The sequence below is a fragment of the Helcobacillus massiliensis genome (assembly GCF_033106145.1).
In the GTDB taxonomy this organism is placed as follows: Bacteria; Actinomycetota; Actinomycetes; order Actinomycetales; family Dermabacteraceae; genus Helcobacillus; species Helcobacillus massiliensis.
Window position 1 is genome coordinate 917,101 of the sequence record NZ_CP136959.1, and the last position, 57,344, is coordinate 974,444.

Here is a 57,344-nt window from a genome sequence, read left to right on the forward strand (position 1 = left end):
CGCTGAACTGCTCCACGGTCCGGGTGTCGATGTTCTGGGCGGCCAGGACGTTCTCCGCGTCGGTCAGGGGAGTGCCCGCGAGCACGGGGACGGTCCGCTCCGCACCGGGGCCGGCGTAGGCGTACCACTGGCTGCCGGCGACGCCCCATGCTCCGAGGGCCGCGAGGGCGAGGGCGAGGGCTGCGATGCGGGCGGGGACCGAGCGCAGCGGGCCGTGCAGATGTCGGCCGTGTGTCTGGGTGCGGGGACCGAGGGTGAGTTCACGCGCGGATTCGTCGCGCTCCACCGCAGTGGATCCGGTGGCAGCGGCGCCGCCGTCGCCACCGGGGTCGGCGGCGGCGTCGTCATCCGGATCGATCGGGAACGGGACCGGGGCAGCGGCGGGCAGCGTCGACGTCAGGTCGGGGAAGTGCTCCTCGGCCGACGGGATCGTGCGCGTCAGCCGCGGCAGATCATGCGTGGGGGAGTCCTCATCGTGGACTGCAGGCGCAGCATCGAGCTGGGCATCGCTGAGCTGTGCGATCACCTCGTCCAGCGCATCCAGCAGCGCGGCGGCGCGCGACGGACGCGAGGACGGCAGCCGGGAGCACGCCCACGTCACGATCGAATCCACCGACGGCGGCACCGCCGAGTTGATCGTGGACGGCGCCGGCACATCCTCATGCGCATGCTGATACGCCACATGCACCGGGGACTCACCGGTGAACGGAACACGGCCGGTCAGCATCTCGAACAGGAGGATGCCCCAGGAGTAGAGGTCACTGCGGGCATCGCAGAAGCCCTTCGTCACCACCTCCGGGCTCACATACGCCACGGTGCCCAGCAGCGTGCCGGTGGCGCTGGCGGTGGCGGAGTCGATGGCGCGGGCGAGGCCGAAGTCCGCGACCAGGACGTCCTTGTCCTCCGCGACGAGGACGTTCTCCGGTTTGATGTCGCGGTGAATGATGCCGGACCGGTGGGCGGCGTCGATCGCGGCGAGCGTGTCCCGGCCCACTCGCAGAGCACGGCGCAGAGTCAGCGGGCCCTCCCGACGCAGCTCCTGGCGCAGGGTCTCGCCCTCCACCAGCTGCATCGTCAGGTAGACGTGGCCGAAGTCCTCACCCTGATCGAACACACCGACCACATGCGGGTGGGTCAGGCGCGCCGCGGAGCGGGCCTCCCGGGCGAAGCGGCGGATGAAGTCGGGGTTCTCCGCCAGATGCGGGTGCATGATTTTGAGCGCGATGGGGCGTTCCAGGCGCTCATCGAAACCGCGGAACACGGTGGCCATGCCGCCGCGGGCGATCTTGGAGTCCACGCGGTAGCGCTGGTCGAGGATGAGGCCGGCCTCAGGGGAAGGACTCGGCGCACTCGTCACACCCACAGACTAGAGAGTCCGTCCGCACGAACCCTGCATCGACACCGTGAAATATAGTGACAGCGTGAACGACAACGACCTGACCTTCTCTGACCTGACCGCGCTCGTCGGCGAGTGGATGCCTCTGCCGGACGTCGCCGAGCAGCTGGACCTGTCCATCTCCCGCGTGCACCGCCTGCTGGAGGAGCGGGAGCTCATCACCGTCCGCAACGACGACAACGTGCGGGTCACCCCGGCGCTGTTCCTCGACGGCGACCGCGTCACCAAGAACCTCAAGGGCACCATCATCCTGCTGCAGGACCAGGAGCTGCGGGACGACGAGATCATCGAGTGGCTCTTCACCGAAGACGAGACCCTGCCCGGCCGTCCGATCGACCGCCTCCGTGAGGGACAGCGCGGCGAAGTCCGCCGACGCGCTCAGTCCCTCGCGTTCTGAGACCCGTCGGCCTCACACCCGGTCGCCTGAGCGATCAGAGTGCTGAGCATCCGGACGGCGGTCCCGTCGGCGAGCGGTTCCACCCGCTCGCGCAGCGCGGTGTACGCGGCGGCGGCGCCGGCGGCGACGTCCCGCTCTGCGCGCTCCCGCGCCCCTGTCGCAGTGAAGACCTCCCGCACCTGCTCCACATCCTCCGCGCTCGCCTCATCGTTGCCGATGATGCGCTGCAGGACCTCCCGCTGCTCGTCGGTGCCCTGCTCGAGGGCGTGGGCGAGCAGGGTGGTGCGCTTGCCCTCGGTGATGTCGCTGCTGGCTGATTTGCCGATCACGGCCTGATCGCCGAACACGCCCAGCAGATCGTCCCGCACCTGGAACGCGGCCCCCAGCGGCACTGCCGTCCCCTCCAGCGCCGCGAGGAGGTCATCGTCCCCGCCGCGCTGAGCCGCCCCCAGCAGAAGCGGCCGCAGCACGGTGTACGGCACGGTCTTCCACCGCGTCACTCGTTGAGACGCCTCCCGCATGGCGGCCGCCGAACGGAACCCGCCCATCTGGTTGAGGATGTCGAGGTACTGCCCCGCCATCACCTCGGTGCGCAGCGCATCGAACTGGGCCCGTGCCCGGGGACCGCTCAGCACCGAGGACGCGAGCTGCTCCGCCCACGAGAGCGCCAGATCGCCGATGATGACCGCGGAGGCGAGCCCGAAATGGCGGGCGTCGCCGTCGAACCCATCGGCCCGGTGGCGCGTCGCCGCGGCCTCGTGCACAGCGGGTCGGCCGCGGCGAGTGGGGGAGTTGTCGATGACGTCGTCATGCATCAGTGCCGCCGCCTGGATCAGCTCCACAGCGGCGCCGAGGGTGATGAGATCGGCTGGAATCGCGTCGGCGGGCGCATCGCCGGTGGTCGTCGCCGTACTCGCGTCCAGGTCGCCGGCGGGGACGGCGAGGCCGCCGGTCACCACGAACAGGGGCCGCAGGAACTTCCCACCCGCGAAGAAGCCGGTCAGAGTGTCGGTGATGTCCCGCAGCTCCGGTGCGATCGGGGAGAGCGCCTCCGCCTGCTCGGCGATGAAGCGGTCCAGCTCAGCGGCGACACGGGTGCGGACGGACTCGGCGGTGGTGATGGGCACGCGAACCTCTTTCCTTGGGGGCTTCCAGTATCCCAGAGGATCCCGGCGCACTGATGATCCACACCCGCACTCATCCCCACACCGCACGGACTCCTCGCGACAGGCCCGTGCACGAGCCAGGCTGGCGGGCATGACGAACGCACCCAGCAGCGCCTTCACCGGCGACCACCATGATCCCATCACCATCCACGGCGCTGACTCCCGCGAACTCCTCGCCGCCGTCAGCACCCACTACGGCGCTATCCCGCAGCACGGCGTGATCCTCTTCCCGTTCGACTCCGACGGACATCTGGCCGCCATCATGCGGATCCGCGCCGAGTGCTGGAGTGACCCCGGCTTCTACCACTCCGTCCTCGCCCGGAACGTCCACGCCCTCCTCGAACAGGGGTACAGCGCTATGCGCGTGCTCGTCGTCGGAACTGTCCCGGCCGACGGCGACCCTCTTCTCGTCGGCGAGCCGCCCCTGGCCGACGACCCGGGGCAGCTCCTCTCACTGGCTGATCTCGCCGCCTCCACTCATGACGCCCTCACCCTGCATCGGGAGCTCGTCGGCTGCGTCCGCACCTGGCTGATCTCCGGGCGCGTCAGCATCGATGTGGGGGCCGACGGGCCCATCAGCGACCCGGTGCCGTTCGGGGACCTCGCCGACAGTGCTGTCGCAGCCGAAGCGGTCTCCCGCGGGCGGCCCCTGTTCCTCAGGCCCGAGGACGAGGCCGCACTGTCACCCGACCAGCTGAGCCGATTCATCGACGCTCTGCAGCGCCAGGCTCGGTCTGACATACCCGATCTGGACCCGGCGGCGGAGGCCCGCGACCTCCTGGATCTGGCGGCGACCGGACCCGGCTGGTTGCGCCGCGAGGCGCAGGTCCGCACCGCCGACGGCACTCGCATGTCGCTGTATGAACACCTCACCGAATTCCTCCACGCAATGACCGATTCCGCGTTCAGCGATGCATTCTTCACCGCCGTGATGAATCGCGGAATGAATGCTGATCACACGCCGCAGTCACTGCTGCACGCGATCTGCACCGATCCCGACTTTGTGCCGACCGAAGCCGTCCTGCCTGGTGGTTCAGTCGATGTGCTGCTGGGGGAGCTCTGGCGCCTCTGGCAGCTGGCACCGCCGGACGAAATGCCGGACCGAATGGTCGAATCTTTGGCCACGATCGTTCTGCACAATGCCCTCGTCAACTGGTGGACAACCCGACTCGGCGACATGGCGAGACAAGTCGGATCTGTTCTTCTCACCTGTCCCGACCACCGACTGGCAGGCTTGCTCGAGCCGATGATGGAGGGACTCCTCGTCCACCCCTGGCTCGACGCCGATTCGTGCGCACTCGTGCGGAGCTCCAGCACCGGCAGCCGCCTGCTGTGACGCCTCGCGTCCGGGCGGAGAAGACCTCACGTCCAGGGAAGGATGCAGATGACGGCAGTGCAGGACCGCGCCACCCGTCCGACCGGCGCGTGGCTGCCCGGAGACCCTGTCGGCAACCGCCGATTCGCGGACCTCGGTGCACTCGACCTCGAGAACCGGCAGCGCCTCGAGACGGTCCGCCTCGCCTACGAAACCTGGGGCGAGCTCAACGCCGACGCATCCAACGCCGTGCTCGTCCTGCACGCCCTCACCGGCGACTCGCACGTCTGCGGCGACGCGGGGCCGGGGCACCGCACAGCCGGCTGGTGGCCGCACCTCGTGGGGCCCGGCAGGCCGATCGACACGAACCGATTCTTCGTCATCGCGCCGAACATCCTCGGCGGCTGCCAGGGCAGCACCGGTCCCGCCAGCCAGGCCCCCGACGGCGCTCCCTACGGCTCCCGCTTCCCCCACCTCACCACCCGGGACCAGGTCGCCGCCGAGCGCCTCCTCCAGCACCACCTGGGCATCGACGCATGGGCGCTCGTCATCGGCGGATCGATGGGCGGCATGCGCGCCGTCGAATGGGCCGTCACGCACCCCGACGATGTGGAGCGCCTCGCCGTCATCGCCACCTCCGCCCGGGCGAGCGGTGACGTCATCGCCTGGAACAGCGCACAGATCGCCGCGATCGAAGCGCACCCCGGGTTCGCCGGCGGCGACTACCATCACCTCGATGCCGACAGCGGTCCGGCCGCAGCGCTCGGTGTCGCCCGCCGCATCGCCCATACGACCTACCGCACCGCGGTCGAGCTCGACACCCGCTTCGGCAACGGCCCGCAGGCGGACGAGGACCCCGTCGGCACCCGCGACGGCCGATTCCGCGTCACGAGCTATCTCGACCACCACGCCGACAAGCTCGCTCGCCGATTCGACGCCGGCAGCTACACCGTTCTGGCCCGCGCCATGAGCACGCACAACGTCGGCCGCGGACGCGGCGGCATCCCCACCGCCCTCAGCCGCATCACCGCCCGCACTCTCGTTGCCGCGGTCGACTCCGACCGGCTGTTCCCCGTCACCGACTCCCAGCTGATCGCCCGGCACATCCCGAACGCAGACCTGCTCGTGATCGATTCGCCGGCAGGGCACGACGGGTTCCTCCTCGACTCGCCGCCCCTCAATCGCAGGGTCGAGGACCTGCTGCGGGACGCCGATGGATCGGACGGCGAGAGGCCGTCGGCGAAACCGCACCCTGGGGGCGCGACGGCGCGGTAACGTGGGCCCACGACCCTTCGACGAAAGGCAGCGCCATGGCAGTCGTCGCCGCGTACGCCCCTGGTGAGCAGGGCGATGCCGCCCTGCGCGCAGCCGTTCGGGAAGCGCATCAGCGCCAGAGCGATCTCGTGATCATCTCCCACGCGTACCACCACCCGGACCACGGACTCACTCATGCCGAACGCGCCGAAGCGACCCGCGCGCTGCACCGGATCGCCGCTGGATTCTCCCCGGAGATCCGCCGCTACCTCGAATCCCTCGAACTGGTCATCGACGAATCCTCCGACATCAACGTGGGCGATCGCCTCAACGAGATCGCGGAGCGCCGCGGCGCCGAACTCCTGATCGTCGGGCTCCGCCGCAAGTCCCTGACCGGAAAGCTCAACCTCGGGCAGGCTGTGCGCAAACTCATCCTCGGCGCCCCGTGCCCCGTGCTCGTCGTGAAGCCGGACGAGGTCAGCGCCGCCTGATCGCCGCCTGCTGGCCCCGCGCCGCCGGCCCGACGAGAACGAATCTTCTGAGGCGAGGGTCACGCCGTTCTGGACACGGGAATGATTGAGGACTATGTCCCGTTATAATGGACGCTGGACGCAACAGTCCGAGCAGCCCTTCGGTGAGCCGATGCTCGACCGAAGGCCCCAGACCAGCGCCGCCCGCCCGCACAGCGCCGGCCCCTCCGCCGCAGTCGACGCGCCGCGCGGACCGGTTCGCAGCCCGAGCCGATGGCAATCCGAGCCGTAGAACGAAGGAACTCTGTGTCAGACGCCACGAAGACCCCCGATGATGTGAAGGAACTCGTCTCCACGGTCATGAAGGAGATGGGCTCGCCCGCCTCCGTCGACTACGAAGACCTCCGCGCCACAGCGCGCTCCCTCGGGGTGTCCCCGTACCGCGTCGCCTTCCTCTCCAGGAAGCTCGAAGAGCTCGAAGGCGTCGAGATCACCGGCCGCCCCGCCTCCCGCGGCAAGAAGAAGGCCGCCGCTGCCGGCGAATCCGCAGAGGAGAAGGCCGAGCAGAAGGCGAGCACGCCGAAGAAGTCCGCCGCCGCGTCGTCCACGCCGAAGAAGAAGTCCGAGGACGTCGACGAGGACGTGGCCGAGCCGGAGGACCTCGAGGACGAGGAGCTCGACGAGGACGCTGACGCCGTCGAGGACGCCGAGGACGCCGATGACTCGGATGACGACACCCCGCCGGAGCAGAAGGATGACGACGTCGTCGGCGCCGCCAAGATCAAGGGCACCAAGAAGTCCGATGACGACGAGGACGACGGCTCCAAGGGCTTCGCCATCCGCAACACCGAGGACGACTCCCCGGCGCAGCAGGTCGTGACCGCCGGCGCCACCGCCGACCCGATCAAGGACTACCTCAAGCAGATCGGCAAGGTGGCGCTGCTGAACGCCGCTCAGGAGGTCGAGCTCGCTGAGCGCATCGAAGCGGGCCTGTACGCCGAGCACAAGCTGAAGCAGAACGAGTCCGGCCGCCGCTCCAAGGCGGGCCGCGAACTCGCCCTCATCGTGGAGGACGGCCGCGCCGCGAAGGACCACCTCCTCGAGGCGAACCTCCGCCTCGTGGTGTCCCTCGCCAAGCGCTACACCGGCCGCGGCATGCTGTTCCTGGACCTCATCCAGGAGGGCAACCTCGGCCTGATCCGCGCTGTTGAGAAGTTCGACTACGCCAAGGGCTACAAGTTCTCCACCTACGCCACGTGGTGGATCCGTCAGGCCATCACCCGCGCCATGGCCGACCAGGCCCGTACCATCCGCATCCCCGTGCACATGGTGGAGGTCATCAACAAGCTCGCCCGCGTGCAGCGCCAGATGCTGCAGGACCTCGGCCGCGAACCGCTGCCCGAGGAGCTCGCCAAGGAGCTCGACATGACCCCGGAGCGCGTGGTCGAGGTGCAGAAGTACGGCCGTGAGCCGATCTCCCTGCACACCCCGCTCGGCGAGGACGGCGACAGCGAGTTCGGTGACCTCATCGAGGACTCCGAAGCCGTGGTCCCGGCCGATGCCGTGTCCTTCACGCTCCTGCAGGAGCAGCTCCACTCGGTGCTGGACACGCTGTCCGAGCGCGAAGCCGGTGTGGTGGCGATGCGCTTCGGCCTCGAAGACGGGCAGCCGAAGACCCTGGATGAGATCGGCAAGGTGTACGGGGTGACCCGTGAGCGCATCCGCCAGATCGAGTCGAAGACCATGTCGAAGCTGCGCCACCCTTCCCGTTCGCAGGTGCTGCGCGACTACCTCGACTGATCCATGGAACCCGCTGTGCGGGTCGTTGACCAGCGGCACCTGGAGTCGCACCGGCGGCTCCGCCGCGAGATGCTGGTCGACGCCCCCGACGAGTTCTGGGAGACCCTCGCCGAAGCCGACGCCCTCACCGACGCCGACTGGCGACGCGACATCGAACTGCGCACCTTCCTCCAAGCGCTCGATGAGACCGGCGCTGTCGTGGGGCAGGTCGGCGTGCTCGATGAGCCGTACACCGACGAGCACGACCTCCCTGCGGACGCGGTCAACATCGTCGGCATGTACGTGAGTCCCTCGGCGCGCGGCAGCGGCGTCAGCACCCGACTGATGCAGGCGGCGGCCGACCTCGCGCGCGACCGGGGACGGCCCGTGCTGATGCTCGACGTCTCCAGCGGCGCCGCTCGGGCGATCCGCTTCTACGAGCGGATGGGCTTCCAGCAGACCGGCGTCACCGAACCCCACCCGCGGCGCGACGACCTCGTCTGGGTGCAGTACCGCCTGGACCCCTCCGCACTCAGCGGCTGACAGCACGCGTCAGCGCGCACAGACAACGGCCCCTTCCGCTGCACGGAAGGGGCCGTTGTCACATCAGTGGCGCCGCCGACGGGGCAGCGCAACCGCTCAGTCCTCGATCGAGGGCGGTGCCGGGTCCAGGCGCTCGGTCTCGTCGATGACCTGGCTGCTGATCGGAGTCAGCGCCTCCGCATTGGCGCGGGAGTGGTGAGCGCAGAAGGTCAGCTCACCGCCGGCCTGCAGAACATACTTCACGAACGCCTGCGCACCGCAGCGGTCACAGCGGTCGGCCGCGCTCAGGACAGGTGCTTCAAGAGTCTGGTTCATACGGCCATTAGAACAAATGACCGGCCCCCGTGCACCGAAACAGTGGGGAGGTTCGCTCTGCGCGCAAACACCCCGGGTCGGACCCCGACACGAGGGCGGCATCCGTCGGCCCGCATCACATCCGCCGTGGCGCGCCCAGCCTCCAGCGGCGAACATCCCTAGAATCGAGACCATGGCCGCCACGAAGAACACGTCCGCATCCCGCTCCCGCGCCTCCTCCTATGACGCGCGGAACCTGCAGGTCCTCGAAGGACTCGAGGCAGTCCGGAAGCGACCCGGCATGTACATCGGGTCCACGGACTCCCGCGGCCTCACCCACTGCCTGTGGGAGATCCTCGACAACTCCGTGGACGAAGCGCTCGGCGGTCACGGCGACACCATCCGCGTGATCCTGCACGCCGACGGCTCCATCGAAGTGCGCGACACCGCCCGCGGCGTCCCCATCGACAAGGAGCCCCGCACCGGCCTCACCGGCGTCGAAGTGGTCTACACCAAGCTCCACGCCGGCGGAAAGTTCGGCGGCGGCTCCTACGCAGCCTCCGGCGGTCTGCACGGCGTCGGCGCCTCGGTCGTCAACGCCCTCTCCTCCCGCATGGAGGTCCAGGTGGACCGCGGCGGAAGGACCTACGCCATGAGCTTCTCCCGCGGCGTCCCCGGCACCTTCGCCGATGGGCACCCGTCGGACCCCGACCCGGCCGCCGAGTTCACCCCCGCGAAGGGCCCCGGTGTCCTCGATGAGATCGGGACGGTGAAGCGCGGCGTCACCGGCACCCGCGTCCGCTACTGGGCGGACCCGCAGATCTTCATCAAGGGCGCCCACGTGACGCTGGACGAGATCCAGCGCCGCGCCCGCCAGACCGCATTCCTCGTGCCCGGCCTCACCCTCACCGTGGCCGACCAGCGGCCCGAGCGCGCCCCCGAACAGCCCGAATCCACCACCTACCAGTACGACGGCGGGATCAGCGAGTTCGTCGACTACCTCGCGCAGGACGAGAAGATCACCGACATCATCCGCCTGTCCGGCTCCGGTGAGTACACCGAGACCGTCCCCGTCCTCGACTCCAAGGGCCAGATGGTGTCCAAGGACGTCAAGCGCGAATGCGCGGTCGACATCGCCCTGCGGTGGGGAACCGACTTCGACACCACTGTCCGCTCCTTCGTCAACATCGTCTCCACCCCCAAGGGCGGCACCCACATCCAGGGCTTCGAACTCGCCCTCACCCGCACCATCCGCTCCGCGGTCGAGGCGCAGGCACGCCGGGTGAAGTTCAACGCGAAGAAGGAGAAGATCGAGAAGGACGACGTCCTCGCCGGCATCACCGCCGTGGTCACCGTCCGTCTCGAAGAGCCCCAGTTCGAAGGCCAGACCAAGGAGATCCTCGGCACCCCCGCTGTGCGGCAGATCGTCGCGAAGGTCGTGGACCAGGAGCTCGGCGCCTTCCTCACCAGCACCAAGCGGGAGGAGAAGCAGCAGGCCGCCCTCGTGGTGGACAAAGTGGTCTCCGAGATGCGCGCCCGCGTGGCGGCTCGCATGCACAAGGAGGTCTCGCGCCGCAAGAACGCTCTGGAGTCCTCCACGATGCCGACCAAGCTCGCCGACTGCCGCTCCACCGACATCGAACGCTCCGAACTGTTCATCGTGGAGGGCGACTCCGCGCTCGGCACCGCGAAGAACGCCCGCGACTCCGAGTTCCAGGCCCTGCTGCCGATCCGCGGCAAGATCCTCAACGTGCAGAAGGCATCCATCACGGACATGCTGAAGAACGCCGAATGCGCCGCCATCATCCAGGTGATCGGCGCCGGCTCCGGCCGCACCTTCGATCTGGAGACCGCCCGCTACGGCAAGATCATCATGATGAGCGACGCCGACGTCGACGGCGCCCACATCCGAACCCTCCTGCTCACCCTGTTCCACCGCTACATGCGGCCCATGCTGGAAGCCGGCCGCATCTACGCCGCGGTGCCGCCGCTGCACCGGGTGGAGATCATCCACGGCGGAAAGAAGAAGAACGAACTGGTCTACACCTATTCCGAAGCGGAGCTCACGACCCTGCTGAAGAAGCTGGAACGCTCCAAGAAGCGGTACAAGGAGCCGATCCAGCGGTACAAGGGCCTCGGTGAGATGGACGCCGACCAGCTCGCGGACACCACCATGGATCCCTCCCAGCGTCTGCTGCGCCGCGTCACCATCTCCGATGCCGAAGCCGCCGACCGCGTGTTCGAACTGCTGATGGGCTCCGAAGTGGCGCCCCGCAAGCAGTTCATCGTGGAGGGCGCCGACGACCTCTCGATGGAGAGGATCGACGCATGAGCCTCGCGATCCGAGTCATCCCGTGCCTGGACGTCGACGCCGGCCGCGTGGTCAAGGGCGTGAACTTCCAGAACCTCCGCGACGCCGGCGACCCCGTTGAGCTCGCCGCCGAATACGCCGCGCAGGGCGCTGACGAGCTCACCTTCCTCGACATCACCGCCACCAGCAGCGGCCGTGACACCATGATGGAGACGGTGCGCCGCACCGCGGAGACGGTCTTCGTGCCGCTGACCGTCGGCGGCGGGGTCCGCTCCGTGGAGGACGTGGACCGTCTGCTGCGCGCCGGGGCGGACAAGGTCGGCGTCAACTCCGCCGGCATCACCCGACCCGACCTCATCAGTGAGATCACGGACCGCTTCGGATCCCAGGTGCTCGTGATGTCGATCGACGCCCGCCGCGTCACCGACGACACCCCCGACGGTCCCGCGCGCACCGGCTCCGGCTTCGAAGTCACCACCCACGGCGGCCGCCGCAGCACCGGCATCGATGCGATCGAATGGATCCACGAGGTCACCGAGCGGGGTGCGGGGGAGATCCTGCTGAACTCCATGGACGCCGACGGCACCCAGCACGGCTTCGATCTGGAGCTGATCCGCCTCGCGCGCAGCGCCACCACAGTCCCGGTCATCGCGTCCGGCGGTGCCGGCAGTGCCGAGCACTTCCCGCCCGCGGTGGAGGCGGGGGCCGATGCTGTCCTCGCCGCATCCGTCTTCCACTTCCGCCAGGTGGAGATCGCCGGTGTGAAGAGCGCGCTGGCTGCGGCCGGCCACGAGGTGCGATGAGCAGGCGCAACCGCCGACGCAGCTGCGTCTCCGTGGTCCTCGCAGGTCTGCTGGTGCTGGCCGTCGCCGTCACCGGCTGGTTCGTGTACGACAACACGGTCAGCCTGTCCACCACCCGCTTCGAGGTCACGTCCGCATCGAAGGACAGCCCCGTCCCTGCCGCGTTCGACGGGTTCACCATCGCGCAGGTGTCCGATCTGCACGCCTTCGAGCACGGCTCCGGCAACCGGAAGCTCATCGCCGAGGTGCAGAACGCCGATCCGGACATCATCGCGATCACCGGAGACCAGATCAGTGCCGACTCCACACCCGGCGAGGTGGAGCTCGCGGTGCAGACAGCGAAGGACCTCGCCGACGTGGCGCCCACCTATTTCATCACCGGCAACCACGAAGCCGGATATCCCCAGGTGGATGAGTTCCTGCAGCGCCTGGAGGACGCCGGCGTCATTGTTCTGCGCAATGACGTGCAGCGGATCGAACGGGACGGTGAGGCGATCGAGATCGCCGGCATCGACGACCCCAACATGGACTGGGGCACAGTCGCACAGCACCAGGACCACACGGTGGTGACGCGCAGCAACCTCGCGAAGCTGCAGACGTCCCCGGAGACGTTCACCGTGCTGCTGGCGCACCGTCCCGATGACTTCCCGGAGTACACGGCATCCACGGTCAGCGCGGAACTGGTGCTGTCCGGGCATCTGCACGGCGGTCTCATCCGTGTGCCCACGGCGCCGAAGCGCGATGACCAGACCGGTCTCGTCGGTCCCGGAGGGGAGGTGCTGCCGCCCTACACGGCGGGTATGCACACCTCCGGGGACACCGCGATGATCATCTCGCGCGGACTCGGCAACTCGGTGGCGCCGCTGCGACTGAACAACCCGTTCGAACTCGTCGTCGTCACACTGCGCGCCTCCTGAGAGTCCCCGCTCAGAGCGCAGTGCCCGGGCCCACCGCAGCGATCGGGATCGCGGTGGGGGAGCCGGAGCCGTCGCGCCGCGCGATCGGGGACGGCAGGTCGATCGGCGCACCGGCGTCACTGGACGCCATCGCCGGGGCGTTCACCACCCATCCCTTCAGCAGGACGTCCTCACCGCGCAGGAACCGGTGGCAGCGCATTCCCGCGGTGGCGCGGCCGCGCGCGGGGAAGTCAGCGGCGTCGGACACCTTCAGCGACCCGGTCTGGACGTCTGCGAGCGCACCGGAGGAGCCGGAGATCGTCACCACGGCGGCGTCCTTCGTGATGGTGAACGCACTGAACCCGATGACCTCCGCCCCGTCGGCCAGCCGGATGCCGGCGACCCCGCCGCCGGCGCGGCCCTGCGGCCGCACCCCCGAGGCGGGGAAGTGCAGCAGCTGGGCGTCGGAGGTGATGAACGCGAGGTGGACGTCCTGATCGTCCTCCATGTCCACAGCTGCGACGACCTCGTCGCCGTCCTTGAGGGAGATGATGTCGAACCCGTCGGACTTCGGGAACGCGGGGGAGACCCGCTTGACCACGCCGCCGCGGGTGCCGAGGGCGATTCCGCCGCCGCGCTGCGTGTCGTCCTCGTCCACGCGCACCAGGCCCACCACGCGTTCGCCCTTCTCCAGGGAGACCAGGTCGGTCAGGCGGGTGCCGCCGGCCATCGAGGTGGAGCCGGCCGACGGGGCCAGCGCGTGCAGCTCCACCACGTTGACGTGCAGCAGGCGGCCCGTGGAGGTGACGGCGCCGATGAGGGCGCGGGTGGTGGTGCGCACTCGCGCGACCACCACGTCATGCTGGGAGCGGGTGGCGCCGGCGGGTGTGGCGGCCGGGTCGTCGGTGTCGGTCGCGGGGATGCGGGCGATCAGGCCGGTTCCGGACAGGACCACCTGGCAGGGTTCGTCCTTCACCTCGAGGTCGAGGGACTTCGGATCCACCTGCGCGGCCTCCGAATCCAGCAGGATGGTGCGGCGCGCCGTCCCGTGCTCCTTCGCCACCTCAGCGAGCTCGCTGGACACCAGCTGGCGCAGCAGAGCATCGGAGCCGAGGATCTCCTTGAGGCGTTCGATCTCCCGCAGAAGCTCGTCCCGTTCGGACTCCAGCTCGATGCGGGAGAACTTCGTCAGGCGGCGCAGCCGCAGCTCCAGGATGTACTCCGCCTGGATCTCCGACAGGTCGAAGATCTGCATCAGGCGGGTGCGGGCCTCCTCGGAGGTGTCGGAGGAGCGGATGATCTGGATGACCTCGTCGATGTCGAGGATCGCGATCAGCAGGCCCTCCACCAGGTGGAGGCGGTCGCTGTGACGACCGAGGCGGAATTCGGTGCGCCGGCGCACCACGTCCAGACGGTGCGCGATGAACACCTCGAGCAGCTGCTGCAGGCCGAGGGTGCGCGGCTGGCCCTCCACAAGGGCCACGTTGTTGATGCCGAAGGACTCCTCCAGCGGCGTGTGCTTGTACAGCTGGGCGAGGACCGCCTCCGGGTTGTAACCGGACTTCAGCGCCAGCACCAGGCGCATGCCGTTCCTGCGGTCCGAGTAGTCCTGGTAGTCGGTGATGCCCTGCACGCGCTTGCGCTGCACCGCATCCCGCAGCTTCTCCGCGAGCCGCTCCGGGCCCACCTGGTACGGCAGTTCGGTCACCACGATCGCCTTGCGGCGACTGGTGATGTTCTCCACCGTGGTGGTGGCGCGCATGCGGAAGGAGCCTCGCCCGGTGCGGTACGCGTCCCGGATGCCGTCCAGGCCCACGATCTTCGCCCTCGTCGGCAGGTCGGGGCCGGGCACGAACCGCATCAGGTCCTCAAGGGTCGCATCCGGGTGCTCCAGCAGGTGGCGGGCCGCGGCGATGACCTCCACGAGGTTGTGCGGCGCCATGTTCGTCGCCATGCCGACTGCGATGCCGGCGGCGCCGTTGACCAGCAGGTTCGGGAACTGCGCGGGCAGCACCTCCGGCTGGGTGAGCTGGTTGTCGTAGTTGGGGACGGTGTCCACCACGTCCTCATGCAGGGACGAGGTCATCAGGAGGGCGGCGGGGGCGAGGCGCGCCTCCGTGTAGCGGGCGGCGGCCGGGCCGTTGTCGAGGGAGCCGAAGTTGCCGTGGCCGTCCACCAGCGGCAGGCGCATGGAGAAGTCCTGCGCCATGCGGACGAGGGCGTCGTAGATGGCGGAGTCGCCGTGCGGGTGGAGCTTGCCCATCACCTCGCCGACGACGCGCTGGCTCTTCACGTGCCCGCGGTCCGGCCGCAGCCCCATCTCATCCATCATGTAGAGGATGCGGCGCTGCACCGGCTTCAGACCGTCGCGCGCATCGGGCAGGGCGCGCGAGTAGATCACCGAGTACGCGTACTCGAGGAACGACGTCTCCATTTCACTGGTGACATCGATGTCCTGGATGTTCTCCTTGATCGGAGGCGGCGTCTTTTCAGAGCGTGTGCGGGCCATGGCCACCATTCAAGCAAACGCCGGGCCCGAATCACGGGAGCGCAGGCCCGGGCGGCGTAGGATCACATCATGGCCCTTGGACGTCTTCGCGGCTCAGCGCGCCGCCGACAGCCCGCCTATCCCGCTCACTGGGAGGCGGACATCCCCCTGCGCGACGGGTCCGCCGCCCATCTGCGCCCCATCACCCCGGGCGACGCGGATGCCCTGCAGACGTTCCACCGCGGCCAGTCCGAACGCTCGAGGTACTTCCGCTTCTTCGCTGCGAAGCCGGAGCTCAGTCCCTCCGATCTGGAGACGTTCACCCAGGTGGACAACGTCAACCGGGTGGCCTTCATCGTGGAGATCTCCGGGGCCCTGGTCGCGGTGGCCCGCTACGACCGGGTGGGGCCGACGGAGGCCGAAGTGGCGTTCAACGTGGCCGACTCCCTGCAGGGTCGGGGCCTCGGCTCCATCCTGCTAGAGCATCTGGCAGCGGCGGCGCTGGAGAACGGCATCACCACGTTCGTGGCGGAGGTGCTGCCGCAGAACAAGCAGATGCTGTCCGTCTTCGCCGATGCCGGCTTCGATGTCCGCCGCACCTATGACGACGGTGTCTTCCAGGTCGACTTCGCGATCACCCCCACCGCGCGCAGCGTCGAAGTGATCGCCGAACGGGAGCGACGCGCCGAGGCCCGTACCACGGAACGGCTGCTGCACCCCGCGTCCATCATGGTGGTGGGTGCGAGCCGTGAGCGGGACCGCATCGGTGCCCGCGTGATCCGCGCGATCCTCGACTCCGGCTTCGACGGTCCCGTCCACCCGGTGAACCCGGAGGCGTGGGAGATCGCCGGTCTGCGCGCCTACGCGCGGGTGCGGGACGTGCCCGGGCCCGTGGACCTCGCGGTGCTGGCGATCAGCCCCGAGAAGTGCATCCGCATCGTGCCGGACCTCGCCGCCGCAGGCGTGCAGGGCATCGTGGTGCTGTCCGGTGGCTTCGCCGACGCGGCGGAGCGCGGCCGCGAGCTGCAGCGGGAGCTGGTCGCCACGGTGCGCGCGCACGGGTTGCGCCTGCTCGGGCCCGCCACCCTCGGCTTCTTCCGCAACGGCGGAGAGAATCCCCTGAACGTGTCCCTGATCCCGCGCACCGGCCAGGCGGGTGCGGTGGCGCTCGCCGCCCAGTCCAGCGCCCTGTCCGCGATGGTGCTCGCCGCCGCGGACGAGCGGGGTGTGCGGCTGCACGAGTTCGTCTCAGCCGGCAACCGCGCCGACCTCTCCCTCAACGACACCCTCCAGCACTGGGAGGACGACGCCAGCGTCGACCTGATCGCAGTGGCGCTGGAATCCGTCGGCAACCCCCGCAAGTTCACCCGCATCGCCTCCCGCATCGCGCAGGTGAAGCCGCTGCTGGTGCTGCGCCCGCCCGGTGTGGACGACCAGGCCCCGCCCGGGCACCAGGTGCGCCCCTCCGCTCTGCCGCGCGCAGCGCTCGACCAGCTGCTGGAGGCCGCCGGCGTCATCCAGGCGAAGACCGTGGACCACCTCATGGACATGGTGGACGTGTTCGCCCGCGAAGGAACCGTGAACGGCACCCGCATCGGCCTGCTGTCCAACTCGCCGGGCCTCGGCGCGGCCCTGCGCGGCGCCGCCGAAGACCTGGGCCTCAGCATTGCGCACGAGAACCTGCGCGTCCCCGTCGGTGCGGACCGGCGCCTCATCCCGCGCGCCTTCACCTCGATGGCGGGGCCGGGTCACGCGGACATCATCGTGGTCGGCATCCTCGACCCCATGGTGGGGGACCTGCTGGAGGTGGCGCGGGAGATCGAAGTGCTCGCCCGCAACAGCGCAGTCCAGGTCGTCATGGTGGTGGTGGCGCCCGAGGAGCGGATGCGGCCCCTGCGGGAAGCGGCCGCTGAGTCCGCGTCGATGCCGCCGGTGTTCTCCATCCCCTCACGCGCCATGGGCGCCGTCTGGGGACTGGTGCGGTTCGCCCAGCGGCGCATCACCGTGCTGGACGGGGTCGACCGGGTGGACGGCACCGATGCGGCTGCTGCCCGCGCCGTCATCACCCGGCACCTCGGTGACGAGCCCGTCCGCCTCGATGCGGAGGACACCGCGGAGCTGCTCGGCGCTTACGGCATCCACGTGCTCCCGTCCGTGCATGCCACCGGTCCCGAAGAGGCGCGTGCCGCCGCGGACGAGATCGGCTACCCCGTCGCCCTGAAGCTCGCCGACGGGCCCCTGCGCCACCGCACCGACCTGGGCGGAGTCCGCCTCGACATCACCTCGCCGCAGCACCTCGATGCGGTGCTCGCCGACATGCGCCGAACCCTGCCCGCCGCCGCGGACTCCTTCATTGTGCAGGCGATGGCGCCCCCGGGCGTCTCCACCGTCCTGACGATGCGTGAGGACCCCTCACTGGGGCCGGTGCTGGCGTTCTCCATCGCGGGCGATGCCACCTCCCGGCTCGGCGACATCGCCTATGGCATCCCGCCGCTGACCCCCGAATCGGCGCTCGCCCTGATCCGTCGGCCCGCCGCCGCCGGCAAACTGTTCGAAACGATCGGCGGCCACCGGCCCGACACCCCCGCCCTGCAGGACCTGCTGGTGCGCGCCGCCGCTCTCATCCACCAGCACCCCTCGCTCGCGCAGGTGGAGCTGAACCCCGTCATGGTGGGCTCCGACGGCGTCAGCGTCATCGACGCCGCCGTCACCGTGCAGCGCACACCGAACCGACTGGACTCCCTGCGCCGCACCCTGCTGCCGAGCTCCTGAACCGGCTCTGCGGCCCCGGTGCAGCACGGCCTACACTGGAGGGCATGACTCTGCCTGCATCCCTGATCGACCAGATCGAGCGCGCCGGGTACTTCCCGCAGACCGCCCTCGCCGCCCTCGAACGCGCCGCCAGCAGGCACGAGGTCACCTCCTTCTTCGTGCACCCCGCCACCACGTTCGACGGCCCGCAGGTGCGCCGGCACCTCACGGTGCTGCTGCTGACGCCGCGTCACTTCATCGTGCTGCACCTCGATGACGAGTCCGAGGACACGCTCAACCCGAACCAGGTGATCGTCGGCACCGAACGGATCCGCCACGAACGCATCCACAACATGGGGCTCGCGCAGGCTTACAACACCAGCGGCGACGGCGTCGTCAGCGACTCGCAGGCGGAGATCACCATCGGCATCTCCTGGGGCGCGACCCGCCGCGTCGACCTGGAGCGCGCCTGGTGCGACGACCCGAACTGCGACGCCGACCACGGCTACACCGGCACGATCGGCCCCTCCGACCTCGCGCTGCGGGTGTCCGCGATCGTCGACGGCCCCGACGCGATCGACCGTGCCCTCGAATTCTTCGACGACCTCAACCTCGTCACCGCATGACCCGCCCGGACGGGCTGATCACCCCCGCCGGGTGGGGGAGAGACGGGGCCCTGCCGCCCGCTGCCGCTGCGATCCACAACGCCGTCACCGGTGACGACGGCGCCCGGACGGGCCTGGACCTCGTCATCCTCGTGGACGGCCTCGGCGCACAGCTGCTGGAGCAGCACCGAGCGCACACCCCGACCCTGCGCCGCCTCGCCCCGCACACCGACACGGTGCTGACCACCGCGCCCTCCACCACAGCCGCCGTGCTCGCCAGCATGCTGACGGGTCTCAGTCCTCTGCAGCACGGAGTGCTCGGCTACACCGTGTTCGCGGGAGCGCCCGGCACCGACGGCGGTGACCGGGCGATCTCGCAGCTGACGGGCGCGCCCGGAATCCTGCCCGAGCGATGGATGCCGCTGAAGAACCTCGGGCAGGCCGCGAAGCGGAGTGGCCGGTACGCCGGACAGGTGGGGCCGGCGCGGTACCGACGCAGCTTCCTCACCGAGGTGATGCAGCGCGGCTGGGAGTTCATCGAACTGAAGGGCTCCGGCCAGCGGCTCGCCGCCGTGAAGCGGGCACTGCGCCGCGCCCACGGCAACGGCGTGGTGTACGTGCACCTGGCGGAGGTCGACAAGGCCGGCCACAACGACGGCCCGGGATCACCGCGCTGGTTGCAGGCCCTGGAAGACGCCGACCAGGCCATCGGTGCGTTGCTGCGCGCCGCGGGCGATGACGTCCGCGTGACGATCACCGCCGACCACGGCATGGTGCCCGCGAACCGATCCCAGGTGCTGGACCTCGCCGAGATCGACGGCGTCGGCCCGGCGGTGCGGGCTGTGGCGGGGGAGCCCCGAGCCCTGACACTGCGCCTGCACGGCGATCAGGATCCCGACGTGGTCGCAGCACGGCTCCAGGACCGAGTGGCCGAGCGCGGCTGGGTGATGACCCGCGAGGAGCTGCTCACCTGTGGTCTGCTCGGGCCGGCGAGCACGGCAGCGCCGCACGCACTGGAACGGCTCGGCGACCTGCAGGTCTGGGCGAACGGGGCGACGCTGCTGACGCACAGCGGATTCGTCAGCAGCGCGGTCCTCGATCAGCGCGGAGTGCACGGGTCGCTCAGCTCTGCGGAGCTGGAGATCCCACTGATCCGACTGGGCTGACGGGGCCCAGCGGGCCGGTCGGGTGAGGCTCAGCGGTCCTTCGTGCCGAACACGATGTCATCCCAGCTCGGGATGGATGAGCGGCCGCGACGCCTCTTCTCCGGCTTCTTCTTCGGCTTCTCGAACCCAGGCAGCGGTTCGAGATCCTCCGTGCTCAGACCTTCGTCCTCGGACTCCTGGGAGTCCTCATCGGCGCCGGCGCTGCCGCTGTCATCGCTGCTGTGATCGTCACCGTCGTACTCGTCGCTGCTGCTGTGGCCGGAGCCCGAGTCGCCGTCCGGATCCTCCTGTGAGTCGGCATCCGCATGCTCGGAGCGGGCGGATTCCGCAGCGTACTCCGCGGCGGCGTCGTCATCAGCGGTGTGCGCCGGATGCACCGGGGTGGGCACGTCCGCGGAAGTGGCCGCGTCGCGCTGCGCGCGGGCGCGGTCGATATCGGAGTCCAGGTCATCGGGTGCGGTGATCGCGGACATGTCATCGGTCGGCATGGTGCCGAGGTCCTCACCGGTGTCACGGCTCGGCAGATCATCCGACTCCGTCAGCGACACCCACGGAGAGGACGCGGACGCGGAGCTCTCGGAGCCTCCCCCGGCCCCCGGGGTCGGAGCATCGGACTGAGCCTGCGGGACCGGGCGGACTCCGCGCTGCGCGTTGATGCGGTCCAGTTCCTCATCGGTGATGGGGCGGGGGCCCTGCTGACCCTGCGGGCGCGCCTGGCCGGCGGCGCCCTGCTGGGCCGACGGATGCTGACCGCGCACCGGGGCCGGGACGTCGGCCGCACCGCCGCGGCCGAGTCCGCGGTCTGCGGCCTCCACATCGAACACCTGGTTGCGGACAGCGCGCAGGCGCGTGCGCGGCTGGTCCTCGGCGATCGCCTCCTCCGAATCGGACAGCCAGCGCGCCTCGTCGTCCTCCGCATGCGCGATGCGGTTGGGAACATCGAGCTGCCACTGCGCGGTGCGCGCACGGGAGCCCGCGGAGAACTGCATCAGCAGGGTCCAGGTGCCGTCCGGGCGGCGCCACGCATCCCAGTTCGGCTCCTGCTCCACGCGCCGGGCATGCAGACGAGAGGTGACGACCTCGCCGAGCTTGTCGGAGGAGCCGCGGCCCAGGTGGAACTGCTGCGCCTGGCGGGCCATGTAGGAGCGTTCGGCGAGCACGGGGCCCTCGAACCGGCGGATGTCCTCGGCGGCCAGGCCCGACATCTCCGAGATCTCCTCCACGGTGTGACCGGAGCGGAGCATCGCCTGGATGTCCTTGGGCCGGACCGAGGACGCTTCGGTGGCCTGGATCAGGCCAAGGGCGGGGCGGTCGCGGCGCACAGCGGCGCGCAGCGCTTCATCGATGGTGAGCAGGTACGAAGCCCCGTCGGAATCGTTGAGGACGAGGTGCTCCCCGTCATCGTGGAGTCCGTGAAGAGTGAGCTCGCGCATCTGCTGTCCTTCCGTTGGCCGTGTGCCCCACGATCATACGGGTCGGCCCGCCCATCCTGTGCGGACAACACTCAGCCGCTTCGCCGCGACCGGGGTCGAAGGGCCCGCACGGAGGGCCGCGCCACACCCGAGAAGCCGCCGATCCGAACCATTTGCGCAGACCCTCCCCGGGTGCAATAATCCTTCGCGTTTACCCCAGATTCGCGTGAGCACCCGGTGGTCCCGCGCGAAGTTCAGCAGAGACCGTCGATGGGATCCACTCATGGCAACTGACTACGACGCCCCGTTCAAGAAGGATGAGGACTCCTCGGAGGACTCGATCGAGGAGCTCAAGGGCCGCCGAAACGACAACTCCTCCCCGGAGGTGGATGAGGACGAGGCCGAAGCGGCCGAGGGCTTCGAGCTTCCCGGTGCCGACCTCTCCAACGAGGAGCTCAGCGTCCTCGTGCTGCCCCGCCAGGCCGACGAGTTCACCTGCGGCTCCTGCTTCCTGGTGAAGCACCGCAGTCAGATCGACCACCTCGAGGGCAAGATGATCATCTGCAAGGAGTGCGCCGCCGCCTGAGCGCGCACCCTGCCCCTCCGGCGCACGGCACCGGATCAGACGACGGGCGGCCACCTACTTCGAGCATGTGCTCGGCGGTGGCCGCCCGTCGTCGTTCCCGGGGTGCCGCGCTCTCAGGCGCCCTGCCGCTGAGCGGCCAGGATTGCAGTGCGGCACTCCTCCGGACTGCGCAGCGAGAGGACCCATGCGGGGGCCGGGTCCTCCTCATCGAGGATCGGCACCTGCAGGCCGGTGCGGATCCAGCCGCGGGTGCAGCGGTAGGCGTCGGGCCGGATCTCCGGTCCCATCACGCGGCGCATCCGCTCGGCGTCGAGGACCTCCGGCTCACCCAGCAGGTCCGTGCTGATGTGCGCCGGGCCCGCGTGCAGAGCCTCCCGCGTCACCCGCACCACGGGGGAGGTGAGGATGAGGATCGCCGGCACACCGATCAGGCCGGCGATGCCGACGGCCAGACCCGCTGCAGTGGACAGCACGGTGAGGATCATCCCCAGCAGGGCACCGAACACAGCGCCCGCGATGAGTGGGACGGGGCCGGGGGAGAGGCGTTCGCGGAAGAGGTCATCGTTCATTCCTCCATCATCACCCACCACCGGGCCTGCACTGAAGTCGGAACGGAGAGGGGAGATCCAGGCGATAGGCTGGGCACATGTGTGCACCCGATGACCGAGCCAGTCTGCAGATCGCCGCGAGCGATCCCGCGCTCATGCCCAGCCGCGCCCACGCCGACGACGCGGGCCTCGACCTGCGCGCCGCTGACGCGGTCCGCCTGGAGCCCGGCGACCGCGCCCTCGTGGACACGGGCCTGAGGATCGCCCTGCCCACCGGCACGGTCGGCCTGGTGTGCCCCCGCAGCGGGATGGCGGCGAAGCACGGCATCACCGTGCTGAACGGCCCCGGCATCATCGACGCCGGCTACCGCGGCCCCCTCAAGGTCGCCCTGGTCAACACCGATCCGCGCGAGGCGTTCGAGATCCAGCGCGGCGACCGCATCGCCCAGCTGCTGGTCACCCCCATCATCATCCCGGAGATCCAGCAGGTGGACGCGCTCGGCGAGTCCGCCGGCCGCGGCGTCGGCGGCTTCGGATCATCCGGCGGCTTCGGCGCGCAAGGAAGCGAGGACACCAAGTGAAGCGACTCTTCTCCCGCAGGAAGAAGGACGAGACCGCTGCTGAGGCCAGTGACGCCTTCGTGCAGCCCGCGCAGGCCGACGGGGCCCCCGACCCCGCTGCGGCCGCTGAGGAGACGGCGACCGACGCGGGTACGGACGCGCCCGCGACCGAGCCGATGCCGGCGGGTCCGTTCGACATCGCCGACGCCCCCGAGGGCCAGGCCCGCATCGACTTCGGCGGCCTGCAGGTCCTGCCGATCGACGGCCTGCAGATCTCCGTGGACGCCGAACGCGAGACCCGTCGCCTCACCGGCCTCAACCTCGTCTACCGAGACACTCTGATCCAGCTGCAGGCATTCGCCGCGCCCCGCCGCGGTGGCCTCTGGGAGGACGTCCGCGGTCGTCTGCGCGCCTCGCTGACCGCCCAGGACGCCACCACGGAGACCCGTCAGGGCGAGTTCGGCACCGAACTGCACGCCCGCATCCCCGTGTCGTCGGAGAACTCCCAGGCCCGCACCTACCGCCCCATGCGGTTCATCGGCGTGGACGGCCCGCGGTGGATGCTGCGCGCCGTCGTCTCCGGTCAGGCGCTGCGCGATGATGAGATCCGCGAAGACGTCGAACGGATCATCCGCTCCACCGTGGTGGTCCGCGGCAGCGGACCGATGGCGCCCACCGAAGTCATTGAACTGTCGATGCCCGGCGCCACCACCGACACCACCGAGCGCAATCCCTACGCGGACGTCGCCCACATCCAGCCCGGGCCGGCGATCGCGGAGACCCGCTAGTGCTCAGGTGGCTCGAGCGGCTCCTGAACCCGTCGGCCCAGCAGCCGACGGGGCCCGCGGACGCCCCCTCCCGCCACCAGCGCATCGCCTCCATCCACGGGCGCGACAAAGTCCGCCTGCGCGGCGTGATCTCCTCCCTCGTGGTGCGGCCCGCGCACGCCACCCCCGCCGTGGAGGTGGAGCTGTTCGACGGCACCGGCGTCATCACCGTCTTCTGGCTGGGCCGCGAGAAGATCACCGGCATCGCACCCGGAGTGCGCCTGGAGGTCAGCGGATTCGCCGCCGTGCGCGGCGGCCTGCCCGTGATGTACAACCCGCGCTACAGCATCCTGGGCGCGGACGATGAGGAGCTCGAAACATGACCCCCGACAACGACCGGCCCGTCAGCGAGCGCGGCAGTGAGAAGGGCATGCGCGCTGCCTTCACCCAGGACGACTTCTCCGTCTCCGACGCCATCGGCGGGCCGCGCGGCATCCTGGAGTCCGTGCTGCCCACCCTCATCTTCGTGGTGCTGTACGTCATCACGCGCGACGTCACCGTACCCGCGGTGGCCGCCGTCACGGCCGTGATCGTGCTGCTGCTGGCGCGCCTCGTGCAGCGCCAGTCCGTCTCCACTGTCCTCGGCGGCGTGGTCGCGGTCGCCGCCAGCGCCGTCCTCGCCGTCCGCTCCGGTGACGGCTCCGACTTCTTCCTCATCGGCATCATCACCAACGCCGTCAGCTGCACGGTTCTCGTGGCGTCAGTGCTCGCCGGGTGGCCCCTCGTCGGCGTCCTCGCCGGGATGCTGGATCAGCGCATCGCCGACTGGCGCGAGCATCCGTCGGCCCGCTCCGTGTACCGCCGCGCCACACTGGTGCTGGCGGGCCTGTTCGCCGCGAAGGTGGCGGTGCAGGCGCCGCTGTACCTCACCGATCAGGTCGAGGCGCTCGGGGCGGCGAAGCTCGTGATGGGGCTGCCTGCGTTCGCGCTCGTGGTGTTCTTCATCTACCTGATGCACCGGGCGCTGCTGCAGCGGCTCGGCCGCGCGGAGCAGCCGCCCACCGATCAGTCGACCTGATCCTCCGGCACCACCGGCAGCGTCGCGGTGACGTGCTCCAGCGCCTCCGGCACAACGAGGGACTGCAGGTCATCCGTGGAGGCGCCGCCCTCGGAGAGGAACAGCAGCTGGTCGCGGGACTCCAGGCCGTCGCGCGGCTGCGGCGCCATCGGGCGGCCGCCGCGGATGATGCCGACCAGCACCGCGCCCGCCGGCCAGCTGATCGACGCAACCGTTCGGCCCACCAGCGGGGAGGTCTCCGGCACCGTCACCCCGACCATGTTCGTGGCGGTCTTCGCGAACGAGAAGAGGGTGACGATGCGGCCGACGCTCACCGCCTCCTCCACCATCGCCGTCATCAGGCGCGGGGTGGACACTGCGACGTCCACGCCCCACATGTCGTCGAACATCCATTCGTTGCGGGGATGGTTGACGCGGGCGACGGTCCGCGGCACCCCGAACTCCGTCTTCGACAGCAGCGACACCACGAGGTTGACCTTGTCATCGCCGGTGGCGGCGACCACCACGTCGGCGTCGGACACACCGGCCTGAGCGAGGGTGTCGAGCTCGGCGGCGTCGCCCTGCACCCACACGCCGTCGGTGAGATCCGCCTGGGGCTCGTCCTGGTCGATGAACACGACGGTGCGGTTCTCGTCAGCGACCTCGCGGGCGATCGAGCGGCCCACGCTGCCAGCTCCCACGATCACGATCTTCACAGCTTGTCCTCTTCGTCGATGTTCTTCGTGTGGGTCAGCATCGACTCCACCGCGTGCAGGCGCTCCGTCTCGATCAGCAGGTGCAGCAGGTCCCCGTCCTGCACGCGCATCCCCGCCTGCGGCAGCATGCCCTCACCGAGCCGCGTCACGAAACCGACGCGGACCGTGAGCATCCCCTCCAGCTCCGTGATCGGGGTGCCGACCCAAGAGGCGTCGAACCCGGAGGTGACCATGGTGACGGACCCGGTCACATCCTGGAACTCCAGCTGCGAGGAGCCCGGCAGGAGACGGTCCATCATCTGCCGGGTCGTCCAGCGGACCGTCGGGACGGTCGCAACGCCGAGGCGCTCATACACTTCGGCGCGGCGCGGGTCGTAGATGCGCGCCACGACGGTGCGCACGCCGTACAGCTGACGGGCAGAGCGTGCGGAGATGATGTTGGAGTTGTCGCCGCTGGAGACGGCGGCGAATCCCGCCGCTCGATCCGTGCCCGCCTCAGCGAGGACGCGGCGGTCGAAGCCGAGGCCGGTGACGGTGGTGCCCTCGAAGTCGTCGCGGAGCCGGCGGAACGCCTTCTCGTCCTTATCGATGATCGCCACGGAGTGCCCCATCGAGGACAGCTGCTGGGCCAGTGCGGCGCCCACGCGTCCGCAGCCCATGACGACGAAGTGCACGGTGGCCTCCTGAAGAGTGGGGTGCTCGGCTGTCGGCGGGGCTGTCCTCGTGGACGCCGCCGCCGACCCCGACCAGCCTAGTCGCAGATCCCGTGGCCAGCGCGCTAGAGTTTGACCCGTGCCAGGGATTTCCGGATCGCTCAAGCGCCTCGTGGTGGGGCGGCCGTTCTCCTCAGACCGGCTGTCGCGCGAGCGTCTGCCCAAAAGGCTCGCCCTGCCCACCTTCGCCGCTGACGCCCTCAGCGCCGTCGCGTACGCGCCCGACGAGATCCTGCTGACCCTCGCCGTCGGCGGCGTCACCACCTATGCGCTGAGCCCGTGGGTCGGGCTTGCGGTCGTCGCGCTGATGGCCGTGGTGATCATCACCCACCGCACGATCATCCATGAGTATCCGTCGGGCGGCGGCGACTTCGAAGTCGCCCAGAAGAACCTCGGACCCCGCGCCGGCCGCGTCGTCGGCGCTGCGCTCCTCGTGGACTATGTGCTCACCGTCGCGGTGTCCGTGGCGCAGGCGTCCACCTACGCGGCCTCCACCACCTCATTCCTGCACGGCTACGAAGTGCCGATCTCCCTGGCGGTGATCGCGGTGATCGCCGTGGTCAACCTGCGCGGCGTCCGCGACTCCAACGTGGTCCTCGCCGTCCCCGTCTACCTGTTCATGGCCGCGCTCGGCGTCCTCATGATCGCCGGCGCCTACGGGACCATCACCGGCACCCTCGGACAGGCTCCCAGCGCCGGGCTCGACCTCGTGGTCACCGACCCGGTCGAGGAGGGGCTGACCGCGCTCGGCGGCGTGTTCCTCATCCTTCGCGCCTTCACGTCCGGCTGCGCCGCCCTCACCGGCGTGGAAGCCGTGTCCAACGGCGTGCCGTCCCTGCAGCCGCCCAAGTCGCACAACGCCAGCATCGTGCTCGTCATGGTGGGCATCGCCGCCTCCGTCCTCATCATGGGCGTGATCTGGCTTGCGGGCGCCACCGGCGTGAAGTACGTGGAGAACCCGGCCGAGCAGCTCGCCCGCAGCGGTGAGCCGGTGGGGGAGGCGTACCACCAGGTGCCCGTGATCGGACAGATCGCACAGGCTGTCTTCGGCGGCACCGGAGTGCTGTTCGCCCTCGTCATCCTCGCCACCGTGCTGGTGCTGTGCATGGCGGCGAACACGGCGTTCAACGGCTTCCCGATCCTCACCAGCATCCTCGCCCGCTCCCGGTACCTGCCGCGGCAGTTCGCCGTCCGCGGCGACCGCCTCGCCTACTCCAACGGCATCATCGCGCTGGCCGCGGCCTCCGGGGTGCTCGTGTGGGCGACCGGTGCCGAAGTGACGCTGCTGATCCAGATGTACATCGTGGGCGTGTTCGTGTCCTTCGCGTTCGGGCAGGCGGGCATGGTCCGTCACTTCAATGCGCGCCTGCGGGTCGAGGCGCAGTCCGCCCGCCGGCAGCGGCTGCGCCTCGGCCGCCTGATCAACCAGATCGGTTTCGTCATCGTGGCGACCGTGCTCGCGGTCGTCGTGATCACGAAGTTCGCCGAGGGCGCCTGGGTGGCGCTGCTGCTGATGGCGGTCCTTCTGCTGCTGATGACCGGCATCTCCCACCACTACGAGGACGTCCGCTCGCAGCTGGAGCTGCCGCAGACGGCCGCTGACTCGGACGCGGCGGCCCCCGTCGGCATCCAGGACGCCGCCGGCGACTCCGCCGGGGAGCGCACCTCCTCCAGTGCCGACCAGGACTCCGACTCCGGCTTCAGCTGGCAGCGCCGCGCCCTCTCCTCCCGTGCGGTGGTGCTGGTGACAGCGCTGAACCGGCCCGCGATTCGGGCCCTCGACGTCGCCGCCGCATCCCGCCACATGGAGGTGGAGGCGCTGACGGTGAAGAACGACGAGGCCCGCACTCGTCAGCTCATCGACCGGTGGCGCGACCTCGACATCCCGATGTCCCTGCGGATCGTGTACTCGCCGTACCGCGAATTCTCCGGTCCGATCCTCGCGTACGTCTCATCCCTTACCAGGCGACACCCGGATGATGTTGTGGTCGTCTACATTCCGGAGTACCTCGTGGGACACTGGTGGGAGGCACTGCTGCACAACCACGCGATGAACCGTCTCAAGCACCAGCTGACGATGCTGCCCCGCGTGGTCATCGCAACCGTGCCGTGGCAGCTCACATCAGCGCGCGAGCGGTCGAGGTTCTTCCGCGACCATCTTCAGCGCGCCCGAACCAGGAGAGGGCGCAGACCATGACGGACGCCAGTGCGACCGAGGGACGCATCATCACGGTCACCACGTCGAAAGCGGCGAACGGGGGCACCTTCGTGGCCCGGCATGAGGGCCGCGTGGTCTTCGTCCGCGGCGCCGCACCCGGGGAGACCGTCGCCGCCCGTGTTCTTCCGGAGGACGACCGCGACAGCGCCCGCTTCTGGCGCGCCGAAGTCATCGAGGTCATCGACCCGTCCCCGGACCGCGTGGAGTCGATCTGGCCCGAAGCCGGCACCGGCGGACTCGGCGGTGCCGACTTCGCCCACATCGCCCTGAACGCACAGCGCCGCATCAAGACCGACATCCTGCAGGAGCTGCTCACGCACGCGCGTCTGAGCACGATCGACATCGCCGATGTCTCCGTGGAGCCGGCCCCCGGAGACTTCGACGGACTCGGTTGGCGCAGCCGAGTCCGGTTCTCCGCCGACGGCGGCCGCATCGGCATGCGCGGCTGGCGGTCCCACACGGTCCACGGCGTGGGGGACAACCCGCTCGCCGCGGAGCCGATCGCCCAGATGCACCTGTCGGACATCACCGTGCCGGAGTGCGTCGGTGCGATCGACGCGGTGGCCCCGTCGGCCTCCGGACCCCTTCTCGTGATCCGGTCGCACCAGCCGCTCACCCTGGAGGACCTGGCGCTGCCGAGGCGCCTGGACGATGTGGACGTCGCCGTGGTGACGCGCCGCGGCAGCGACGTGCTGCGCGGCAGTGAGCGGGTCCGTGAACGGGTCGGCGAGGACGAGTTCGAGCTGTACGGCGGCGGCTTCTGGCAGATCCACCGCTCCGCCCCGCGGGTTCTGACCACCGTGGTCTCCCGCATGCTCGGCGCCCAGGAGGGGGAGACGGTCTGGGACCTGTACGGCGGCGCCGGTCTGCTCAGCGTCGGTGCGGCCCGCGCCGTGGGGGAGAGCGGCTCCCTCGTGTCCGTGGAGGGATCGGCGCGCGCGAGCCGTGACGCCGAAGGCAATCTGTCCGCCTTCCCCCAGGCGTCGGTCGTCGCCGCGGATGTCACCGATTTCGCGGCCCGCGCCGACACGGGCGCCGATCGGATCATCATGGACCCGCCGCGCGCCGGTGTCGGGGAGAAGACGATCCGCCGCCTGCTGGAGCTGACGAGGCAGCGGGCCGTGTACGTGTCCTGCGAGCCCTCCACCCTCGCCCGTGATCTGCGCGCCGCCGAACAGGCGGGCTGGCGCATCATCGACTTCCGCGCCTTCGATCTGTTCCCGCACACTCACCACCTCGAATCTGTGGTGACGCTGGAACCGGCGACGGCCGGGTGAGGCTTCGCACACGGCGGAGCCTCGTGATAGATTTATCTTGAGATCAAGATATCTGTGAGGAGATGCCCGTGAGCACCGTCAATTCCTTCGACGCCAAGACCTCGCTCAAGGTCGGCGACACCGACTACGAGATCTACGACCTCGGCAAGGTGGAGGGCGCCAGCCGCCTCCCGTACTCGCTGAAGATCCTGCTGGAGAATCTTCTGCGCACCGAGGACGGCGCTGACATCACCGCTGACCACGTCCGCGCCCTCGCCGAATGGGACCCGAAGGCGGACCCGTCCACCGAGATCCAGTTCACCCCCGCCCGCGTTATCATGCAGGACTTCACCGGCGTGCCCTGCGTGGTGGACCTCGCCACCATGCGCGAGGCCATGGAGGACCTCGGCGGCGACGCCTCCAAGATCAACCCCCTCGCACCGGCCGAAATGGTCATCGACCACTCCGTCATGATCGACGTGGCCGGCCGCCTCGACGCCCTCGAGAAGAACATGGAGCTCGAGTACGGCCGCAACCGTGAGCGCTACCAGTTCCTCCGCTGGGGCCAGAACGCCTTCCAGGACTTCAAGGTCGTGCCCCCGGGCACCGGCATCGTCCACCAGGTCAACATCGAGTACCTCGCCCGCACCGTCATGACCCGCGAGGTCGACGGCGTCCTGCGCGCCTACCCGGACTCCTGCGTCGGCACCGACTCCCACACCACGATGGTCAACGGCCTGGGCGTGCTCGGCTGGGGCGTGGGCGGCATCGAGGCGGAGGCGGCGATGCTCGGCCAGCCCGTGTCCATGCTGATCCCGCGCGTGGTCGGCTTCAAGCTCACCGGCGAGATCCCGCCGGCCGCCACCGCGACCGACGTCGTCCTCACCATCACCGAGATGCTCCGCAAGCACGGTGTGGTCGGCAAGTTCGTGGAGTTCTACGGCGAGGGCGTGGGCCAGGTGCCGCTCGCCAACCGCGCCACCATCGGCAACATGAGCCCCGAGTTCGGCTCCACCTGCGCCATCTTCCCGATCGACTCCGTCACCACCGACTACCTCCGCCTCACCGGCCGCTCCGAGGAGCAGGTGGAGCTGGTGGAGAAGTACGCGAAGGCCCAGGGACTGTGGCACGACCCCGCGAACGAGGTCGAGTACTCCGAGTACCTCGAGCTGGACCTGTCCACCGTGGTGCCGTCCATCGCCGGCCCGAAGCGCCCGCAGGACCGCATCGTGCTGTCCGAGGCGAAGAAGGGCTTCCGCGAGGTGCTGCCCGCCTACGCCCGTGACGCCGCTGCCGGTGACGACACCGTCGCCGTGGACGAGGGCGACGGCTCCTTCCCCGCCTCCGACCCCGCGAACGAGGGTCACGAGGAGGACAAGCCGGCCCGCGAGAAGGTCGCCGGCCGCGCCTCCAACCCGACCCCGGTGAAGGGCCACGACTTCGAGATCGACCACGGCATCGTGTCGATCGCGTCGATCACCTCCTGCACCAACACCTCGAACCCGTCGGTGATGATGGCCGCGGGCATCCTGGCGAAGAACGCCGCTGAGAAGGGCCTGGAGGTGAAGCCGTGGGTCAAGACGTCCATGGCTCCCGGCTCTCAGGTGGTCACCGGCTATTACGAGAAGGCGGGCCTCTGGCCGTACCTCGAACAGCTGGGCTTCCACCTGGTGGGCTACGGCTGCACCACCTGCATCGGCAACTCGGGCCCGCTCGCCCCGGAGATCAGCGAGGCCATCGCCGAAGGCGACCTCGCCGTCACCTCCGTGCTGTCCGGCAACCGCAACTTCGAGGGCCGCATCAACCCGGACGTGAAGATGAACTACCTCGCGTCCCCGCCGCTCGTGATCGCCTACGCACTCGCCGGCACCATGGACTTCGACTTCGATGTTGATCCGCTGGGCCAGGACAAGGACGGCAACGACGTGTTCCTCAAGGACATCTGGCCGAACCCCGCCGAGGTGGAGAAGGTCATCGGCGAGTCCATCACCCGCGAGATGTACCAGAACGACTACGCCGACGTGTTCCAGGGCGATGAGCGCTGGCGCTCCTTGGAGACTCCGGAGGGCGACACCTTCGCCTGGGACGAGGACTCCACCTACGTGCGCAAGCCTCCGTACTTCGAGGGCATGGGTGCTCAGCCGGAGCAGCTCACCGACATCTCCGGTGCTCGCGTCCTGGTGAAGGTCGGCGATTCGACCACCACCGACCACATCTCGCCCGCCGGCTCCATCAAGGCGGATTCGCCCGCCGGCGTGTACCTGAAGGAGCACGGCGTTGACCGCAAGGACTTCAACTCCTACGGGTCCCGCCGCGGCAACCACGAGGTGATGATCCGCGGCACGTTCGCGAACATCCGCCTGCGCAACCAGCTTCTGGACGATGTGGAGGGCGGCTACACGAAGAACTTCCTCACCGGGGAGCAGTCCTTCATCTACGACGCTGCGCAGGACTACGCCGCCAAGGACATCCCGCTGGTGGTCATCGCCGGCAAGGAGTACGGCACCGGCTCCTCCCGCGACTGGGCTGCGAAGGGCACCAAGCTGCTCGGCGTGCAGGTCGTCATCGCGGAGTCCTACGAGCGCATCCACCGCTCGAACCTCATCGGCATGGGCGTGCTGCCGCTGCAGTTCCCGGAGGGGCAGACCCCGGACTCGCTCGGCCTGACCGGCGAGGAGACCTTCTCCTTCACCGGCATCGAGGCGCTGAACGACGGACCGATCCCGTCGACCGTGCACGTCACGGCCGAGCGCGAGGGCGGCGAGACGGTCGAGTTCGACGCGGTGGTCCGCATTGACACCCCGGGCGAGGCGTCCTACTTCCGCAACGGCGGCATCCTGCCGTACGTGCTGCGCCAGCTCGCGGCGAAGTGATGGCTCCGGCCTGACCCGCGCAGCGGCCCCGTTCCCCTCCATCGATGGGGGAGCGGGGCCGCTGCCCTGTGAAGGGCGGCGCGGCGTGTGCACACGCCGTTCTCACACTTGTGATCATCTGGTGAATTTCTGCACGTATGTGCAGATGCGCTCGGAAACCGCAGATGGGGAGCGTAGTCTCGCGGTATGAGCAGAACGCAGACGGAGATCGTTGAGCACGCCGCCACCCCCGCGGCCGCCCCGTCCATCCCCGCCGACCCGGCAACCCTGCGCGCCCTGAGCGCCGCCGAGGTCGATGCTCTGCTGCCGCACCTGCGGCGCAGCCTGCTCGACATCGTCGCCGCCAGCGGCGGCCACGTGGGCCCGAACCTCGGCGTCCTCGAACTCACCGTGGCCCTGCACCGCGTGTTCGACTCCCCGCGCGACCCGATCGTGTTCGACACCGGCCACCAGGCGTACGTCCACAAAATGCTGACCGGCCGCCCCGACCTCGCGGGGCTGCGCACCGAAGGCGGCATCTCCGGCTATCCGAGCCGATCGGAGTCCGAGCACGACCTCGTGGAGAACTCCCACGCCTCCGGCTCGCTCGCGTGGGCGCTGGGTCTCGGCATGGCGTTCTCCGCCGACGCGGCTGCGCTGTCCGACGGGTCCCGCTCCCGCACCTCCGTCGCGGTGATCGGCGACGGCGCCCTCACCGGCGGTGTGGGGCTGGAAGCACTGAACCTCGCGGTCGATCATCCCCACGCACGCACCGTGTTCGTCCTCAACGACAACACCCGCAGCTACGCCCCCACCATCGGCGGTCTGGCTCGCTGCCTCAGTGAGCTGCGCAGCGGCACTGCTGCCGCGAACCCGTTCGAGGTGCTCGGCTACCGCTACATCGGTCCTGTCGACGGGCACAACGTCCACGCCCTCGAAGCCGCCCTGACGCAGGCGCGGGACGCCGCCGGCCAGGGCGCGGTTCCGCTCGTCCACGCCGTCACAGCGAAGGGCCGCGGCCTTCTCGCCGCCGAACTGCACGAGGTGGACCTGTGGCACGCCCACGGCCCGTTCGACATCACCACCGCCCAGTCGACCCCCGACCCGGTGCCGACCGGCCCCGGCGCCACCTGGACCGACCGCTTCGCCGCGACCGTGCTCGGCATCGCTGACCAGCGCGACGACATGGTGGCGCTGAGCGCCGCCATGATCGACCCCGTCGGCCTCACCCCGATGCAGCAGGCCCACCCCGCACGGGTCCTCGACACCGGCATCGCCGAGCAGGTGACCCTGGACATCGCCGCCGGCCTCGCGAACGCCGGCCAGCGGCCCCTGGTGGCGCTGTACTCCACGTTCCTCACCCGCGCGATCGACCAGCTGCTGATGGACATCGGCCTGCACAGCGAGCCGGTGACGATCACCCTGGATCGCGCCGGTGTCACCGGTGATGACGGCGCCAGCCATCACGGCATCTGGGACCTTGCGCTCGCTGCGCAGGTGCCGGGCCTGGAGGTGTGCGCGCCGCGCGACGGGCAGCGGCTGGAGGACGCCCTGCGCCGCCGCCTCGGTGGTGATGAGGCGCCGACGGGTCCCGGCCTGATCCGGTTCCCGAAGGGCTCAGTCGGCCCCGATGTGGCCGCGGCGGCCTCGGTGCCCGCCGGAGATGTCCTGTTCGCGTCCTCCGACGCCGCGCTGGCGTGCGCGACGGGCGAGGCGCTCGATGCTGAGGCGCCGACGCTGATCATCACGATCGGGTCGCTCGCTGGCCGCGCCGTGGCGGCGGCGAAGACGCTCGCCGCGACCGGCGCAGAGGTGCTGGTCATCGACCCCGTCATCGCCCTGCCGCTCGCGGGACCCCTCCTGGACCTGTGTGCGCGTGCGTCGGCCGTGGTGACGATCGAGGACGGCGTGCGGGAGCGCGGCATCGGGGCGGCGCTGCGGTTCGCCCTCGCGGACCGCGGCGTGCAGGTGCCGAGCGCCGTGCTCGGTGTGGACCAGGCGTTCATCGATCACGCGAAGCGCGACGCGATCCTCAGCCGTGAGGGCCTGGACGCGGAGGCGATTGCGGAGGCTGCGGCGCGCCTGCGCTGACCAGCGGGCCCGCGCCGCTCTGCTGAACGGGTGCGGTTCAGGCGATGCTGGAGCGCGGCGACGGGTCGTCGGCGCGGCCGGTCAGGATGATCGGAGCACCGTCGGTCACGATCAGCGTGTGCTCCGCGTGGGCGCCGGTGGAGCCGTCATCGGTCTCGACCGTCCAGCCGTCCCGCTCGGTGATGAACAGGGACGCCGTGGTGGGGGACAGGAACGGCTCCACGGTGATAGCCATTCCCGCCTCCAGGCGCTGACCCGTCCCGGGCTGACCCCAGTTCGGGATGAACGGCTCCTCATGCATGGTGCGACCCACGCCGTGCCCACCGAAGCGGGTATTGATGCTGTAGCCGAGTGCGTGCGCCCGTGACTCGACCGCGTGCCCGATGTCGCCCACGCGAGCGCCGGCGACGGCGGCGTCGATCCCCGCCCACATGACGTCCTCGGTGTCCTGGATGAGGCGGCGGTGCGCGTCGGACTGCTCACCCACGCTGATGGACAGGCAGGAGTCGGCGACCCAGCCGTCGAGTTCGACGGCGAAGTCGAGGGACAGCAGGTCCCCGTCGGCCAGGACGCGGTCGTAGGGGCGGCCGTGCAGCACCGCCTCGTTGACGGAGGTGCAGATGACGTGCCCGAACGGGGAGCCGCCGAAGCTGGGGTGGTAGTCGAGGTAGCAGGAGGCGGCGCCGGCTTCGCGGATCAGGCGGTGCGCTTCGGCGTCGATCTCCAGCAGGTTCATGCCGGGCTCCACGACCGTGCGCAGGTGGGAGAGCACACCAGCGACGAACTCGCCGGCGGGCCGCAGCTGCTCGGGTGTGGGCCGCTCAGTGCGCGGGCGTCGGCGTCGCAGCATGGGCGCCGGCCTCCTCATGGTCGACTGCGGTCTTCTCCCGCCACGTGTACAGGCTGGAGCCCACCCAGGAGATGCCGCCGGCGAACAGGGCGGCGCCGGTCATGTGCAGCGCCACGAGCAGCTCCGGCAGCCCCAGCAGGTACTGGGTGTAGCCGATGACGGCCTGCAGGGCGGTCACCACGACGAGTGCGAGGGCGGCGCGGCGGGCGGGGCGGTGCGCCCCGGAGGCGACGAGCGCGACCAGCAGGCCCACAAGGAGCCCTGCGAACAGCATGACGACGTCCGCGTGCAGCCAGGAGATGGTGCGCGGATCCACCATGAAGCGAACCATCGTGTTCGCGTCACCGGAGTGGGGGCCGGAGCCGGTGACGATGGTGCCGAGGATGAGCACGAGGAACCCGGCCGCTGCCATCGGCCAGAACAGCAGCCGCACTGGGCGGGCCACGGCGGGACGGCCGGTGTCATTGCCGTCGTACAGGCGGTACAGCAGCAGGCCGGAGACGAACACCAGGATGGGGGAGACCAGGAAGTGCAGGCTCACCCATTTCGGGTCGAGGTGCAGCACCACCACGCCCATGCCGAGCAGCGCCTGTACGAGGGTGAGGATGAGCGGCACCCACGCGAGGACGCGGAAGCCGGCCCCCTTGTGCTTGAGCCACAGATAGGTGAGGACCAGGACCGCGACGGCAAACACCACCAGCACTCCGGTGAGGGTGCGGTTGCCGAACTCGATGAACGGCCGGATGCCCATCTCAGGGTGGTAGCGGGGCGTGAACTGGCCCGGTTCGCAGTTCGGCCAGGTGGAGCAGCCGAGGCCGGACCCGGTCAGGCGGACCACGGCGCCGGTGACGATGATGCCCATCTGGGAGATCATGTTGCCCCAGAAGGCGATGCGCAGCAAGAGCGACTGCTTCGGGGTGAGGCCGATCAGGCCCTGGTGCGGGGTGGAGCTCATGCGGTCATTGTAGGAAGGGGCCATCGGGACGAACGTCTCACGCACTGGTCCATTTGAAGAACCTCACCGTGAGGACCGTGAACAGCACGGTCCAGCCGGCGAGGATGAGCGCGGAAAGCCAGGGCAGCGCAGCACCGTTGAGGGCGGCGCGGACCAGCGCCATCAGCGCGCCGGAGGGCAGCAGCTGCACGAGCGGCTGCGCCCATGAGGGGAACGATTCGACCGGAAGGGCGACCCCGCCACCGGCGACCAGGGCGATGAACGCGAGGTTCGCCAGCGCCAGCACTCCTTCCGCGCGCAGCGTCCCGGCGATGAGGAGCCCGAGGGCGCCGAACGCGGCGGTGCCGAGCAGCCATGGGAGCACCGCGGTGAGGACCTGGGCGGCCGACGGGTGCCAGCCGAGCGCGAGGGCGAGGGCGCCGAGGGCGGCGACCTGCAGCAGATGGATGAGACCGAGCGCGAGGAGCTTGCCGGCCATGTAGCCGGAGCGGCCCAGGGGAGTGGTGGCGATCCAGCGCAGCACGCCTGCCCGTCGGTCGAAGCCGGTGGCGATGGACTGCGAGGTCATCGAGGTGGCGATGATCGCGGTGACGGCGGTGGCGGCGACCTTGTCGCCCATGGTGAGGGCACGACCGTCGAACATCGAGTCGGGCAGGGGGATGAGGTGCAGGCCGAGCAGGACGAGGGCCGGCAGGACGATCGCGACCATGAGCTGTTCGCCGTTGCCGAGGAGGGTGCGGGCCTCCAAGGAGGCGTGGGTGAGGATGCGGCGGCCGGTGCTGGCGGCGCGCTGCGGCGTCGGGGCGGCCGCCGGCGTCTGCGGGGCGGTGGCGGTGCTCATGCGCGGACCTCCTCAGCGTCGTTGGTGAGCTGCACCAGGATGTCCTCCAGCGCGTCGGAAGCCGGCGCGGCCTCCAGGGTGAGGCCCTTCTCGACGGCGGCGCGGTGCATCTGCTCGGTGAACGCGGCACGGTCCTCATCGGTGCCGCCGCCCAGGGTGAGGGTGGTCCGGGTCGGAGCGGAGTCCTGCAGCTGGGACACCACGTCGGCGGTGGAGCCGGAGGCGAGCATGCGGCCCCCGGCGATGACCACGACGTGGTCGGCGAGGGCCTCGACGTCGTCGATGGCGTGGGTGGTGAGGATGACCGCGGCGCCGCGGTCCGCTTCGGCGCGGATGATGTCACGGGTGCGGCGGCGGATGGCGGCGTCCATCCCAGCGGTGGGCTCGTCCAGGAACAGCAGGTCGGGTTGCGCGATCAGGGCGAGCGCGAGGGACAGCCGCTGCTTCTGGCCGCCGGAGAGCCGCCGCACGATGGTGGAGGCGAACTGGTCGATTCCGAGCTGGCGGGCGAGTGCGTCAGCGTCCCGGGGCTGCTGCACCATGCGGGCGGCGTAGGCGAGCAGCTGGCGGGGCTTCGCGCTGGTGCTGAGGCCGCCGTCCTGCAGCATCACACCGATGCGGGCGCGCCCATCCGCTGTGGTCCGCAGGGGGTCGGCGCCGAGGGCGCGGATGGTGCCGGAGTCGGGAGCGAGCAGGCCGGTGGCGCAGGCGATCGTGGTGGATTTGCCGGCGCCGTTGGGGCCGAGGATGGCGGTGACCTCACCGCGGCGGGCGGTCAGACTCACGCCGTCCACGGCGGTGACGGACCCGAAGCGCTTGGTGAGGGAGTCGATGACCAGGCCGTCGGAGGCGCGGGCTGGATGGGGCAGTTCAGTCATGGCTGCTCCATCGTAGGCCCGCCCCGTCGAGCTGGGTGTGACCGGGGTGGTCATCGGTGCTGCGCGGTGCTGCACACCTCAGCGGTGCGTGATCTCCAGCGGCGTGTTCTCCTGGGCGACCGTCTCGGATTCCAGCGGGGGCAGCGGTGCGGTGCCGCCGTCGCCCCACGTGTTCGTCTCGAACCGGTCGCGGCCGTGCGGCTCCAGCAGCCACTCCATAGTCGGCCCCTTCGGCACGATCTGGGTGGGGTTCACGTCTTCCTGGACGATGTAGTAGTGGTCCTTGATCTGCTGGAAGTCGACGGTGTCGCCGAAACCGGGTGTCTGGAACAGGTCGGCGAGGTAGCCGGAGAGGTTCTCCATCGAGCGGATGGTCTGGCGGTTCGCCTTGAAGTGACTGTGGTAGACGGGGTCGAAGCGCACCAGCGTGACGAACAGGCGCACATCGGCCTCCGTGATGGAGCGGCCCATCAGGTAGCGGCGGGCCGAAAGGCGCTCATCGAGGACGTCGAGGGCGTCCCACAGCTCGTCATAGGCCTCCTCGTAGGCCTCCTGCGTGCCGGCGAAGCCGCACTTGTACACGCCGTTGTTGACGCGGTGCAGGATGAAGTGGTTGAGCTCCTCCATCTCCTCGGCATGCTCGGCGGGCCACAGGTTCGGGGCACCGTCACGGTGGAACTCGGTCCATTCGGAGGAGAAGTCGCGGGTGATCTGGTCGAAGTCGTTGGTGACGACTTTGCCGTCGCGGGTGTCGACGATCGCGGGGACGGTGATGCCGCGCTCGTAGTCGGGGAAGCGCTGGAAGTACGCCTCCTGGAGGCGTTCGATGCCGAGCACCGGGTCCTTGCCGCCTTCGTCGAGGTCGAACGTCCAGGAGCGGGCATCGTGCGTGGGCCCCGGCATGCCGACCGAGATGGCCTCTTCGAGGCCGAGCAGGCGTCGGACGATGAGGGTGCGGTTGGCCCACGGGCAGGCACGGGCGGCGATGAGGCGGTAGCGGTGCGCTTCGACCTCGTAGCCGTCGCGCCCGTCGCGGGTGATGCGAGTGGGGATGTAGGTCATGTCGCGCTCGAAGGCTTCGCCCTCATGCACGTAGGAGCCCTTGGTGGAATGCTGGGTGGTGTCGTCGGGAGTCATGGTGCCTCCTTCTCCGGCGGTGGGCCGACGGATGCTCGTCGGCGGTTGGAGTCCACTCTAGCGACCGATAGTTGAATAGTGAAGCATCGTGGGCAAGCGGCCGATGACTTAGGTCCCCCTTCGTTTCTTTTCGCAACGGCCGGGTTGTAGAATCGGTGTCAATGTCGTCGAGCAGCGGAAAGAGGTGAACGATGACCGATCAGAGTCCCGCACCCGCGGGAGTCGGTGCTCCTGAGAGCACCCGTGATCGCCTCGTCGAAGCCATCTCCGTGGACGGCCCCATCGCAGCCGGTGACCTCGCCGAGCGCTTCGGCCTCACTGGCGCCGCCATCCGCCGCCATCTCGCTCAGCTGGAGGCCGACGGCGTCATCGAGGAGCGCGAACCGGCCACCGTCAAGCGCGGTCGCGGGCGCCCCCGCCGCGAATTCGTCCTCGCCTCCTCAACGCCTCGCGACCTCGCCTCCTCCGAGGCGGACGAGATCGCCATCGCCGCCATGCGCGAGCTGGAAGCAGCTGGGGGAGCGGAGGCCGTTGTGCGCCTCGCCCGCGCCCGCACTGATCGCTGGGAGCGCGAGTTCGCCAGGCGCCTCACGGCCGAGCAGGCCGACGGGGCCGAGGTCACCACGGCCCGCCGTCTGGAGATCGTCGTCGACCTGCTGCAGGAGCGCGGCTATGCCGCCTCCATGCGTCCCGTCGCAGTGCGCCTTCCCGGAGGTGGGCGGACTCTGCGCACCGTTCAGCTGTGCCAGGGGCGCTGCCCCATTCAGGACATCGCAGCTGAGCACCCTGAGCTGTGCGACGTCGAGACGTCCGCACTCGCCCGCATGCTGGGGGCGCCGGTCCAACGGCTGGCGACCCGCGCTTCGGGCGCCCATGTCTGCACCACCCACGTCACTCCGATGCCGGGTGGTGGGGACGAGCTGCCCGACCACGAATTGTTCACAGAAGGAAGGACACCATGACGAGTGCACCTGAACAGCTGACCCAGGACGAGATCATCTCGTCCATCGGAAGCTATGAGTACGGCTGGAGGGACTCTGACGAAGCAGGTCAGAACGCCCGCCGCGGTCTGTCCGAGGATGTTGTCCGCAACATCTCCGAGCTGAAGGACGAGCCGGAGTGGATGCTCAAGCGCCGCCTGCGCGCCCTCAGCCTGTTCGAGAAGAAGCCGATGCCCACCTGGGGCCCCGACCTCTCCGGCATCGACTTCGACAACATCAAGTACTTCGTGCGCTCCACCGAGAAGCAGGCCACCAGCTGGGAGGACCTGCCGGAGGACATCAAGGAGACCTACGACCGCCTCGGCATCCCCGAAGCGGAGAAGGAGCGCCTGGTCGCCGGCGTCGCCGCGCAGTACGAGTCCGAGGTCGTCTACCACCAGATCCGCGAGGACCTCGAGGCCCAGGGCGTCATCTTCGTGGACACCGACACCGGCCTGCGGGAGTACCCCGAGCTGTTCGAGGAGTACTTCGGCACCGTTATCCCGTCGGGCGACAACAAGTTCGCCGCTCTGAACACCGCCGTGTGGTCCGGCGGCTCCTTCGTGTACGTCCCGCCGGGTGTCCACGTGGAGATCCCGCTGCAGGCCTACTTCCGCATCAACACGGAGAACATGGGCCAGTTCGAGCGCACGCTGATCATCGCGGACGAGGGCTCCTACGTCCACTACGTCGAGGGCTGCACCGCCCCGATCTACAAGTCGGACTCGCTGCACTCCGCCGTGGTGGAGATCGTCGTGAAGAAGGACGCCCGCGTCCGCTACACCACGATCCAGAACTGGTCGAACAACGTGTACAACCTCGTAACCAAGCGCACCACGGTGGAAGAGGGCGGCACCATGGAGTGGGTCGACGGCAACATCGGCTCCAAGGTCACCATGAAGTACCCGGCTGTCTGGCTGATGGGCGAGCACGCCCGCGGCGAGACCCTCTCGATCGCGTTCGCCGGCGAGGGGCAGCAGCAGGACACCGGCTCGAAGATGGTGCACATGGCACCGAACACCTCGAGCTCGATCGTCTCGAAGTCCGTCTCCCGCGGCGGCGGCCGATCCTCGTACCGCGGCCTGGTGCAGGTGAACAACAATGCCCGGCACTCGGCCTCCACCGTGCTGTGCGACGCCCTGCTGGTGGACACCCAGTCCCGCACCGATACCTACCCGTACGTGGATGTGCGCGTGGACGATGTCCAGATGGGCCACGAGGCGACCGTCTCCAAGGTCAGCGAGGAGCAGCTCTTCTACCTGATGAGCCGCGGCCTTGAAGAGACCGAGGCGATGGCGATGATCGTGCGCGGCTTCATCGAGCCGATCGCGCGTGAGCTCCCGATGGAGTACGCGCTCGAGCTCAACCGACTCATTGAACTGCAGATGGAAGGAAGCGTTGGCTGATGACAGTCACAGACCACTCGAAGGCTGAGCTGGAGTCCGAGGGCATCGCCCTCGGTGCCCACACGGAGGATTCCCGCGCGTACCGCTACGCCGCGTTCGGCGTGGACAACCACGAGATCCCGACCGGCCGCGAGGAGGAGTGGCGCTTCGCCTCCCTGCGCGAGATCTACCCGCTCCTCCAGGCCACCGAGACCACCGTGTCCGAGGACGTCGTCGCCTTCGACGTCGACGAGGTCGAGGGCATCACCGTCGGCTCCCTGGGGGCCGACGAGGCGCCCCGCAACACCCTGCTCGTCCCGGAGGACCGCATCGCGGCCGCAGCCGCTGAGCTGACCGCGAACGCCCTCCACCTGAAGGCGCCGAAGAACACCGTGGTGGAGCAGCCGCTGCGCGTGGAGATCACCGGCAAGGACGGCTCCACCGCCTCGCACGCCGCGATCGTGCTCGAAACCGAGGAGTCGGCTCGCGCCACCTACATCCTCAACCACACCGGCACCGCCCTGTTCGGTGAGAACGTGGAGATGGTCGTCGGCGACAACTCCGAGATGACCGTCATCTCCCTGCAGGACTGGGACGACGACGCCATCCATGTCGCCACCCACGTGGCGCACCTGGGCCGCGATGCGAAGCTCAAGCACATCGTCGTCTCCCTGGGCGGCCGTGCCGTGCGCGTGAACTCCACGTCGAAGTTCAACGCCCCGGGCTCGGAGATCGAGCAGATCGGCCTGTACTTCGCCGATGACAAGCAGCACCTCGAGCACCGCCTGTTCGTGGACCATGCCGCCCCGAAGTGCACCTCGGACGTCACCTACAAGGGGGCGCTGCAGGGCAAGGGCGCTCGGTCCGTGTGGGTCGGCGATGTGCTGATCCGCAAGGAGGCCGAAGGCACCGACACCTACGAGCTGAACCGCAACCTGGTCCTCACCGAGGGGGCGCGCGCGGACTCCGTGCCGAACCTGGAGATCGAGACCGGTGAGATCGAGGGCGCCGGCCACGCCGCCGCCACGGGTCGCTTCGATGACGAGCAGCTGTTCTACCTGCGCTCGCGCGGCATCCCCGAGATCGAGGCCCGCCGCCTGGTGGTCCGCGGCTTCTTCCAGGAGCTGATCCAGAAGATCGACGTTCCGGAGATCCGCGAGCACCTCACCGACTCCATCGAGGACGAGCTCCGTCGGAGCATGAACTGATGACCCCGACCTTCCACGCGGCTGCGAACATCGCGGACATCGCCCCCGGAGAGGTGCTCAGCGTGAGCGTCGCCGGTGTCGATGTCGCCCTGGCGCGCGACGCCGACGGCACCCTCCACGCCCTGGAGGACCGCTGCAGCCATGGGGAGGTCGCCCTGTCCGACGGAGACGTGTTCGAGGGCACGCTCGAATGCTGGAAGCACGGCAGCCAGTTCGATCTGCGAACCGGCCGTCCCCGCCAGCTGCCCGCCACCGAACCCGTGGCCGTCTATCCCGTATCCATCGATGAGGCCACCGGCGCGATCAGCGTTGCGGTGACCGACCCCCACAGCTGACTGAAACTCGAAAGGACATCATGTCTGTTCTTGAAATCAAGGACCTCCACGCAACCGTGGAGACCCCCGAAGGCGACACCAAGGAGATCCTCAAGGGCGTCAACCTGACCATCAAGTCGGGTGAGACCCACGCGATCATGGGCCCGAACGGCTCCGGAAAGTCCACCCTCGCCTACGCCGTCGCCGGCCACCCGAAGTACGAGATCACCCAGGGCGAGGTCCTGCTCGACGGTGAGGACGTGCTGGAGATGTCCGTGGACGAGCGCGCCAAGGCGGGCCTCTTCCTCGCCATGCAGTACCCGGTGGAGGTGCCGGGCGTGACCGTCTCGAACTTCCTGCGCACCGCGAAGACCGCCGTGGACGGCGAGGCCCCGAAGCTGCGCACCTGGGTGAAGGACGTCAAGGGCGCCATGGACCAGCTGCGCATGGACCCGAAGTTCGCCGAGCGCAACGTCAACGAGGGCTTCTCCGGCGGCGAGAAGAAGCGCCACGAGATCCTCCAGATGGAGCTGCTGAAGCCGAAGATGGCGATCCTGGACGAGACCGACTCGGGCCTGGATGTGGACGCTCTGCGCGTCGTCTCCGAAGGCATCAACCGCGTGAAGGAGAACGAGGGCCTGGGCGTCATGCTCATCACCCACTACACCCGCATCCTGCGCTACGTGAAGCCGGACTTCGTGCACGTGTTCGTCAACGGCCGTGTTGCTGAGCAGGGCGGCCCGGAGCTCGCTGCGCGCCTGGAGGAAGAGGGCTACGACCGCTTCCTCACCGCAGCGAACGCCTGAGACCTGAGCGCACCCGCGCAGAAACGAGGCAGACATGGCTGAATCCAAGCCCGTTACTGAAGAGGACCTGATCGAGGCCCTCAAGGACGTCATCGACCCGGAGCTCGGCATCAACATCGTTGATCTGGGTCTGGTGTACGGCGTCACTCTCGAGGACGGTCACGCGGTCGTGGATATGACACTGACGTCCGCGGCGTGCCCGCTGACCGATGTGCTGGAGGAGCAGACCTTCGCCGCGCTGGATCCGATCACCGAGTCGCACCGCATCAACTGGGTGTGGATGCCGCCGTGGGGCATGGAGAAGATCACGGAGGATGGTCGCGAACAGCTGCGCGCGATCGGCTTCAACATCTGACGCCTGTCCCTGACAGTCACCGGCGCCGTTCCCCTTCGTGGGGGCGGCGCCGGTGGCGTTCCAGGAGGGGGCCGACGAGTGCCCGCGAGTGTGGAATCCGGGTGGGGGGCAGGATGGTTCGTTCGGTCACACCACGGTTGCGTCCGAATCGACCCGAATGATCAGTAGCTTTCTAGGGTGGCCGATGGGGCGAGGAATGGACCAACGCCCCGTGTCCCCTCGTCTCAGAAGGACTTTCATGACCAATCAGATTTCCCGCCGAACCCTGGCACGCGGTGTCGCGTGGTCGGTTCCCGTTGCCACGGTGAGCGTCGCCGCTCCCGCCTATGCGGCGAGTGGACCCTGCAAACCTGTCCTGGACTCAGGCGGCGGTTACTCATACGACTGGGGAGTAGCGAATACGACGACCGTTCAGACCCTGAAGGCGGCAGGCAGTCTGACGGTCAGGAACCTTCCGGCCGACGCTGTCATCACCACGGTGGATTACCGTCTCATCGTCATGAACCGCGTTGATGGCCCGGCGGGCACCAACTGGCAGGACTACGGCGCCTACGACCCGGGCCACGGCAAGGTGAATTGGAAGGACTACTACGGCCACCGTACGACGTGCTTGGCCGATTACAGCACGATTAAGGGCTGTGACTTCACCGCGCTCTACAACACGACGGTGGCGCCCGGTAGCGCTGCGCTGGAATCGAAGACCCGCGGAAAGCTGCTCTACCGGAGCTCGTCGGGAACCGACCCGATCTGGGTTACCGGCAACGCTCAAATCTTCCTCGAAAGCAACTGGGTGGACCGGACCTTCCAGGATGGTAAAAAGGGCAAGGCCTGGACGCTGAAGTTCCAGTCCGACCCGAGCAAACTCACGCCATCCCACTGGACCACGAATTCCACCACCGGGTGCAAGACGCTCACCATCAAGGACACCCCGATCTTCGAACTCGGGTACAGAAGTGTCAGCGGTCCCACCGCCAAACAGTCGACGTGGCCGACAGCCGACTGGCAAGTCGTTGTCGAATACACCACCAAGGATGGCCGGAAGTGGCGCATGACCCGGGTCTGCCCGAGCGACCCGCGAACCGGTGGAACCTGCACTTCGTCCACAGTTCAGATCTGAAGCCGACCATATGACGAAGCGGCGGGCCCCTGTGGGGGCCGGCCGCTTCGTCATTCCCGCGTGGAAACTGTCCACGAGGCGGGGAGCGCCTCAGCCGAGAACGCTGCTGATCTCCTTCACGTCGATCCCGAGTGCTTCGCCCACACCGGCGTTGGACAGAGAGCCGCCATGCGTGTGCAGGCCCTTCGCGAGTGCTGCATCGTCGGCCAGCGCAGCCCTCCAGCCCTTGCCCGCGATCGCCATCACGAACGGCAGCGTCGCATTGTTCAGCGCCGTCGTCGCGGTGCGCGGAACCGAGCCCGGCATATTCGCCACGCAGTAGAACGTGGTCTCATGCACCCGGAACGTCGGATCATCATGCGTGGTCGGCCGGCTGTTCTCGAAGCAGCCACCCTGATCGATCGCCACATCCACCAGCACCGCGCCCGGCTTCATGCCGCGCACCATCTCATCGGTCACCAGCTTCGGCGCCTTCTTACCCGGGATCAGCACCGACCCCACGACCACATCCGCGTCCCGCATGTGCTCCGCCAGATCGAGGCTGGTGGAATACGCAGTGCGGATCGACCCACCATGCGTCAGATCGATCTGACCCAGGCGCGCCACATTCACATCCATCACGGTGACGTCGGCCTGCATGCCGCGCGCCATGATCGCGGCCTGCTCACCGACCACACCGCCGCCCACCACCAGGATCCTCGCCTTCGGTGTGCCCGGGACACCGCCCATCAGCACACCCGCACCGCCCAGCGGAGCCATCAGATGGTAGGCCCCCACCTGCGCCGCCAGACGCCCAGCGATCGCGCTCATCGGCGCCAGCAGCGGCAGCGACCCATCCGGGCGCTGCACCGTCTCATACGCGATTGCGGTGGTGCCCGCCTCCAGCAGAGCCCGAGTCAGCGACTCATCCGCCGCCAGATGCAGGTAGGTGAACAGGATCAGGTCACTGCGAAGGTATCGGTACTCCTCCTGCAGCGGCTCCTTCACCTTCACCACCATGTCCGCCCCAGCCCACACCTCGTCAGCAGAGGGCAGAACCGATGCGCCGGCCTGCTCATACGCGGCGTCATCGAAACCGGCGCCCACACCCGCACCCGCCTGAACGGACACGCTGTGCCCGGCCGCAACGAGCTCATGCACCGCGGCGACCGACAGGCCCACCCGATACTCGTGGTTCTTGATCTCCTTCGGCACTCCGATGCGCACAGCAGCTCCTTCCTGTTGATGGGGAGCGCCGGCCGCTCCGACACTCACCCCGGCGGGTCACCTCCATCACATCACAGAGGTCTCGGGACCTGTGTCGGTGCGCGTAGGATCAACAGGGCCCGAAACAGCGAGACGCAGAGGTGTTCATGATCAGCGTGCAGGACCTGGAGATCAGAGTGGGCGCACGCCTCCTGATGGAGAACGTCAGCTTCCAGGTGAACAAGGGGGACCGCGTCGGCCTCGTCGGCCGCAACGGCGCCGGCAAGACCACCCTGACCCGCACCATCGCCGGCGACCTCCAGCCCGCGAACGGCACCATCGACACCCGCGGCCAGATCGGCTTCCTCCCGCAGGACACCCAGGTCTCCGATCCCACCCAGACCGTCCTCGCCCGCATCCTCTCCGCCCGCGGCCTCGACGAGATCCACCGCCGCCTGGCCAAGGCGGAACATGAGATGGCGGACATGTCCATCAGTGCGGACCGCCGGGAGAAGGCCCTGAACCGCTACAGCCGCCTCTCCAATGAACTGGAGATCCAGGGAGGCTACGCCGCTGAGGCGGACGCCAAACAGCTCGCCGCGAACCTCGGCATCCCCAACAGCCTCCTCGAGAACGAACTCGGCACCCTCTCCGGTGGCCAGCGCCGCCGCGTGGAACTCACCCGCATCCTCTTCTCCCAGGCCGAAACCCTCATCCTCGACGAACCCACCAACCACCTCGATGCCGACTCCGTCAGCTGGCTGCGCGACTTCCTCATGACCTACCCCGGCGGGATGGTGATCATCTCCCACGACGTCGCCCTCGTGGAACAGGTGGTCAACAAGGTGTTCTACCTCGACGCCAACCGCCACGTCATCGACATCTACAACATGGGCTGGAAGAACTACCTGACCAAGCGTGAGGACGATGAGAAGCGCCGCCGCCGCGAACGCCTCTCCGCCGAGAAGAAGGCCGCAGCCCTCACCACCCAGGCCGAGAAGATGAAAGCGAAGGCCACCAAAGCGGTCGCAGCGCAGAACATGCTCCGCCGCGCCGAACGCCTCCTCGACGGGGTCGAGGAGGACCATCAGCGCGACAAGGTTGCGAAGCTCCGCTTCCCATCCCCGGCGCCCTGCGGACGTACCCCGCTGAAGGCCGACGGGCTCTCGAAGTCCTACGGGTCCCTGGAGATCTTCACCGGTGCCGACCTCGCCATCGACCGCGGCTCCCGCGTGGTCGTGCTCGGCCTCAACGGCGCCGGCAAAACCACCCTTCTGCGACTCCTCGCCGGAGTGGAGACCCCCGATTCCGGCGAGGTCATCGCCGGGCACGGCCTGCGCCTCGGCTACTACGCACAGGAGCACGAAACCCTCGACGGTGACCGCACCGTCCTGGACAACATGCAGCGCGCCGCCGGCGATATGGCTGAAGTGGAGGTGCGCAAGATCCTCGGCTCGTTCCTCTTCACTGGGGACGATGTGCACAAGCCCGCGCGAGTCCTCTCCGGCGGCGAGAAGACCCGCCTGGCCCTCGCCACGCTGGTGGTCTCCAGCGCGAATGTCCTGCTGCTCGATGAGCCCACCAACAACCTCGACCCCGCCAGCCGCGAAGAGATCCTCGGTGCCCTCCACGCCTTCGAAGGCGCGATCGTGCTGGTCAGCCACGACCCGGGCGCCGTGCGCGCCCTCAACCCGGAGCGCGTGCTCGTGATGCCGGACGCGACGGAGGATCTGTGGGGCCCCGACTACGAGGAGCTGATCGAGCTCGCCTGACGCAGTGCTGCGTCCCGTGTGTTCAACGGGTCACCACCGTCTGCGACCTGCACGATCACCGGGCCGCCTCTTGTAGGATGGGGCGGACATGCGCCCGCGACCGGGACGAGCCCGAACGAGAGCGCTCAGAGACTATCGAGGAGACCCATGGCAACGAGCAACGACCTCAAGAACGGCATGGTGCTGAAGATCGACAACGGCCTCTGGCAGGTCGTGGAGTTCCTGCATGTGAAGCCCGGCAAGGGCCCGGCCTTCGTGCGCTCCAAGCTCAAGAACGTCCTCACCGGCAAGACCGTGGACAAGACCTTCAACGCCGGCGTCAAGGTCGAGACCGCCACCATCGATCGCCGCGACATGCAGTACTCCTACAAGGACGGCGACATGTTCGTCTTCATGGACACCAGCACGTGGGAGCAGACCAACCTCACCGAAGAGCTCGTCGGCGACAGCGCTGACTACATGCTCGAAGGCCAGGACATCGTCATCGCCTTCCACGAGGGCAACCCGCTGTTCGTGGAGCTGCCGCCGTCGGTGGTCCTCACCATCACCCACACCGAGCCGGGCCTGCAGGGCGACCGCTCCTCCGGCGGCACCAAGCCCGCCACCCTCGAAACCGGCAAGGAGATCCAGGTGCCGCTGTTCCTCGAACAGGACACCAAGGTCAAGGTCGACACCCGCACCGGCGAATACACCGGGCGCGCCTGAGCATGACCGACCTCCCCCTTCCGGAGCGCGACGGAGCGGACGTCGAGCTCGTCCGCTCCGTCCCTGCGGACACCTCCGGCTTCAGCGCCACCACCCGCGCACGCCTGCGCGCCGTCGATGTGCTGTTCGAAGCCGATCTGCGCGGCGCCGACACCGCCGAGATCGCCGAGAGCCGCACCCAGCGCTCCACGGCCCAGACCACCCTGCCCGAACGGGCCCGCGCCTTCGCCGATCTCTACGCCCGCCACCGCGCAGATGTCGACGACGCTCTGCACACCCACTCCGAAGCGTGGCAGCTCTCGCGCATGCCCGCCGTGGACCGTGCCATCCTGCGCCTGGGCACAGCGGAGATCCTCTTCTCCGAGCAGGACACCCCGCCGGCGATCATCATCCGCGAGTACGTCCGGATCGCGGAGCAGATCTCCACGGAGAAGTCGCCCGCGTTCGTCAATGCGCTCCTGCAGCGGATCGCCGACATGAAGGAGCTCCTCGGCTGACCCCGTCGGCCCGGGCGCTCCGCCCACCCACCCTTTAAGATCGCGTCCAGAGAGGCGCGGAAGGGAGCCCCACATGACCGATACACCCACCACCCGCACCGAGGTCCTCCGGGCGGACGAGATCAGCCGAGCGCTCACCCGCATCGGCTTCGAGATCGTCGAAGCGCAGAAGGGCGAAGACGACTTCGTCATCCTCGGCATCCACAACCGCGGCGTCCCCCTCGCACGCCGCATCGGCGAATCGCTGCGCCGCACCGGCGCCACTGACCGCGAGATCGACGACTTCGTCGGCACCCTGGACATCACCATGTTCCGCGACGACCTCGCTCAGCACCCCACGCGCGTCCCGTACTCCACGGACCTGCCGCCCAGCGGCATCGACGGCCGCACAGTCGTCCTGGTCGACGACGTCCTCTTCTCCGGCCGCACCATCCGCGCCGCCCTCGACGCCCTCAGCTCTCTCGGCCGCCCGCGCAACGTGCGCCTGGCCGTCCTCGTGGACCGCGGCCACCGCGACCTGCCGATCCGCGCGGACTTCGTCGGCAAGAACCTGCCGACCTCGCGCCGCGAAGCCGTCCGCGTTCACCTCACCGAGACCGACGGCGACGATGCCGTCCTCCTCGAACGTCCCCTCACCGAGGAGGAGACCCGATGAAGCACCTCATCTCGATCGACGACCTGTCCCGCCAGGACGCCATCGACGTCCTCGACACCGCGGAGCACATGGCGCAGACCCAGTCCCGCTCCATCCGCAAACTCCCCACCCTCGTGGGCCGCACCGTGGTCAACCTCTTCTTCGAGGACTCCACCCGCACCCGCATCTCCTTCGAAGCGGCCGCCAAGCGCCTCAGCGCCGACATCATCAACTTCTCCGCCAAGGGCTCCAGCCTGTCCAAAGGGGAGTCTCTGAAGGACACCGCGCTCACCCTCGACGCCATGGGGGCGGACGCCATCGTGGTCCGCTCCTCCTCCTCGGGCGCCGCGCACCTGCTCGCCAATGCCGGCTGGATCGACAAGCCGATCGTCAACGCCGGTGACGGCACTCACGAGCACCCCACGCAGGCGCTGCTGGACGCGTACACGCTGCGCCGCCACCTCGTGGAGGGGCCGACGGGCTCCGACCTCGCCGGCAAGCGGGTCATCATCGTCGGCGACATCCTGCACTCCCGCGTGGCCCGCTCCAACGTGAAGCTGCTCAGCCTGCTCGGAGCATCCGTCACCCTCGTCGCACCGCCCGCCCTCATCCCCATCGGCGTCCAGTCGTGGCCGTGCGAGGTGTCCTACAGCCTGGACGCCGCCATCGCCGAAGGCGCCGACGCCGTGATGATGCTGCGCGTGCAGCGCGAGCGCATGGTCGGCGGCGGATTCTTCCCCACCGAAGGGGAGTACTCCCGCCGGTTCGGCCTGTCCACCGACCGCGCCGACCGCCTCCCGGACCACGCCGTCGTCCTGCACCCCGGCCCGATGAACCGCGGATTCGAGATCGCCAGCGATGTCGCCGACGGTCCCCGCAGCGTCATCGTCGAGCAGGTCAACAACGGCGTCAGCGTCCGCATGTCCGTCCTCTACCACGTCCTCGCAGCCCACACGGAGGAAGCATCATGACCTCGATCCTCATCACCGGCGCCTCGCTGTACGGCGACACCATCGCCGACGTCCTCATCGACGGCGAGGACATCGTCGCCGTCGGCCCCGAAGCGACCGGCCGCGTCACCGCCACCACCGAAAAGGTCGACGGCACCGGATGCATCCTCCTGCCCGGCCTCGTGGACCTCCACACCCACCTGCGCGAACCGGGCGGCGAAGAGGCCGAAACCGTCGACACCGGCACCATGGCCGCAGCCCGCGGCGGCTTCACCGCCGTGCACGCCATGGCCAACACCACCCCCACCGCCGACACCACCGGTGTTGTGGAGCAGGTGCACCAGCGCGGTCAGGAAGCCGGGCACTGCGACGTGTTCCCCATCGGCGCGGTCACCGTCGGCCTCGAGGGCGAGCGCCTCGCCGACCTCGGTGCCATGGCCGAATCCGCTGCCCGCGTCCGCGTCTTCTCCGACGACGGCAAATGCGTGTTCGACCCCCTCCTCATGCGCCGCGCCCTCGAATACGTCAAGACCGTCAACGGCGTGATCGCGCAGCACGCGCAGGACCCCGCCCTGACCCCCAACGCGCAGATGCACGAAGGCGCCGTCAGCGCCGAGATCGGCCTCATGGGCTGGCCCGCCGTCGCCGAGGAGTCGATCATTGCGCGCGACGTCCTGCTCGCCGAGCACGTCGGCTCCCGCCTGCACGTGTGCCACCTGTCCACCGCCGGCAGCGTCGACATCATCCGGTGGGCGAAGCAGCGCGGCATCGCCGTCACCGCCGAAGTGACCCCGCACCACCTCATCCTCACCGACGAGAAGGCCCGCACCTACAGCGCCCGCTACAAGGTGAACCCGCCGCTGCGCACCCAGAAGGACGTCGACGCCGTCCGCGAAGGACTCGCCGACGGCACCATCGACATCGTCGCCACCGACCACGCCCCGCACCCGCGGGACGCGAAGGACACCGAATGGGACCGCGCCGCCTTCGGCATGACCGGGCTGGAGACCGCCCTCAGCATCGTGCAGGCCACCATGGTGGACACCGGCCGCCTCACCTGGCGGGACGTCGCCCGCGTCATGAGTGAGAAGCCCGCCCAGATCGGGCTCGACGCCCGCCACGGCCGCCCCATCGCGGCAGGGGAGCCGGCGAACCTGCTGCTGTGGGACCCGTCGACCACTGCCACCGTGGACCCCGCCGACCACGCCTCGCGCTCCTCCAACACCCCCTTCGAGGGAATGGACCTGCCCGGCACGAACCGCGCCACCATATTCAACGGCCGGTTCACCGTGCGCGACGGGGAGCTCGTGCATGGATGAGCTCCTCAGACCCGACCGCTTCATGCCGCTGGCGGTCCTCGGCGTCCTGTTCATCGGCATCCTCGTCGCCATGTGGTTCGGATGGAAGAACCGCACCGACTCCGACTCCGACCTCCCTGAACCGCTCCCGGTCTCGAACCTCGACCTTCCCAGTGAGGACGAGATGACCGAAGCGGTCGAGGAGCACCCGGCGCCGTCCGCCTCGGACCGCTGGGAGGCCGACGGGATCTACGTCTCCACCACGAAGGCGCGCCAGCCGCTGGAACGGGTCACCGTCCACAACATGGGCGCCCGCAGCGAAGTGACCGTCCGCCTCGGCAGCGACCGCATCCAACTGGTCCGCTCCGGCGCCACCAGCTTCGAAATCCCCATGCAGTCCGTTCTGCAGATCACCACCGCGCGCGGCATGGCCGGCAAGGTCGTCGGCAGGAACGGCCTGTCCGTCATCCGCTGGCGACTGGGGGAGCGGGAACTGGACACCGGCATCCGCTTCCACACCCGTGACGACCACAACGAATTCCTGACCCGCAGCACCACAATCCACCAGGAGAACTCATGACGCGCGATGGCGCCCTTCTGATCCTCGAAGACGGCACAGTCTTCCGCGGCGACGCCTACGGCGCGCGCGGCACCACCCTCGGCGAAGTGGTCTTCACCACCGGGATGACCGGCTACCAGGAGACCCTCACCGACCCCTCCTACACGGGCCAGATCGTGGTGCAGACAGCCCCGCACATCGGCAACACCGGCACCAACGCCGAGGACATGGAGTCCTCCCGCATCTGGGCCGCCGGATACGTTGTGCGCGAGGCCGCCCGCCGCACCTCCAACTGGCGCAGCGAGAAGCCCCTCGTCGACGCCCTCACCGACGCCGGGATCGTCGGCATCGCCGGCATCGACACCCGCGCCCTCACCCGTCGGCTGCGGGAGTCCGGCGCCATGCGCGGCGGCATCTTCTCCGGCCCCGCCCTCGACCAGGCCGACGAGGCCGCCCTCCTCGAGCAGGTCCGCACCGCTCCCACCATGGAAGGCGCCTCCTTCGTGGACGAGGTGACCACCCGCGAGGCGTACATCATCCCCGCGGAGGGCGAGAAGATCGGCACCGTTGCGGCGCTCGACCTCGGCATCAAGTCCGCCACCCCGCGCCACATGGCCGCCCGCGGACTCGACGTCCATGTCCTGCCAGCCGCCTCGGGCATCGAGGACATCCTCGCGATCAGTCCCGACGCGGTCTTCTTCTCCAACGGCCCCGGTGATCCCGCCACCGCCGATGAGCAGGTGGAGGTGCTGCGTGAGGTCCTGCGCCGCGGCCTGCCGTTCTTCGGCATCTGCTTCGGCAATCAGCTGCTCGGCCGCGCCCTCGGCTTCGGCACGTACAAGCTCAAGTACGGCCACCGCGGCATCAACCAGCCCGTGCAGCGCCTTGCCACCGGCCAGGTGGAGATCACCAGCCACAACCACGGATTCGCTGTCGACGCACCCATCGGCGAGGCCGTCACCGCCCCGCACAACGACGGCGAGTTCGGCCGGGTCCGCGTCAGCCACGTCTGCCTGAACGACGACGTGGTCGAAGGCCTCCACCTGGAGGACCGGCCCGCGTTCTCCGTCCAGTACCACCCCGAATCCGCGTCCGGCCCGCACGACGCCAACTACCTGTTCGACGCCCTCGTGGACATGATCCGCACCCACCGCGCAGGAAAGGACTCCTGATGCCCCGCCGCACTGACATCTCCTCCGTCCTCGTCATCGGCTCCGGCCCGATCGTCATCGGCCAGGCCGCCGAGTTCGACTACTCCGGCGCTCAGGCGTGCCGCGTCCTGAAGGAAGAGGGCCTGCGGGTCATCCTCGTCAACTCCAACCCGGCGACCATCATGACCGACCCGGAGATGGCCGACGCCACCTATGTCGAGCCCATCGACCCGGACGTCATCCGCACCATCATCGCCAAGGAACGGCCCGACGCGATCCTGCCGACCCTCGGCGGGCAGACCGCGCTCAATGCCGCCATCGCGCTCGATGAGCGCGGCATTCTCAAGGAGTTCGGCTGCGAACTCATCGGCGCCTCCATCCCCGCCATTGAGAAGGCGGAGGACCGCCAGCAGTTCAAGGACGTGGTGGAGCGCGCCGGTGCCGAATCGGCCAGGAGCCGCATCTGCAACTCCATGCAGGAATGCCTCGACGCCGCTGACGAGCTCGGCTACCCGATGGTGGTCCGGCCGTCCTTCACCATGGGCGGCCTCGGCTCCGGCATGGCGTACGACGAAGAGGACCTGCGGCGCATTGCTGGCGACGGCCTCCACTACTCGCCCACCACCGAGGTGCTCCTCGAGGAGTCCATCCTCGGCTGGAAGGAGTACGAACTGGAGCTGATGCGCGACCGCAACGACAACTGCGTGGTCGTCTGCTCCATCGAGAACGTGGATCCCGTCGGCGTCCACACCGGTGACTCCATCACCGTGGCCCCGGCGATGACGCTCACCGACGTGGAGATGCAGAAGATCCGCGACATCGGCATCGCCATCATCCGCGAGGTCGGCGTCGACACCGGCGGCTGCAACGTCCAGTTCGCGATCCACCCCACCACGGGCCGCATCGTCGTCATCGAGATGAACCCGCGCGTCTCCCGCTCGTCGGCGCTCGCCTCCAAGGCGACCGGCTTCCCGATCGCGAAGATCGCCACCCGAGTCGCCCTCGGCTACACCCTGGACGAGATCCGCAACGACATCACCGGCACCACCCCCGCCAGTTTCGAACCCGCCCTCGACTACATCGTGGTGAAGGTTCCGCGCTTCGCGTTCGAGAAGTTCCCCGCCGCCGACCCCACCCTCACCACCACCATGAAGTCGGTCGGTGAGGCGATGGCGCTCGGCCGCAGCTTCACCGAAGCGCTCGGCAAGGCGCTGCGCTCCATCGACGTCAAGGGCGCCGGGTTCCACTGGCGCGGAGACGCCCCCACCGGGGAGGAGCTGGACGCCCTCATCGAGCAGGCCGCCACCCCCACGGATCGCCGCCACGTGCAGGTGCAGCAGATCCTCCGCGCCGCCGCCTGCGGCGACCGCGGGGCCGACGAGCTCATCGACCGGCTCTACGAATCGACCGGCATCGACCCGTGGTTCCTCGACCAGATCCTGCTCGTCAACGAAGTGGCCGCCGAACTGCGCGACGCCGCCGTGCTCGACGAGCCGCTGCTGCGCCGCGCCAAGCGCCACGGCCTCAGCGACGAACAGGTCGCTGAGATCCGCGGCATCAACGACGACGTCGTGTTCGGGGTCCGCAAGGCCCTCGGCGTGGTGCCCGTGTTCAAGACCGTCGACACCTGCGCCGCCGAATTCGAGTCCCGCACCCCCTACTACTACTCCTGCTTCGATGAGGAGACCGAGGTGGAGCCGCGGGAGAAGCCGGCCGTGCTGATCCTCGGCTCCGGTCCGAACCGCATCGGCCAGGGCATCGAGTTCGACTACTCGTGCGTCCACGCCGCCATTGCGCTGCGCAACCCGGAGCTCGGGTACGACTACGAGACCGTCATGATCAACTGCAACCCGGAGACGGTCTCCACCGACTACGACATCGCTGACCGCCTCTACTTCGAACCGCTCACCTTCGAGGACGTCCTCGGGGTGTACGAAGCGGAGAAGGCCGCCGGCCCCGTCGCCGGTGTGATCGTGCAGCTCGGCGGCCAGACCCCGCTGTCGCTCGCGCGCCGCCTCGAAGAGGCCGGTCTGCCGATCATCGGCACCAGCCCCCACGCCATCGACATGGCGGAGGACCGCGGCCACTTCGGCTCCGTGCTGCAGGACGCGGACCTGCCCGCCCCTCCGTACGGCACCGCCTACCAGCTCGACGGCGCCCTCGAGGTCGCGAACACCGTCGGCTACCCCGTCCTGGTGCGCCCCTCGTACGTGCTCGGCGGCCGAGGCATGGAGATCGTGTACGACGACGAGCAGCTCCGCTCCTACGTCCAGCGCAACCTCCCCGAATCCGGCCGCGCCGACGCCCCGATCCTCATCGACCGGTTCCTCGACACCGCCATCGAGATCGACGTCGACGCCCTGTTCGACGGCGAGGAGCTGTTCATGGGCGGCGTCATGGAGCACATCGAAGAGGCCGGCATCCACTCCGGTGACTCCGCCTGCACCCTCCCGCCGATCTCCCTGTCCGATGCCCAGTGCGAACGCATCCGCGAATCCACCGAGGCGATCGCCCGCGGCGTCGGGGTGCGCGGACTGATCAACATCCAGTTCGCGATGACGCAGGACATCCTGTACGTGATCGAAGCGAACCCGCGCGCCTCCCGCACCGTCCCGTTCGTCGCGAAGGCGACCGGGGTGCCGCTGTCCCGCGCCGCCGCCCTGATCATGGCCGGCTCTTCGATCCAGGACCTGCGCGAGCGCGGCGTGCTCCCGGCCGAGGGCGACAACACCCTCATGCCGCTGACCCAGCCGATCGCGGTCAAGGAGGCCGTGCTGCCGTTCAAGCGCTTCCGCACCGCCAGCGGCCGCTCTGTGGACTCCATCCTCGGCCCCGAGATGCGCTCCACCGGCGAGGTGATGGGCATGGACCGCACCTTCCCGCGCGCCTTCGCGAAGGGGCAGCTCGCCATCGCCGGGAAGGGCCTGCCCACCAGCGGCACCGTGTTCATCTCCGTCGCCGATTCGGAGAAGCGCGCCATCGTGTTCCCCGCGAAGCGCCTGCTCGACCTCGGCTTCGAGATCGTCGCCACCGCCGGCACCGCCGGCATCCTCCGCCGCAACGGCGTGGACTGCACCCTCACCCGCAAGAAGTCCGAAGCGGCCGACGGCAGCAGTGAGCCCACCATCATCGACCTGATCGACACCGGGAAGATCGACATGGTGGTCAACACCCCGACCGGCTCGTCCGCGCGGGCCGACGGGTACGCGATCCGTGCCTCCACCACCTCAATCGACGTGCCCATCATGACGACGATCTCGGAGTTCTCCGCGGCTGTGCAGGCCATCGAATCCCTCGCCGACGGGCCCTTCGACGTCATGTCGCTGCAGGAGCACCAGCGGGACCTGGAGGGCGTGC

The 57,344-nt window shown here is 69.1% G+C and carries 51 protein-coding genes (2 of these 51 only partly in view); 37 read left to right on the forward strand and 14 right to left on the reverse strand.

All coding sequences use genetic code 11. From position 1 onward, the window contains the following. A protein-coding gene (pknB, locus tag R3I40_RS04255; protein WP_239374384.1) for a Stk1 family PASTA domain-containing Ser/Thr kinase crosses the window boundary here: on the reverse strand, positions 1–1,357 show its 5' portion. It extends 686 nt beyond the left edge of the window; only the first 1,357 of its 2,043 coding nucleotides appear in the window; the start codon lies at positions 1,355–1,357; its stop codon lies off the left edge, out of view. A 118-nt stretch (positions 1,358–1,475) separates the two neighbouring features. Between pknB and R3I40_RS04260 the strand changes: the two genes are divergently transcribed. Continuing rightward, entirely contained in the window at positions 1,476–1,793 is a 318-nt protein-coding gene (locus R3I40_RS04260; protein ID WP_183375300.1) for an Rv2175c family DNA-binding protein, read from the forward strand. On the opposite strand, the gene R3I40_RS04265 is transcribed toward R3I40_RS04260, so the two are convergent. Further along, the gene (locus R3I40_RS04265; RefSeq protein WP_239374381.1) at positions 1,775–2,920 is read right to left on the reverse strand and encodes a polyprenyl synthetase family protein; all 1,146 of its coding nucleotides are present in this window, start codon (positions 2,918–2,920) and stop codon (positions 1,775–1,777) included. The genes R3I40_RS04260 and R3I40_RS04265 overlap by 19 nt on opposite strands. A 130-nt stretch (positions 2,921–3,050) precedes the next feature. On the opposite strand from R3I40_RS04265, the gene R3I40_RS04270 reads away from it, so the two are divergent. The 5 genes from R3I40_RS04270 to R3I40_RS04290 all read left to right on the forward strand — a co-directional run bounded on the left by R3I40_RS04270 (position 3,051) and on the right by R3I40_RS04290 (position 8,320). Continuing rightward, on the forward strand, positions 3,051–4,295 hold the full coding sequence (locus R3I40_RS04270; protein ID WP_183374185.1) for a hypothetical protein: 1,245 nt from the start codon (positions 3,051–3,053) through the stop codon (positions 4,293–4,295). 48 nt (positions 4,296–4,343) lie between these two features. Next, on the forward strand, positions 4,344–5,549 hold the full coding sequence (gene metX, locus R3I40_RS04275) for a homoserine O-acetyltransferase MetX (protein WP_317700115.1): 1,206 nt from the start codon (positions 4,344–4,346) through the stop codon (positions 5,547–5,549). A gap of 35 nt (positions 5,550–5,584) precedes the next feature. Beyond that, positions 5,585–6,019, forward strand: a complete 435-nt coding sequence (locus tag R3I40_RS04280) for a universal stress protein (protein ID WP_183374189.1) — start codon at positions 5,585–5,587, stop codon at positions 6,017–6,019. Positions 6,020–6,358: 339 nt separating this feature from the next. Next, the gene (locus R3I40_RS04285; protein ID WP_375544804.1) at positions 6,359–7,798 is read left to right on the forward strand and encodes an RNA polymerase sigma factor; all 1,440 of its coding nucleotides are present in this window, start codon (positions 6,359–6,361) and stop codon (positions 7,796–7,798) included. A 15-nt stretch (positions 7,799–7,813) separates the two neighbouring features. Beyond that, positions 7,814–8,320 (forward strand): GNAT family N-acetyltransferase, encoded by a 507-nt coding sequence (locus R3I40_RS04290; RefSeq protein WP_183374191.1) that lies wholly within the window; start codon positions 7,814–7,816, stop codon positions 8,318–8,320. Between the two features lie 96 nt (positions 8,321–8,416). Here the strand turns inward: R3I40_RS04290 and R3I40_RS04295 are convergent, their stop codons facing one another. Further along, entirely contained in the window at positions 8,417–8,635 is a 219-nt protein-coding gene (locus R3I40_RS04295) for a DUF7455 domain-containing protein (protein WP_183374193.1), read from the reverse strand. A 172-nt stretch (positions 8,636–8,807) separates the two neighbouring features. On the opposite strand from R3I40_RS04295, the gene R3I40_RS04300 reads away from it, so the two are divergent. From R3I40_RS04300 to R3I40_RS04310, 3 genes are read left to right on the forward strand one after another with little or no spacing between them, the layout of a single operon-like run. After that, positions 8,808–10,946 (forward strand): DNA gyrase/topoisomerase IV subunit B, encoded by a 2,139-nt coding sequence (locus R3I40_RS04300; RefSeq protein ID WP_285261563.1) that lies wholly within the window; start codon positions 8,808–8,810, stop codon positions 10,944–10,946. Continuing rightward, positions 10,943–11,728, forward strand: coding sequence for an imidazole glycerol phosphate synthase subunit HisF (gene hisF / locus R3I40_RS04305; RefSeq protein ID WP_259923116.1), 786 nt, complete (start codon positions 10,943–10,945; stop codon positions 11,726–11,728). Before R3I40_RS04300 ends, hisF begins: the two co-directional genes overlap by 4 nt. After that, positions 11,725–12,645 (forward strand): metallophosphoesterase, encoded by a 921-nt coding sequence (locus tag R3I40_RS04310; RefSeq protein WP_259923114.1) that lies wholly within the window; start codon positions 11,725–11,727, stop codon positions 12,643–12,645. The genes hisF and R3I40_RS04310 overlap by 4 nt, the downstream gene beginning before the upstream one ends. Positions 12,646–12,655: 10 nt before the next feature. Here the strand turns inward: R3I40_RS04310 and R3I40_RS04315 are convergent, their stop codons facing one another. Beyond that, entirely contained in the window at positions 12,656–15,133 is a 2,478-nt protein-coding gene (locus tag R3I40_RS04315) for a DNA gyrase/topoisomerase IV subunit A (protein WP_285261564.1), read from the reverse strand. Positions 15,134–15,202: 69 nt separating this feature from the next. Here R3I40_RS04315 and R3I40_RS04320 point away from each other — a divergent pair, with 69 nt between their 5' ends. The 3 genes from R3I40_RS04320 to R3I40_RS04330 are packed head-to-tail and all read left to right on the forward strand — an operon-like array spanning position 15,203 to position 19,634. Further along, positions 15,203–17,884 carry a bifunctional acetate--CoA ligase family protein/GNAT family N-acetyltransferase gene (locus R3I40_RS04320; protein WP_285261565.1) on the forward strand — a complete coding sequence of 894 codons (2,682 nt, stop codon included), beginning with the start codon at positions 15,203–15,205 and terminating at the stop codon, positions 17,882–17,884. 44 nt (positions 17,885–17,928) lie between these two features. Then, positions 17,929–18,489, forward strand: a complete 561-nt coding sequence (locus R3I40_RS04325; RefSeq protein ID WP_183374204.1) for a DUF5998 family protein — start codon at positions 17,929–17,931, stop codon at positions 18,487–18,489. Beyond that, positions 18,486–19,634, forward strand: a complete 1,149-nt coding sequence (locus R3I40_RS04330) for an alkaline phosphatase family protein (protein ID WP_317700116.1) — start codon at positions 18,486–18,488, stop codon at positions 19,632–19,634. Before R3I40_RS04325 ends, R3I40_RS04330 begins: the two co-directional genes overlap by 4 nt. Before the next feature lie 29 nt (positions 19,635–19,663). Here R3I40_RS04330 and sepH read toward each other — a convergent pair whose 3' ends face one another. Beyond that, positions 19,664–21,067 (reverse strand): septation protein SepH, encoded by a 1,404-nt coding sequence (gene sepH / locus R3I40_RS04335; protein ID WP_259923107.1) that lies wholly within the window; start codon positions 21,065–21,067, stop codon positions 19,664–19,666. 262 nt (positions 21,068–21,329) lie between these two features. Here sepH and R3I40_RS04340 point away from each other — a divergent pair, with 262 nt between their 5' ends. Then, positions 21,330–21,632, forward strand: a complete 303-nt coding sequence (locus tag R3I40_RS04340; RefSeq protein ID WP_183374210.1) for a DUF4193 domain-containing protein — start codon at positions 21,330–21,332, stop codon at positions 21,630–21,632. Positions 21,633–21,745: 113 nt separating this feature from the next. Here the strand turns inward: R3I40_RS04340 and R3I40_RS04345 are convergent, their stop codons facing one another. Next, positions 21,746–22,201: a DUF3093 domain-containing protein gene (locus R3I40_RS04345; protein WP_183374212.1), complete on the reverse strand. Its 456-nt coding sequence runs from the start codon at positions 22,199–22,201 to the stop codon at positions 21,746–21,748. A 77-nt stretch (positions 22,202–22,278) separates the two neighbouring features. Here R3I40_RS04345 and dut point away from each other — a divergent pair, with 77 nt between their 5' ends. From dut to R3I40_RS04365, 4 genes are read left to right on the forward strand one after another with little or no spacing between them, the layout of a single operon-like run. Further along, positions 22,279–22,761, forward strand: a complete 483-nt coding sequence (gene dut / locus R3I40_RS04350) for a dUTP diphosphatase (protein WP_259923104.1) — start codon at positions 22,279–22,281, stop codon at positions 22,759–22,761. Further along, a complete protein-coding gene (locus R3I40_RS04355) occupies positions 22,758–23,528 on the forward strand; it encodes a DUF3710 domain-containing protein (RefSeq protein ID WP_259923102.1) in 771 nt (256 codons plus the stop codon). Before dut ends, R3I40_RS04355 begins: the two co-directional genes overlap by 4 nt. Next, positions 23,528–23,890: a single stranded DNA-binding domain-containing protein gene (locus R3I40_RS04360; protein WP_239374364.1), complete on the forward strand. Its 363-nt coding sequence runs from the start codon at positions 23,528–23,530 to the stop codon at positions 23,888–23,890. Before R3I40_RS04355 ends, R3I40_RS04360 begins: the two co-directional genes overlap by 1 nt. Next, complete coding sequence (locus tag R3I40_RS04365) at positions 23,887–24,585, forward strand: DUF3159 domain-containing protein (RefSeq protein ID WP_285261566.1); 699 nt, start codon at positions 23,887–23,889, stop codon at positions 24,583–24,585. The genes R3I40_RS04360 and R3I40_RS04365 overlap by 4 nt, the downstream gene beginning before the upstream one ends. Here the strand turns inward: R3I40_RS04365 and R3I40_RS04370 are convergent. Continuing rightward, positions 24,573–25,280 carry a potassium channel family protein gene (locus R3I40_RS04370; RefSeq protein WP_183374220.1) on the reverse strand — a complete coding sequence of 236 codons (708 nt, stop codon included), beginning with the start codon at positions 25,278–25,280 and terminating at the stop codon, positions 24,573–24,575. The two genes, R3I40_RS04365 and R3I40_RS04370, sit on opposite strands and share 13 nt — an antisense overlap. Next, positions 25,277–25,954 carry a potassium channel family protein gene (locus tag R3I40_RS04375; RefSeq protein WP_239374362.1) on the reverse strand — a complete coding sequence of 226 codons (678 nt, stop codon included), beginning with the start codon at positions 25,952–25,954 and terminating at the stop codon, positions 25,277–25,279. Before R3I40_RS04375 ends, R3I40_RS04370 begins: the two co-directional genes overlap by 4 nt. 118 nt (positions 25,955–26,072) lie before the next feature. Between R3I40_RS04375 and R3I40_RS04380 the strand changes: the two genes are divergently transcribed. The 4 genes from R3I40_RS04380 to R3I40_RS04395 all read left to right on the forward strand — a co-directional run bounded on the left by R3I40_RS04380 (position 26,073) and on the right by R3I40_RS04395 (position 34,410). Beyond that, positions 26,073–28,190 carry an APC family permease gene (locus R3I40_RS04380; protein WP_239374360.1) on the forward strand — a complete coding sequence of 706 codons (2,118 nt, stop codon included), beginning with the start codon at positions 26,073–26,075 and terminating at the stop codon, positions 28,188–28,190. Next, positions 28,187–29,488, forward strand: coding sequence for a class I SAM-dependent RNA methyltransferase (locus R3I40_RS04385; protein WP_183374226.1), 1,302 nt, complete (start codon positions 28,187–28,189; stop codon positions 29,486–29,488). The genes R3I40_RS04380 and R3I40_RS04385 overlap by 4 nt, the downstream gene beginning before the upstream one ends. Before the next feature lie 68 nt (positions 29,489–29,556). Beyond that, entirely contained in the window at positions 29,557–32,340 is a 2,784-nt protein-coding gene (acnA, locus tag R3I40_RS04390) for an aconitate hydratase AcnA (protein WP_285261567.1), read from the forward strand. Between the two features lie 186 nt (positions 32,341–32,526). Next, on the forward strand, positions 32,527–34,410 hold the full coding sequence (locus R3I40_RS04395; protein WP_317700118.1) for a 1-deoxy-D-xylulose-5-phosphate synthase: 1,884 nt from the start codon (positions 32,527–32,529) through the stop codon (positions 34,408–34,410). Between the two features lie 37 nt (positions 34,411–34,447). On the opposite strand, the gene map is transcribed toward R3I40_RS04395, so the two are convergent. The 5 genes from map to R3I40_RS04420 all read right to left on the reverse strand — a co-directional run bounded on the left by map (position 34,448) and on the right by R3I40_RS04420 (position 39,071). Beyond that, positions 34,448–35,260: a type I methionyl aminopeptidase gene (gene map, locus R3I40_RS04400; RefSeq protein ID WP_285261568.1), complete on the reverse strand. Its 813-nt coding sequence runs from the start codon at positions 35,258–35,260 to the stop codon at positions 34,448–34,450. Continuing rightward, the gene (locus R3I40_RS04405) at positions 35,232–36,215 is read right to left on the reverse strand and encodes a COX15/CtaA family protein (RefSeq protein WP_239374352.1); all 984 of its coding nucleotides are present in this window, start codon (positions 36,213–36,215) and stop codon (positions 35,232–35,234) included. The genes map and R3I40_RS04405 overlap by 29 nt, the downstream gene beginning before the upstream one ends. 37 nt (positions 36,216–36,252) lie before the next feature. After that, positions 36,253–37,056: an ABC transporter permease gene (locus R3I40_RS04410; RefSeq protein WP_239374349.1), complete on the reverse strand. Its 804-nt coding sequence runs from the start codon at positions 37,054–37,056 to the stop codon at positions 36,253–36,255. After that, positions 37,053–37,934 (reverse strand): ABC transporter ATP-binding protein, encoded by an 882-nt coding sequence (locus R3I40_RS04415; protein ID WP_239374346.1) that lies wholly within the window; start codon positions 37,932–37,934, stop codon positions 37,053–37,055. Before R3I40_RS04415 ends, R3I40_RS04410 begins: the two co-directional genes overlap by 4 nt. A 78-nt stretch (positions 37,935–38,012) precedes the next feature. Then, positions 38,013–39,071, reverse strand: coding sequence for a glutathione S-transferase family protein (locus R3I40_RS04420; RefSeq protein ID WP_239374343.1), 1,059 nt, complete (start codon positions 39,069–39,071; stop codon positions 38,013–38,015). 191 nt (positions 39,072–39,262) lie between these two features. Between R3I40_RS04420 and R3I40_RS04425 the strand changes: the two genes are divergently transcribed. The 7 genes from R3I40_RS04425 (at position 39,263) to R3I40_RS04455 (ending at position 45,236) form a co-directional block, all read left to right on the forward strand. Further along, positions 39,263–40,033, forward strand: a complete 771-nt coding sequence (locus tag R3I40_RS04425) for a helix-turn-helix transcriptional regulator (RefSeq protein ID WP_239374340.1) — start codon at positions 39,263–39,265, stop codon at positions 40,031–40,033. Further along, a complete protein-coding gene (gene sufB / locus R3I40_RS04430) occupies positions 40,030–41,457 on the forward strand; it encodes a Fe-S cluster assembly protein SufB (protein WP_183374242.1) in 1,428 nt (475 codons plus the stop codon). Before R3I40_RS04425 ends, sufB begins: the two co-directional genes overlap by 4 nt. After that, positions 41,457–42,644, forward strand: coding sequence for a Fe-S cluster assembly protein SufD (gene sufD / locus R3I40_RS04435; RefSeq protein ID WP_183374244.1), 1,188 nt, complete (start codon positions 41,457–41,459; stop codon positions 42,642–42,644). Before sufB ends, sufD begins: the two co-directional genes overlap by 1 nt. Beyond that, positions 42,644–42,979 (forward strand): non-heme iron oxygenase ferredoxin subunit, encoded by a 336-nt coding sequence (locus R3I40_RS04440; RefSeq protein WP_183374246.1) that lies wholly within the window; start codon positions 42,644–42,646, stop codon positions 42,977–42,979. The genes sufD and R3I40_RS04440 overlap by 1 nt, the downstream gene beginning before the upstream one ends. A gap of 20 nt (positions 42,980–42,999) precedes the next feature. Then, positions 43,000–43,764 (forward strand): Fe-S cluster assembly ATPase SufC, encoded by a 765-nt coding sequence (gene sufC, locus R3I40_RS04445; RefSeq protein WP_183374248.1) that lies wholly within the window; start codon positions 43,000–43,002, stop codon positions 43,762–43,764. A gap of 34 nt (positions 43,765–43,798) precedes the next feature. Beyond that, positions 43,799–44,119, forward strand: coding sequence for a metal-sulfur cluster assembly factor (locus R3I40_RS04450; RefSeq protein ID WP_183374250.1), 321 nt, complete (start codon positions 43,799–43,801; stop codon positions 44,117–44,119). Between the two features lie 238 nt (positions 44,120–44,357). Continuing rightward, positions 44,358–45,236 (forward strand): hypothetical protein, encoded by an 879-nt coding sequence (locus R3I40_RS04455; RefSeq protein WP_285261569.1) that lies wholly within the window; start codon positions 44,358–44,360, stop codon positions 45,234–45,236. 90 nt (positions 45,237–45,326) lie between these two features. Here R3I40_RS04455 and ald read toward each other — a convergent pair whose 3' ends face one another. Next, positions 45,327–46,442: an alanine dehydrogenase gene (gene ald, locus R3I40_RS04460; RefSeq protein WP_239374334.1), complete on the reverse strand. Its 1,116-nt coding sequence runs from the start codon at positions 46,440–46,442 to the stop codon at positions 45,327–45,329. 146 nt (positions 46,443–46,588) lie between these two features. Here ald and R3I40_RS04465 point away from each other — a divergent pair, with 146 nt between their 5' ends. From R3I40_RS04465 to carB, 9 genes are all read left to right on the forward strand, one after another. Continuing rightward, positions 46,589–48,193, forward strand: coding sequence for an ABC-F family ATP-binding cassette domain-containing protein (locus tag R3I40_RS04465; RefSeq protein WP_183374255.1), 1,605 nt, complete (start codon positions 46,589–46,591; stop codon positions 48,191–48,193). A 147-nt stretch (positions 48,194–48,340) separates the two neighbouring features. Further along, entirely contained in the window at positions 48,341–48,898 is a 558-nt protein-coding gene (efp, locus tag R3I40_RS04470) for an elongation factor P (RefSeq protein ID WP_183374257.1), read from the forward strand. Positions 48,899–48,900: 2 nt separating this feature from the next. Next, entirely contained in the window at positions 48,901–49,395 is a 495-nt protein-coding gene (nusB, locus tag R3I40_RS04475; protein ID WP_259923056.1) for a transcription antitermination factor NusB, read from the forward strand. A gap of 73 nt (positions 49,396–49,468) precedes the next feature. Beyond that, positions 49,469–50,050, forward strand: coding sequence for a bifunctional pyr operon transcriptional regulator/uracil phosphoribosyltransferase PyrR (gene pyrR / locus R3I40_RS04480; protein WP_183374261.1), 582 nt, complete (start codon positions 49,469–49,471; stop codon positions 50,048–50,050). After that, positions 50,047–51,000 carry an aspartate carbamoyltransferase catalytic subunit gene (locus R3I40_RS04485; protein WP_259923054.1) on the forward strand — a complete coding sequence of 318 codons (954 nt, stop codon included), beginning with the start codon at positions 50,047–50,049 and terminating at the stop codon, positions 50,998–51,000. The genes pyrR and R3I40_RS04485 overlap by 4 nt, the downstream gene beginning before the upstream one ends. Continuing rightward, complete coding sequence (locus R3I40_RS04490) at positions 50,997–52,298, forward strand: dihydroorotase (RefSeq protein ID WP_285261570.1); 1,302 nt, start codon at positions 50,997–50,999, stop codon at positions 52,296–52,298. The genes R3I40_RS04485 and R3I40_RS04490 overlap by 4 nt, the downstream gene beginning before the upstream one ends. Beyond that, positions 52,291–52,857, forward strand: a complete 567-nt coding sequence (locus R3I40_RS04495) for a PH-like domain-containing protein (RefSeq protein ID WP_183374267.1) — start codon at positions 52,291–52,293, stop codon at positions 52,855–52,857. Before R3I40_RS04490 ends, R3I40_RS04495 begins: the two co-directional genes overlap by 8 nt. After that, the gene (gene carA, locus R3I40_RS04500) at positions 52,854–54,008 is read left to right on the forward strand and encodes a glutamine-hydrolyzing carbamoyl-phosphate synthase small subunit (protein ID WP_285261571.1); all 1,155 of its coding nucleotides are present in this window, start codon (positions 52,854–52,856) and stop codon (positions 54,006–54,008) included. The genes R3I40_RS04495 and carA overlap by 4 nt, the downstream gene beginning before the upstream one ends. Continuing rightward, positions 54,008–57,344, forward strand: partial view of a carbamoyl-phosphate synthase large subunit gene (carB, locus tag R3I40_RS04505; RefSeq protein WP_239374319.1) — the 5' portion only. The gene runs 8 nt beyond the window's last position; only the first 3,337 of its 3,345 coding nucleotides appear in the window; the start codon lies at positions 54,008–54,010; its stop codon lies beyond the right edge, outside the window. The genes carA and carB overlap by 1 nt, the downstream gene beginning before the upstream one ends.

Excerpts from the sequence above, each read along its gene's own strand:
- R3I40_RS04260 (WP_183375300.1), top strand. The coding sequence starts at position 1,476 with ATGCCTCTGCCGGACGTCGCCGAGCAGCTGGACCTGTCCATCTCCCGC.
- R3I40_RS04270 (WP_183374185.1), top strand. The coding sequence starts at position 3,051 with ATGACGAACGCACCCAGCAGCGCCTTCACCGGCGACCACCATGATCCC.
- metX (WP_317700115.1), top strand. The coding sequence starts at position 4,344 with ATGACGGCAGTGCAGGACCGCGCCACCCGTCCGACCGGCGCGTGGCTG.
- R3I40_RS04280 (WP_183374189.1), top strand. The coding sequence starts at position 5,585 with ATGGCAGTCGTCGCCGCGTACGCCCCTGGTGAGCAGGGCGATGCCGCC.
- R3I40_RS04285 (WP_375544804.1), top strand. The coding sequence starts at position 6,359 with ATGAAGGAGATGGGCTCGCCCGCCTCCGTCGACTACGAAGACCTCCGC.
- R3I40_RS04295 (WP_183374193.1), bottom strand. The coding sequence starts at position 8,635 with ATGAACCAGACTCTTGAAGCACCTGTCCTGAGCGCGGCCGACCGCTGT.
- R3I40_RS04300 (WP_285261563.1), top strand. The coding sequence starts at position 8,808 with ATGGCCGCCACGAAGAACACGTCCGCATCCCGCTCCCGCGCCTCCTCC.
- hisF (WP_259923116.1), top strand. The coding sequence starts at position 10,943 with ATGAGCCTCGCGATCCGAGTCATCCCGTGCCTGGACGTCGACGCCGGC.
- R3I40_RS04310 (WP_259923114.1), top strand. The coding sequence starts at position 11,725 with ATGAGCAGGCGCAACCGCCGACGCAGCTGCGTCTCCGTGGTCCTCGCA.
- R3I40_RS04315 (WP_285261564.1), bottom strand. The coding sequence starts at position 15,133 with ATGGCCCGCACACGCTCTGAAAAGACGCCGCCTCCGATCAAGGAGAAC.
- R3I40_RS04320 (WP_285261565.1), top strand. The coding sequence starts at position 15,203 with ATGGCCCTTGGACGTCTTCGCGGCTCAGCGCGCCGCCGACAGCCCGCC.
- R3I40_RS04325 (WP_183374204.1), top strand. The coding sequence starts at position 17,929 with ATGACTCTGCCTGCATCCCTGATCGACCAGATCGAGCGCGCCGGGTAC.
- R3I40_RS04330 (WP_317700116.1), top strand. The coding sequence starts at position 18,486 with ATGACCCGCCCGGACGGGCTGATCACCCCCGCCGGGTGGGGGAGAGAC.
- sepH (WP_259923107.1), bottom strand. The coding sequence starts at position 21,067 with ATGCGCGAGCTCACTCTTCACGGACTCCACGATGACGGGGAGCACCTC.
- R3I40_RS04340 (WP_183374210.1), top strand. The coding sequence starts at position 21,330 with ATGGCAACTGACTACGACGCCCCGTTCAAGAAGGATGAGGACTCCTCG.
- R3I40_RS04345 (WP_183374212.1), bottom strand. The coding sequence starts at position 22,201 with ATGAACGATGACCTCTTCCGCGAACGCCTCTCCCCCGGCCCCGTCCCA.
- dut (WP_259923104.1), top strand. The coding sequence starts at position 22,279 with ATGTGTGCACCCGATGACCGAGCCAGTCTGCAGATCGCCGCGAGCGAT.
- R3I40_RS04365 (WP_285261566.1), top strand. The coding sequence starts at position 23,887 with ATGACCCCCGACAACGACCGGCCCGTCAGCGAGCGCGGCAGTGAGAAG.
- R3I40_RS04385 (WP_183374226.1), top strand. The coding sequence starts at position 28,187 with ATGACGGACGCCAGTGCGACCGAGGGACGCATCATCACGGTCACCACG.
- R3I40_RS04395 (WP_317700118.1), top strand. The coding sequence starts at position 32,527 with ATGAGCAGAACGCAGACGGAGATCGTTGAGCACGCCGCCACCCCCGCG.
- map (WP_285261568.1), bottom strand. The coding sequence starts at position 35,260 with ATGCTGCGACGCCGACGCCCGCGCACTGAGCGGCCCACACCCGAGCAG.
- R3I40_RS04405 (WP_239374352.1), bottom strand. The coding sequence starts at position 36,215 with ATGAGCTCCACCCCGCACCAGGGCCTGATCGGCCTCACCCCGAAGCAG.
- R3I40_RS04410 (WP_239374349.1), bottom strand. The coding sequence starts at position 37,056 with ATGAGCACCGCCACCGCCCCGCAGACGCCGGCGGCCGCCCCGACGCCG.
- R3I40_RS04415 (WP_239374346.1), bottom strand. The coding sequence starts at position 37,934 with ATGACTGAACTGCCCCATCCAGCCCGCGCCTCCGACGGCCTGGTCATC.
- R3I40_RS04420 (WP_239374343.1), bottom strand. The coding sequence starts at position 39,071 with ATGACTCCCGACGACACCACCCAGCATTCCACCAAGGGCTCCTACGTG.
- R3I40_RS04425 (WP_239374340.1), top strand. The coding sequence starts at position 39,263 with ATGACCGATCAGAGTCCCGCACCCGCGGGAGTCGGTGCTCCTGAGAGC.
- sufB (WP_183374242.1), top strand. The coding sequence starts at position 40,030 with ATGACGAGTGCACCTGAACAGCTGACCCAGGACGAGATCATCTCGTCC.
- sufD (WP_183374244.1), top strand. The coding sequence starts at position 41,457 with ATGACAGTCACAGACCACTCGAAGGCTGAGCTGGAGTCCGAGGGCATC.
- R3I40_RS04440 (WP_183374246.1), top strand. The coding sequence starts at position 42,644 with ATGACCCCGACCTTCCACGCGGCTGCGAACATCGCGGACATCGCCCCC.
- sufC (WP_183374248.1), top strand. The coding sequence starts at position 43,000 with ATGTCTGTTCTTGAAATCAAGGACCTCCACGCAACCGTGGAGACCCCC.
- R3I40_RS04450 (WP_183374250.1), top strand. The coding sequence starts at position 43,799 with ATGGCTGAATCCAAGCCCGTTACTGAAGAGGACCTGATCGAGGCCCTC.
- R3I40_RS04455 (WP_285261569.1), top strand. The coding sequence starts at position 44,358 with ATGACCAATCAGATTTCCCGCCGAACCCTGGCACGCGGTGTCGCGTGG.
- R3I40_RS04465 (WP_183374255.1), top strand. The coding sequence starts at position 46,589 with ATGATCAGCGTGCAGGACCTGGAGATCAGAGTGGGCGCACGCCTCCTG.
- efp (WP_183374257.1), top strand. The coding sequence starts at position 48,341 with ATGGCAACGAGCAACGACCTCAAGAACGGCATGGTGCTGAAGATCGAC.
- nusB (WP_259923056.1), top strand. The coding sequence starts at position 48,901 with ATGACCGACCTCCCCCTTCCGGAGCGCGACGGAGCGGACGTCGAGCTC.
- pyrR (WP_183374261.1), top strand. The coding sequence starts at position 49,469 with ATGACCGATACACCCACCACCCGCACCGAGGTCCTCCGGGCGGACGAG.
- R3I40_RS04485 (WP_259923054.1), top strand. The coding sequence starts at position 50,047 with ATGAAGCACCTCATCTCGATCGACGACCTGTCCCGCCAGGACGCCATC.
- R3I40_RS04490 (WP_285261570.1), top strand. The coding sequence starts at position 50,997 with ATGACCTCGATCCTCATCACCGGCGCCTCGCTGTACGGCGACACCATC.
- R3I40_RS04495 (WP_183374267.1), top strand. The coding sequence starts at position 52,291 with ATGGATGAGCTCCTCAGACCCGACCGCTTCATGCCGCTGGCGGTCCTC.
- carA (WP_285261571.1), top strand. The coding sequence starts at position 52,854 with ATGACGCGCGATGGCGCCCTTCTGATCCTCGAAGACGGCACAGTCTTC.